Genomic DNA, 57671 nt, shown 5'->3' on the forward strand with positions numbered 1-57671 from the left:
CCGGGCAGGACCTGCTGCAGCCCGGCGCCTCGGCGCGCGCACGGCCGATCATGCTCGAACTCGTGCGCATCGCGCTCGATCATTTCCGCGCGGCCATCGACTATACGTTTGCGCTGCCGCGCCTTTCGGTGCGTCTGCGGCTTGCCTGCCTGTGGCCCATTCTCATCGGCCTCGAAACGCTCGAACGCCTTGTCGACAACGACGACTGGCTCGATCCCGCGAAGACCTCGAAGGTCACGCGCAACGATGTCTATCGCATTCTTGCCTGCTCCACCGCGCTCGCGCCTTCCAATGCGCTGCTCGGCGTGTGGTTCAGGCGGCTCTTCGCGCGCGTCGAGGCTCGCATCAGGGCCTAGGGCCTGTTCACGCTAATAACAGGCCCTAGCAAATATGGTCGAAAAAAAGCGCGCTTCACCGCGCGCCTTTCGCGACTCGAAACTACGCGCCTCAGCCTTTCCCGGCGCGATACAGCTTGATGATCGCCGAGAAGTCGAGCTTGCCGTCGCCGTGGCTGCTCATCGCCTGATAGAGCTGCTGCGCGAGCGCCCCCATGTACGCGGGCTGATGCACGCCTTTGGCCGCGTCGGTGGCGAGCCCCAGATCCTTGAGCATGAGGTCCGTGCCGAAGCCGCCCGTGTAGCCGCGTGAAGAAGGCGCCGTCTCGATCACGCCCGGATACGGGTTGTACGTATCCGAACTCCAGCAACGGCCCGTGGACGTGTTCATGATGCCGCCCAGCACTTTCGGGTCGATGCCGAGCGCCTCTCCCAGCGCCATCGCTTCGGCCACGCCGGCCATCGTGATGCCCAGCACGAGGTTGTTGCAGATCTTCGCCACCTGCCCCGTGCCGGTCTCGCCGCAATGGACGATGTTCTTGCCCATGCCCGAGAGCACCGGCTTTACGCTCTCGTAGTGCGCCGCGCTGCCGCCCACCATGAAGGTGAGCGTGCCCGCTGCCGCGCCGCCCGTGCCGCCCGACACCGGCGCATCGACGAACGCGTTCCCCTGCGCCTCGGCCAGCTTCGCGAACTCCTTGACGCTCGCAGGGTCGATCGTGCTCGAATCGATGATCGTCACGCCCTTCGCGATGCCCGCCAGCACGCCGTCTTGCGCGGTGAGCACACTGCGCACGTGCGCCGCCGCCGGCAGCATGGTGATGACGCACTCCGCACCGCTTGCCGCCGCCTTCGCCGATGCGGCCTTCTGCGCGCCGGCCTCGGCGAGCGTTTGCATCGCGCTCGCGCTCAAGTCGAACACCGCCACCGTGTGTCCCGCCTTGAGCAGGTTGAGCGCCATCGGTGCGCCCATGTGGCCCAGCCCGACGAATCCGATTTTCATGAGCCTTTCTCCCTTATTGTTCGGTACTCCATGTTTATACCGGGCGGCGCATCAGCGCAGGCTGATCGTCGTGTTCACGCCGTCGCTCACGGTCGCATCGTCGAACCAGCGCGCGGTAACCGTCTTGGTTTGCGTGTAGAACTGCACGACCTGCTTGCCGTACGGGCCGAGGTCGCCGAGCTTCGAACCGCGCGAACCCGTGAAGCTGAAATACGGCACCGGCACCGGAATCGGAATGTTGATGCCGACCTGGCCAATGTCGATCTCGCTCTGGAACTTGCGCGCCGCCGCGCCGCTCTGCGTGAAGAGGCCCACGCCGTTGCCGAACGGATTCGCGTTGACGATGGCGATCGCTTCATCAAGCGTCCTGGCAGTGAGCACAACGAGCACCGGCCCGAAGATCTCGTGCGTATAGATGTCCATGTCGGTCTTCACGTTGGTGAACACCGTGGGACCGATGAAGTTGCCGTTCTCGTAGCCCGGCACCTTCACGTCGCGGCCATCCAGCGCAAGCGTGGCGCCCTGTTTCACGCCCGAGTCGATCAGGCTGAGAATGCGCGTTTTAGCGGCGCGCGAAACGACCGGGCCAACATCGGTCTTCGCCTCATGGCCCGCATTGACCTTGAGCGTCTTCGCCTTTTCCACCAGCTCATCCACCCATTGCTGCGCGGTGCCCACGAACACGGCTACGGAAGTCGCCATGCAGCGCTGGCCCGCTGCGCCGAACGCCGCGCCGACGAGCGCATTGAGCGCCTGCTCGCGATTCGCATCGGGCAGCACGACAGCGTGATTCTTCGCGCCCATCATCGACTGCACGCGCTTGCCGTGCTCGCTGCCCAGACGATAAACGTGCGTGCCCACGGCCGTCGAGCCGACGAACGAAATCGCCTTCACGAGTTCGTGCGTGCAGATCGCATCGACGACTTCCTTGCCGCCGTGCACGACGTTGAGGACGCCTTTCGGAATGCCCGCCTCGATGGCGAGTTCCACGAGCTGCATGGTCGACAGCGGGTCCTGCTCCGAAGGCTTGAGCACGAACGTATTGCCGCAAACGATCGCCATCGGGAACATCCACAGCGGAATCATCGCGGGGAAATTGAACGGCGTGATGCCGGCGCACACGCCTAGCGGCTGCTGCAGCGTATAGGTGTCCACGCCGCCCGCCACGTTCTCGGCGAAACCGCCTTGCTGCAGCGTGCCGATCGAGCAGGCGTGCTCGACCACTTCGAGGCCGCGGAAGATGTCGCCCTCGGCGTCCGGCAGCGTCTTGCCCTGCTCGGCGGTAAGCGTCTGCGCGATGCGCGGCATATGCTCGCGAATCAACGCCTGCAGTTTGAGCATGATGCGCATGCGCGTGCCGAGCGGAGTGTTCTTCCACGTGGCGAACGCGGCGTGCGCGGCCTTCACGGCCTGATCCACTTCCTCGACGGTCGCGAACGGCACGCGCGCGAGCAGTTCCTGCGTGGCCGGATTGACGATGTCGCGCCATTCCTTCGTTTTCGATTCGACGAACTCGCCGTCGATGAGCAGCTTGACGGTCGAAACTTGCGCGTTGGATGCCTGGGTCACTGCGTTCATCGTGAACTCTCCCTGATGGATTCGAACGGGCCGGCCATGGCCGGATATGGCGAAAAGTGCGGAGTCGGCGAAATCTTCAGCCGCAGCACGCGCGCGAGCACTGTGTGCAAACGTGTGCAGTCATGTCGAGCGTGCTGAGAGTGGAGCTGGGCGAGGTAAAGGAGAGTCCTGCTGAATACGGGCGCGCCAGGCCCGCAGGGGGAACGACTGCATTTGCATCGTCTGTCTCCATCCTTATTGTCGTGCGACCGTGTCTGTTTCCGCCGCATTCGTCAACGAGTATAGTTATTCGAATATCCACGGCATAGAGATGAAAAAGCCCATCCGATATGCAAAAAAACACAACGAGCAGCATGGAGACACTGAACTGGGACGATCTGCGCTACTTCCTCGAAGTCGCGCGCACACAGCGCGCGAGCGGCGCAGCGAAACGCCTGGGCGTTGACCACACCACGGTCGCGCGCCGGGTGCGCGAGCTGGAGGCAGCGCTAGGTACCGTCCTGTTCGACAAATCACGCTCGGGCGGCTTCGTGCTGACGGCCGAAGGCCAGCGCCTGCTGGCTTACGCGGATGCCGTGGAAACCACGGTGCAATCGGCGAGCGAGCAGTTCGCGATCGGCGCGCAGTCGCTCTCGGGCCATGTGCGCGTGGGTTCGACGGAGGGCTTCGGCTGCTTCTTTCTTGCACCGCAATTGGCGCGCTTCACGGGCCAGCATCCCGACATGTCGATCGACCTCTTGCCGGTGCCGCATTTCGTGAGCCTTTCGAAGCGCGAGGCCGACCTCGCGATCATGCTGGAGCGCCCCGAGCGCGGACAGTACGTCTACACGAAGCTATGCGACTACCGCTTGCGCCTGTACGGCACGCCGGCGTATCTCGAGCGCCACGCACGCATTCGCACGGCCGCCGACTTGCGCAATCACGCCTTCATCAGCTATGTCGCCGATCTGGCTTTCAGCCACGAGTTGCTCTACCTCGAACGCACGGCGCCGAACGTGACCGCGAACCTGTGCAGCACCAGCGTGATCGCGCAATACCATGCTGCGCTGCAGGGCAGCGCGCTCGCGATCCTGCCTTGCTTCATGGCCGAACCAGACCCGCGCCTCGTGCCGATCCTGCCCGACGAAGTCATGGTGACGCGGCGCTTCTGGCTGTGCAGCCGCGAGGACTTGCGCAAGCTGCGACGCATCACGTCGCTGTGGGATTATCTGCGCGCGGCCGCCGACGCCAATCGCCCGCTGCTGATGGGCGAATCGCCGGAAATGCATTACGTCGAGCCGTGAGCGCAACGCGCTTGACGGCATAGCGCGTCATGTTTCGCGAGGCAATAAAAAAGCCGCACATGCAGTCCACCAACGGGACTGCATGTGCGGCCTTCAGGAAGAAAGACATTTGCTGCTGCGGCGGCGCCCGCACCTCGACGGGCGATGGACGCGCGCCGGCCAGCCGACGCTCAGGTCCCAACCGGGCGGATGGTCAGCGCGTTGCGCACCGACGTCACGCCTTCGACGCCCTTGGCGACATCGCCAGCGCGCTGGATCTGCGACGAATCGGGCACGGTGCCTTGCAGCGTGACGGCGCCGTCTTTCGCGCGCACGGTGATGTTGGAGACGCTCACGTTCTTGTCACGCGCGAGGGCCGCACGGACCTTGCGGCCGAGCGCACGGTTCGCTGCGCGTGCCTGACGCAACGCTGCCTTCGATTGATTGACGTTGTGCTGGGCTGCGGCCGTCGGGCCGCTGGCAGGGGCTTCTGCGGCCGCCGGGGCCGAGGCGTCCTGCGCGTAGACCTGGAACGAGGCCGCCACGAGTGCCGTGGCTGCGGCAAGCTTGAACATCTGAATAGCCTTCATGCAGTTTCTCCTGTTGTCAGTCTTATTGCTGGCCCAGGAATGGGCCGTTAACTACACCATTGACTACAAAACATTCACGCACCAAACGGCGATGGGGAGTAACAATACCGCAACTATTTCATTCTTGACACGAAGCGTGCCCAATCTGTGATTCCACGCCACACTTTCCGCCGCTTTCCGCAGACGAATACAGACGATTGTGCAAATAGTGAAGCCATCGCGCAAGCCGGCAATTGAATAGCTTCACAAGCCCGTTTTACGGTCCATTCACCGGCGTTACATTGCCATGCTTAACTTAAACGTGCGGTGCAGCGCCCTCGGCCATGATCCGCTTTGGTGCATGCGATATGAATACAATGACTAATCGCGTAATCCAGAGCGGGATTGAGCCGCTTTATTCAAACAGCAACGCGCATCACACAAGCAGCGTTGACAATACGGTCAGCGGCTAACCCGAATACCCGTTGCGCAATACGCGAGGCCTGCATCAATTGGCCAATTGCGCCTTTATCCATCGATAGAACTGCTGGATCGCCGCCTCGCGCGGATGCCCCTCGCGCCACGTGAAGTAATAGTCGAGCGAAGCCGGAATGCGGACCTGTCCCAACTGCACCAGTTCGCCGCGCTCGATGAAACCGCGGGCGAGCTGCAGGCGTGCCGTCGCCACCCCCTGACCGGCCACCGTCGCCTGCAGCAGCAGGCCCGCGTCGTCGAACACCGGTCCGCGCTGCGGCTCGTCGCCGGCCACGCCCGCCGCTTCGAAGAAGTCGCGCCACGAACGGCGCGAAAAACGCAGGAGCGGCATGCTCGCGAGATCTTCCATGCGAAAGTCGGCATGACGTGCGAGCAGGGCCGGACTGCACACCGCGACGACCTGGTCGTCCAGCAGCTTGCGGATCTGGAAGCCGGGCTCGTCGACCCGCCGATGCCAGACGCCGATGTCGAAGGGATAGGGATCGGGCGGCGTCACGTCGGCGTGCATGCGCAGCGAGAGGTCGACCATCGGATAGCGGTCGTAGAAGTCGCCAAGGCGCGGAATCAGCCAGACAGACGCGAAATCGGACATCACGCTCAGTTCCAGCCGTGTGACGCCGCTCACGCCGGGGCGCGTGGCGTCGAGCGCGTCGCGCAGGTCGTCGAGACTGCGGCGCACGCGCTCGGCCAGCTGTGCACCCGCCGCCGTGGGGATCATACGGCTGCCCGCGCGGCGGAACAGCTCGACGCCGAGTTCCGTTTCGAGCGCGCGCAGGTGGTGGCTCACGGCGCTGTGCGTCAAATGTAATTCTTCCGCGGCGCGGCTGAAACTGCGCCGCCGTGCGGCGGCTTCAAGGGCGCGCAGCGCCTGCAAAGGGGGGAGCGGTCGGGCCATGACGTCAAATTCTACTCACAATGCCGTTTGAAATCCCTCTCTGGCCTCACACCCGGCAATCGCCAATAATCGACAGCCAGGCATTCAATCCGCTTTCGCCCCCAACATGACCTCACTCAGACTGCGCGTCTTCGCCGTATTCGCGCTCGGCTACTTCATTTCGTACCTGTTTCGCGGCGTCAATCTCGGCTTCGCGCCGTTTCTCTCGCGTGAAATGGGCTTCACGGCGACCGATCTCGGCACGCTCACGAGCCTCTATTTCCTCGGCTTCGCGGGCGCGCAAATTCCGGGCGGCGTGCTGCTCGACCATTACGGCCCGCGCCGCGTCACCGCGTGCGTCATGCTCGTGGCGGCGGCGGGCGCATTGATCTTCGGCGTCTCGCACAACATGGCCGCAATGATGGCGGGCCGGCTGCTGATCGGCGTGGGCGTATCGGTTTGCCTCGGCGGCGCGTTCAAGGCCACGGCGCAGCACTTTCCCGTGGCGCAGCTCACGCTCGTAAACGGCCTCGTGATGGCCGTGGGCGGCCTCGGCGGCGTAGCGGTGGGCGCCCCGCTCTCGTGGCTGCTCTCGATCGCGCCCTGGCGCGCCGTGAGTCTCGGGCTTGCAGCGCTCACAGTACTCGTGGCCGCCATCATCTGGACTGCCGGCCCGCACACGCGCGACACGCACCACCAGGCGAGCGTGCTCGAGCAGTTCAAGGGCACCGCGCACATCTTGAGCAGCCATGCATTCTGGAAATCCGCGACGTTCTCGGGCCTCACCCAGGCCGTGTTCTACGCCATGCAGTCGTTGTGGGTCGGCGCGTTCCTGCGCGACGTCGCGCCGGCCGGCACCGCCGATGCCGGTGCACGCGCGGCCTCGCTCGTTTCCGTGCTGGGCGGCGCATTCATCGTCGGCAACATCGGCTTTGGCGCGCTCGCACGCAGCTTCGAGCGGCGCGGCGTGAGCGTCCAGCTCTTTTCCGGCGTCACGATGCTCGTCTTCGTGCTCGTGCAAGCCTTGCTCGCCGCGCGCGTGCCGCTTCCCGCGTCCCTGCTTTGGGCGGCTTACGGCGCGTTCGGCGGCACCGGCATCCTCACGTATGCCGTGCTCGCCGATTATTTCCCGCCGCGCCTGATCGGCCGTGTGAACACCACGTTCACGCTCGTCATCTTCATCGGCATCTTCCTTCTGCAGATCGCGATCGGCGCCGCGCTAGCGCATTGGCCCGCACTCGACGGCCACTATCCGGCGGTCGCGCATCAGACCGTGTGGGCTGTCCTCGTCGTGCTGCAAGTGCTCTGCGCGGGGTGGTACTTCATGCCGTCGCGGCGCGCCGCTGCGCCTGAAGCTGATTCGCCAGCCCGTGGACGATCGCGCTGTGGTCAGCCTTGAGCGCCTCGCGTCTCGTGAAAGCGGCCTGCACGCGAGTCCCGGCGATATGATTCGGACCGCTTAAGAACAGATCGAGAGCGGCGCGTGGTTCCTCGTGCTGTTCGGCATCGTCGTCGTGGGCGCGATTGGCTGGGCGCTCAATGCCCTCACAGGAGACGATCTGCTTCCCGGGCACCACGACACCGCTGCCCATTCTTCAGGCCAATGGCGCATGGCATGGTGAGTGCACCGACCGACTGGTCGGTTGCGCCTCTTCCCTCCCCACGATCCCGACATCACCGGCGACACCCCGGGGTGTGCCAATTGCGCCCAGCGTGAGAAAATCGCTTTTCGAACGTAAGCGCGACGCGTCAGCGCCTTCGCAGCAGCCCGTTTTCCCGCACTTAGCCGTCTTTTCGGCCGGTTTATCGACATATCCCGCCGGTTCGACGATCGACAACCGGGAAAGCGCTTGTCCGGCGCAACGTGACGCGAAGTTTTCCGATCCGCAAGGGGTCGGCTCAGCGTAAACTCCCGCTGTTGCCATTCGATAGTGTCGATTCATGATCAAGAGAGAAACATCCATGCCAGACAACACCCACCCGCACGACGGTCACTCCGATTCGTGCGGCTGCGATCTGTTACACCTGCTCAACGGCGTGGACGAATTCACTCATCACGTTTTTCCGGGCAACAAGGAGCTGTTCCACAGCCTCGCCCACAGCCAGGCGCCGCATACGCTCTTCATCACGTGCGCCGACTCGCGCGTTTCGCCGGAAATGATCACGCAGGCCAAACCCGGCGACCTGTTCGTTTGCCGCAACATCGGCAATATCGTGCCGGCATATGGGGAAATGCTCGGCGGCGTTTCTGCCGTCGTGGAATTCGCGGTGCTCGAGCTCAACGTGAAGCAGATCGTGCTGTGCGGCCATACCGATTGCGGCGCAATGAAGGGACTCGCCTCGGGCGCGGAAGCCACGGCCGACATGCCCACCGTGCAGGCCTGGCTGCGCAACGCGGAAGCCGCGCGCAGCGTGGTCAAGATCCGCGGTCTGGAAGACGACCAGATCGTTCAGGCGCTCGTGGAGGAAAACGTCCGCCTGCAACTCACGCACCTGCGCACGCACCCCGCCGTGGCGGCCCGCGTCGCCCAGGGCCAGCTCGAACTGCAGGGCTGGGTCTATGACATCGGCCACGGCGAGGTCACCGTGCTGGACGAAGCACGCGGCAAGTTCCTGTCGCTCGACGAAGCGCGCGCGCGCCTGCGCAAGCGCGTCGAGGAATAACGGCCGGGCGCTGGCGCGCCCGCGCCTTCACACTGGCCTTCAGGCCAGCGCCGGGGCGGCAGTTCACGCCGCCCCATCACACTTTCCTTATGCATTGCGCATGAATTGAAGTGCATTCACAGCGCATTTCGGGTCTTGCCAGGCGATTTTTCTCAATATACGTAATAATTCTTTTCGAATTAGGGGTTTACCCCAGGATAAAACCCGACTACACTCTGGCCCGTACCACATGCGGCACCTTGCCGCACAAGAAGAAGAATCCCGGAGGTTGGTCGCTATGCAGCACGTTGCCCCGCCGTCGCATCACCTGTCTCATCCCGGCTTCAACCGCACTACCGGCGCATTGCGCCGTCCCACGCTTCGCTAATTCAGCGCGCGTGTCCTGCCGTCGCGCACGCGTCGCTGCAGGCGAACTCGAAAGGCCCACTCCGCGTCATCGCCGTTTTCATGCTGCCGCCACGTCGCGGCAAACGGCGCGCGCTCTTGCGCGTATGGACGCCCGGTAATGGGCTTCGCACCCGTCACGGGCCGAGCGCCCGGTTACCGAAGGAGAAGCATCCATGGAGTCCGCGCAGAACCGTCAGTCGAAAGTCGAAGTGAAGTTGTTTCTGCACCCGGAAGACCATTGCCGCGCGATGGCCGCCGCGAAGACCCTCAATCTTGCGGAGCGCGAGTTCTTCGCGCTGGCGCTGCATCTGGGCGCGACCCAGATCCTGCGCCAGACTGGCGCGGCTTGATCAAATCTCACCGGGCGAAGCTATCCGTCACACCGGTGACGGGTTGCGCTCAGCGAAACCCTCCTGGTGCCAGTAGGGGTAGACGGGCCGCACCGCACTCGCGGCGTCGAGCTTCGCCACTTGCTCGGGCGTGAGGTTCCAGCCCACGGCGCCGAGGTTCTGGCGCAACTGCGCCTCGTCGCGCGCGCCGATCAGCACCGTCGCGACCGTCGGCCGCTGCAGCAGCCAGTTCAACGCGATCTGCGGCACGGTCTTGCCGGTTTCCCGCGCGATCTCGTCGACGGCGTCGAGCACGCGAAAGAGATACTCGTCCGGCACCGGCGGACCCTGCTCGGCCGTCTTGTGCAAACGGCTCTTCTCCGGCAGCGGCTGGCCGCGCCGGATCTTGCCGGTCAAACGCCCCCAGCCCAGCGGGCTCCACACCACCGCGCCCACGCCCTGGTCGAGCCCGAGCGGCATCAGCTCCCACTCGTAGTCGCGGCCGATCAGCGAGTAGTACGTCTGGTTCGCGACGTAACGCGGATAGCCGTAGCGATCGGCCACGGCCAAAGACTTCATCAGGTGCCAGCCGGAGAAGTTCGACACGCCTGTGTAGAGAATCTTGCCTGCGCGCACGAGTTCGTCGAGCGTGGACAGCACCTCTTCGGCCGGTGTGCGCGCATCGAATCCATGCAACTGGAACAGGTCGATATGGTCGGTCTGCAGACGCTTGAGCGCCGCGTCGACCGCGCGCTTCAAGTGAAAGCGCGATGAGCCCACGTTGTTGGGTTCGTCGTCGAAGCGGAAGGTCGCCTTGGTCGAGATGATCGCCTTGTCGCGCCGCCCCTTGAGCGCTTCGCCGAGCACCGACTCCGACGCGCCGCTCGAATAGATGTCGGCCGTGTCGAACATCGTCACACCGGCGTCGAGGCAGATGTCGATGAGCTTGCGCGCTTCGGCGACATCGGTTGCGCCCCAGGCCTCGAAGAACTCGCCTTTGCCGCCGAATGTGCCTGTGCCGAAGCTCAGCACCGGCACCTTCATTCCGGACGCGCCCAGAAAACGGTATTCCATTTCCGATCCTCCATTGATCAAGCGGTTGACGATGAGATGCCGATAGCGGACGAGTCTACGCGCTTCGATTCGGGCTTGCCGTAAAGGTCTCCCGGCGAAGGACTCGCAGCGCCGCCGCCCCCCCGCTATTCGGAAAGACTCGCCCGCACGGTGTATTCCGGTTCCTCGTCCGCTTCGAGTTCGTCGGCATGGGCGTGCGCCGCGTGGAACTCCGCGTGGAATTCGTTGGACAGCGGTTCGACCGGATAACCGTGGCGCTCCCAGGCGTCGAGGCCGCCCTTGAGCGCGCGCGCATGGTAGATGTGCTTGGTGCGCAACTGATCGACAATGCGCTTGGCCGTCGCTTCGTTCGGGCACACGCAATACACGACGATCGGACGCCCAATCAGCTCGGGCGACAGTTCTTCGTTCGATTCGAGATTGAGCGGCCGCGCACCGGGAATCCGGTAGGCCTCCTTCTCGCGCACGGCTTGCGGGCGCGCGTCGAGGACGATGGGCGGCGCGCTCGACTTCATCATCTCGTCGAGCTGATCGGGCGAAATGCGGTGCGTCGCCAGCCAGTGGCGGAACTGCATGCGCCGCAGCCAGCGCCAGGCGAGGAACAACACGCCCGCCACGGCGAGCACGTCGAAAATCGTCATGCCGTTCGCGCGCACGAACGCCGCGAATTGCACGATTTCCGCATGCAGCGCCGCGCCGCCGAGCAGCCAGGTGCCCGCCCACAACGCCGCGCCGACCGTGTCCCACAGCAGGAAGACGTGCACCGCCACCGTCGTCGTGCCGAGCAGCGGCGCGGAAATCAGGCCGAGCCCCGGCACGAACTTCGCCACGGCGAGAATGGGCGCGCCGTAGCGCTCGAAGACGTTGCGCGCGATGCGGATCGTCGTGTCCAGCGACAGCGAAAAACGCACGAGCCCGTTGAGCAGACGCCGCCCTCGCTTGCGGCCCGCGGCGAACCACAGCGAATCGGCGAGCAGCGTGGCGATCACGGCCGCCGCCAGCAGGCTCCCGTACGATGTCTCGCCGCTCGCCGCCATCGTGCCCGCGAGAATCAACACCGGCGCGGCCGGCACGGGCACGCCCAGTTGCGTCACGAGTACGCTGAGAAAGACCGCTCCGGCGCCGAAATCGGGTGGAATCGCGGTGGGGAGCGTCAACATTTCGAGATAACCTGCGCGCAGGGATGTTCAGGTAAGTCAACATGGCGCGAATACCGCGCCGGCCGAGGGTGGAGATTACCCCAACGTGCCATTCCTTGCTTACATTGACGCAAGGCTCACGGCGGCATCGCCCATGGCGATCGGGCCCCGCCACGGGCGCTTTCGCGCTGAGGCGACATGCTCGGCCCGGCGACATCGGTCACGCAGTGCACTGTGTTCGCTTACGAATTCGGTAACCGGCCGCGCACGGTTTCCGTGGCCGATCATCGCGGCGGACGCTTCTGCGCGACGTCGCTCTTTCTCGCGCGCTTCGCGCTGCTCGCGATCGAGCGGATCGGCAACGCGCAAACCTGCCTCGGCTTGGTCGATGCGGCGGGCGAGAACGTTTCGGCAGCCGCGCCGGAATAAGGGGAAGCGCAGCGCGCCTCAGCGCCGCGCCGACTGCACGAGCCGCGCGAGACGCGAACGGTTCGTGACACCGAGTTTCTGAAACGAACGATCGAGATGGGTGCGCACGGTCGTATAAGAGATGCCCAGCCGCTCGGCAATCTCCTTGTCGAGCAGCCCTTCCACGACGAGCGCGACCACGTCGCGCTCGCGCCGCGTCAGGCGGCTGATCGCCTCGTTATCCGCACTGGATGTGTCTGTTGGCGACGGCTGAACCTGCCCCGTCTGCGCGCGCGAGCGCGCCAGCGCGGCAACGAAAGCCGGGCGCACCAGATCGAACAGCACCCGCTCCCGGTCGGAAAAAGGTTCGCGCCGCTTGCCGCGCCGAATGCGCAGATGATCGAGATTGTCTTCGCCCGACCAGACGAACAGGTCTGCCCCCGCTTGCAGGCCGTCGGCGCGCAGCAATTCGAGCAGACGCCGCCCCACCTCGAGGCGCAAGGCGCCCTCCGGCAAGATATGGTCGGCCAGCAGCTTGAAGACGTCGGCGATCAACGCGAGTTCGCGGCTCGTCAGGTCCATGCCCGGTTGCGATGAGTCGTGGAGCGGGCGCGCGCCTCGCTCGCGTGGCGGCGCAAACGTCGGAGCCAGGGAACCTCGCCCGACGAAGTCACTATGCGGTCCGACCGTGAAGCTGTGAAGCGGAAATGCCGAAAAGAAAATGGGGCGGCAAAAGCCGCCCCAAGAAAAACACACGCCGGCAAAGGGCTGTCTTCCGCCGGAGGTTGCATAGTACGCGATGAATACGGGAGCGGCATCCCCAAATTTAGGGATAAACGCTCATTTCATGCAAACTTTTGCCACCCCATGCCAACTTGCCGATGCGAACTGGTTTGCCGTCATGCGCGGCGCATGGTTTCGCATCGGCGTCGCGGTTTTACTGGATCAGACGCGACACGCCGCGGCCGCGCGGGTCGGAAACCGCGTCGGGCGTATCGCCGTTGATCCGGATCGCCTGAATGTCGCCGTTAAAGGCCTGCGCCTTCAGCACGTAACCCTTCGCCTCGACCTGCTTTGCCAGTTCGCCGTCGATCGGCTGGTACGGCTCCCAGAAGATCGTGTTGGGCGGCAGCAACTGATGGTGGAAGCGCATCGCCGCCACCGAGTCCTTCAACGGCATGTCGAAGTCGTAGTTGTTGGTGATGACCTGGAACACCGACGTGAAGATGCGCGAACCGCCCGGCGTGCCGATTACGAGCGCCACCTTGCCGTCCTTCGTGAGGATAGTCGGCGTCATCGACGAAAGCGGACGCTTCTTCGGCGCAATCGCGTTCGCGTCGCTGCCCACCACGCCGAACATGTTCGGCACGCCGGGCTTGGCCGCGAAGTCGTCCATCTCGTCGTTGAGCACGATGCCGGCGCCCGGCACGACCACGCCCGAACCGAAGTAGCCATTGATCGTATACGTGTTCGAAACGGCGTTGCCCCACTTGTCGACCACCGAGAAGTGCGTCGTTTCCGCCTTCTCGGGCATCGAGGTGCCGAGGCCCGGCTGCACGCTCTTCGTGTCGGAAGGCTTGTCGGGGTCGACTTCGGCGGCGCGTTTCGCGAGGTACGCGTCGTCGGTGAGCTGGGCGACCGGCACCTTGTAGAAGTCGGGATCGCCGAGATATTGCGCGCGATCCGCGAACACGCGTTTCTCGATCTCCGCGATCAGGTGGATGTACTGCGCCGAATTGAGCGGCACGTCCTTGAATTGCGGCGCCAGCATCGCCTTCATCTTGAGCAGCTGCACGAGGCCCACGCCACCCGAACTCGGGGGCGGCGCGGTGATGATCTCGTAGCCGTTCCACTTCGCCTCCACGGGCTGGCGCCACACCGCCTTGTACTCCTGCAGGTCGCGCTTCGTGATGAGGCCGTGGCCCTTCATCGAGGCGGCGATCAGGTCCGCGGTCTTGCCGTCGTAGAAGTCCTTCGCGCCCTGGTTCGCAATGCGCGTGAGCACGTTGGCAAGATCGGGCTGCCTGAACGTCACGCCCTCCTTCAGGTTGCCGAAGTAGTCGTCGAAATTGGTCTTGCCGGCGAAGTCCTTTTCCGCGGCCTCACGGCGCTTCGCGAGTTGCTCGTCCACGACGAAGCCGTCGCGCGCGTACTGGATCGCCGGCGCGAGCACCTGCTTCCATTGCAGCTTGCCGAAGCGCTTCTGCGCTTCCCACATGCCCTCGACCGTCCCCGGCACGCCCACGGCGTCGTAGCCGTAGAGGCTCTTGCCGGGGATCACGTTGCCCTTGTCGTCGAGGTACAACGTGCGCGTGGCGGCAAGCGGCGCGCGCTCGCGATAGTCGAGGAAGTAAGGCTTGCCGTTCACGTAGAGCGTCATGAAACCGCCGCCGCCGATGTTGCCGGCTTCGGGGTACGTCACGGCGAGCGAGAAGGCGATGGCGACCGCCGCATCGACGGCGTTGCCGCCCTCCTTGAAGATCTGCTCGGCGGCGTCGGCCGCGTACTTGTCGGCAACGGCCACGGCCGATGCATTGAGGACCGCAGGACGTTGCTGCGTATCCTTCGCAAAGGCCGGCGTGGCTTCGAGGAAGCCCGTGGACAAGGCGGATAGCGAAAGCAGTGCGAGAGCGGCAGCGGAGATTTTCGTTTTTTCAACCAGCTTCATTGAGTTCACCCATGATTCGGTTCGTTGGCCTACCGGAAACCTGCCTTGGCCTTATAGCACGCCAGGAAAACGATTGCGATCCGGCGATCCGCTGATTTCCGCTGCCGACCAAGGCGGCGCCCTCCTGGACCGGATCAGGCCTTGCCGCGCCGGCCGCGCGCAATTTCTTCTCCCGCATTGGCGGGCAAGCGCATCGTCACCGGAATCGACGCCACCGAAAAGAGTCCGACCACGAGAAACGCGGGCCAGAAATCGGACCAGACGATGGCCGAATGCCCTTGCACCCGATGCGAAATCTGCAGCACGAGGCCCGCGACCGTCACGCCGAGGCCGAGCGACACCTGCTGGATCACGCTTGCCACGCTCGTGGCGCGGCCGATGTCGCGCGTCGGTATATCGGCATACGCGAGCGAATTGAGGCCGGTGAATTGCAGCGAAGGAAAAATGCCGCCCGCGAGCACGATGACCCAGATGAGCCACACCGGCGTGCCAGGCGAAAACGCGCCGCATATCGCGATGGCCGTGCCCGCGAGCACCGCGTTGACCATCAGCGTGCGGCGAAAACCAAAGCGCCCGAGCACGCGCGAGACGATCGCCTTCATGAAGATCGAGCCGAACGCCGAAGCACAGGTGATGGCGCCTGAAGCGAACGCCGTCATGCCGAGCCCTTCCTGCAGCGTGAGCGGCAACAAAAACGGCACGGCGCCAAGCCCGATGCGAAACAGCGATCCGCCCGCCACGCTCGCATTGAACGTGGGGATGCGCAGAAATTTCAGATCGAGCACGGGCCGCTCGACTCGTTGCGCGTACAACCAGTAGGCGCCCAGCAGCAATGCGCCGATCACGCACATCGTCACCGCAGTGCCGGTGGCGACGAGCTCCCCGCCCACGAGCGACAGGCCGAGCATGAACAGCGACGCCCCACCCGCGGAAAGCACGAAGCCGGCCCAGTCGAGCCGCCCGGGATGTTCCTCGTGCATGTTCGCGATATGCCGGTTCGCGAGCCAGATGCCGAGCACGCCGATCGGAATGTTGATGAAGAAAATCAGCCGCCAGTGCAGATAGGTGGTGATGAAGCCGCCGAGCGGCGGCCCCACGACCGGCCCGAGCAGCGCGGGCACCGTGAGATAGTTGACTGCGCGGATGAAGTCCGATTTGGGCAGCGAGCGGAAGATGATGATGCGTCCAACCGGCACCATCATCGCGCCGCCGATGCCCTGCACGAAGCGGGCGGCCACGAACATCTCGAGCGAACGCGAAGCCGCGCACAACAACGACCCCGCCATGAAGATGCCGATGGCCGTGCGAAACACATTGCGCGAGCCGAAGCGATCGGCCACCCAGCCGCAGATCGGAATGAACACGCCGAGGCCGATCACGTAGCTCGTGACGGCCAGCTTGAGTGTGATGGGGTCCTGGCCGAGATCGCGGGCCAGTGCGGGGAGCGAGGTGACGATGACCGTCCCGTCCACGTTCTCCATGAACATCGAGCACGCGACAATGAGCGGAACGATGAATGTGCCGAGGGCTAATGGCATGGGCGGGAACGACGATCAGCGCGGCTGATGGCGTAAAGCTGCCATTATGGCCCTTGTTGCGGAAAACGGGAACCCGGCAACAGATGAAGCGGCGCGCCTTGTGTGTGCGGCACGAAGCGAAAAGCGCGCGGATGCGCTTCAGAGAGCCGTCTGCTTCACACGGCTCACCACGGGACGCAATTGCGGCAGCACCTGCTCCGCGGCGCGCGTCACGTCATTGGGGAAGTCGATCTCGATCCACGGCGCGCCGGTCACGTCCGCGGTTTCGAACTCGCTGCCGCGTTCGAGCAGCAGGTCGCGCAGCGCTTCTTCGTGCGGCAGGTTCGCGCGGCCCGTATCGACGTAGCCTTCGACGATCTGCGCAAAGCGGCGCGTCGTCGCTTCGTTCAGGCGGAAGAAGCCCACCGACTCGCCGATCGTATCGTATTGCAGACCGACCGCCAGCTGCTTGCGCAGTTCGACGGGCACGCCGTTGCGCAGACACAGCTTCACGGGCTCGTCGCCGGCTTCGAAGTCGCGGTCGATCAGCAGGCGGTTGGCCGGCGCCTCGCCCGCCACGAGCGGCGCGAACACGCGCTCGTCGTAGAGCACGTCGGCGTCCATGAGCAGCACGTCGCCGCCGCGCGTGAGCGCTTCTGCCGTGCGATGCACCGTGAGCACGCTGCCCAGGTCGAAGCGCGGATTCATCACGACCTCGACCTTGTGCGGCCAGCCGATGCGCTTGAGTTCGGCCTCGACCAGCTCAGGCTGGAAACCGAGCGCGAGCACGACTTCCGTGACACCCGCCTCTTCCAGGTATTGCAAATGGCGTTCGAGCAGCGTCACGCCCTCGAACTGCAGCAGACATTTCGGAAACTGTTCTCCAGCGGGTTGCTGAAGGCGCAGGCCAAGGCCTGCCGCGAGAATGATGGCGCGCATGCGCAAACGTTCCTTGGAAGAAAAAAGTCAATCGGCGACTTCGACAGCGGGCACGCGCAAGGCGCGCCGGCGTTGCCAGCTACGTTCGCTGAAATGCAGATACAGAAGTCCCGGCAAGCCGAGCAGGATTTCTCTCGCGCGCTTGGCAAGCGAGAGCGCGAGCGCCGCCTCGGGCGGCAGGCCGACGAGCGGCGCAAGCAGCAGAAACCCGCCCTCTTGCACGCCCAGCGAGCCGGGAATGGCGAAGGCCGCGCCGCGAATCGCCTGGCCGATGCTCTCGAGCAGCAGCGCATCGATCCAGCCGACGGGATGGCCGAGAAAGCGCAGCGCGAGCCACACTTCCACCGTGCCCACGAGCCAGCCCGCGAGGCTCAGCGCGAAGCTGGCCGCCACGCGGCCACGCCGGGCGTATAGCGACTTCACGGCTTCGTCGATGGCGTCGGCGCGCGTGGCAAGCGCGGACCAGTCGCGCTTGCCGAACACTTTCGATGCGAGACGCAGCAGGCGGCCGAACAGACCGCGGCGCTGCGCGACATAGAACAGCGCGATCAGGCCGCCAGGCACGGCGGTCGCGATCAGCGCGGCGACGCCGAGATCGCGCGGCGCGCCATTCGCGGCGTAGGCCGAAAAAAGCACGACGCCGAATATGGCGAAGACGATCTGCGCGACGGCCTGCAGCGTCGTGCTCACGGTGATGGCCGCAGCCGCGTTGCGCATCGGCATGCCGCGTTGCCCGAGCTGGCGCACCATCGCCACGGGGCCGCCGATCTGGCCAGCGGGCAACAGGCTGTTGACCGATTCGCCGCTCCACCGCGCGAGCAGTGCATCACGCTGGCCGACGCGCCCGTCTTTGCCAAACAGCACGGCGATGGCGCCCGCGTCTAGCGCGAGCGGCACGACGTGGAACGCCGCGACGAGGACGAGGCCCCAGCCGGCGGCCGCGAGCGCGCCCGTGACCGACCCGAGCCCCTGCCAGGCGAGCAGCGCAATGAAGAGCGCCGTGCCGACCGACAGCAGCAGGATGGCAGCACGGCTCACGCCTTGCCTCCCAACACCTTGCGGAACACCTGGCGGAAACCGAAGTACGCAATGGCGTCCTTCATGTTCGAGATGAAACGGCGCCACGGGCGCATGTTCGGGTTCGTCACGTATTCGAGCGTGAGCGACACGCGCACTTCTCCTTCGAGGCTCGGCGTGACGCGATGGCGAAGCTTGTCGCCATCGAACACGATGAGCGCGCCCGGCGGATACTGCACCGAGCCCGGTTCGTCCGCCTTGTTCGGGTCTTTCGTGTGCAGCTCGTAGTCGAGCTTGCAGGACGACTCGTCGATCACGCCGAGCAGCACGGTATAGCGGCGGCCGTCGTAATACGACGTGTCGTAATGCCAGCCGATATGATCGCCGGCGCGTGTGTAGTAATAGAGCGCGTAAGCGTGCGGGTCGTCTTCGGGCGATAGCTGCAGGCGCTCGCCCGTGATCTTTTCGAGCCACGCAATGAGTTGCGGCGAGCGGTAGAGCTCGGCGATGTACGGCGCGAGGCGGTCGATGGTGTGACGGCTCACGCTGCCGCCCGCCTTGTGGCCCGGAAGATAGTTGCGGTTGACTTCGGGAAGCAGCGCGTTGGCTGCGTCGATCAACTGCCGCGTGGCGTCGGCAGGCAGAAAATCGGCGAGATACAGGAACGAGCCCTGGCGCTGATAGTCGTCGCGCAGGCGCGCGGTATTCAGCGGTTGCAGCGCGCGGCCGATCGCGCCGTCCGGCTCTCCGGCCGGCTCGCGTGCGGCGCGATCTGGCGCGGGAGCGTGCGGCACTACGACTTGTTCTTGTTCTGCTTGCAAGCTCATCTGCTGCTCCACACCTGTCGGGTTTCCTTGGCGGGGCGCTGGCGGCGCGTCACGCGCACATAGTCGAGCACCACCCAGACGGCGAACAACGGCGCCCCGATCGAAGCCGCGATAATGAATGGCGACACGACGCCCGTCAGCGTGACAAGGGGTAGCAGATACAGCACGTCCTCAGTCTCGAAGCCGCCGGCGAACGCCTGCTGGGTGCCCGCCTTGCCGGCCATTTCCTCGATGCGCATGCGCAGGAAAAAAATCACCGCGACCGCAACGCCCGCGATGCCGCCGAGCACGGCCGGCGGCACACGCCATTCGGCGCCGGAGTGGGCGGCCACGACGCCGAGGCCGTAGCCCATGCCGAGGAACAGCAGGACGGTGACGAGCGCGTCCGCCGCGAGATCGTAGAAATGCCCGATTCGACTGGTTTTGCCGCTGATACGCGCCAGTTCACCGTCGGTATGATCAACAAAATTCGACAGGACGATCAGAAATGCGCCAATATTGACGTACAGAAAGTCTCCGCACGCCAGATAAAAGCCGCCGGCAAGGCCGATCAGAAGCCGCAGCGTGGTCAGATGATTCGGGGTGACCCACGTGGATACGAGCGGAGTGACGAGCCAGCGCGCCGCGCGAGCGTCCCAGGTGCGCGGTAGCGGAGCCGTTTTTTCGGATTTATCTTTTTCGGTCATAACCGCGTAATGTATACGCCTTCCAGAAAACTTGCAGAAAGTCCGACGTTCGCCCCACTTTTCACTTGGGATTTGTAAGCCAGAACGCCCGATCGGCTCCCGCAGCGCCGCAAGCGAAGTTGCCCGAACACGCGTAAAGTGCACCCCTTCGCGCCAGCCCGGCCGTTGTGCGCCCCAATCCGGCCCCGGCGCACGCACTTTCGCCATTCACGTAATGAAACGTTTTACCTTTGCCGCCCTTTTTCTCGCTTTCCTGACGCTTCTCGCGGGCAACGCCCGCGCCGCCGCCATCGACGACTCGCTGACCTGCAGCGAGTCCGCGCACGACTTCATCTCGGGGCTCATCACGCAAAACCTGATCGATCCGAAGCCCATGAAGGTCGAAAGCAATTCGATCAACGCGTTCTGGCCCGCGCACGACCGGCACATGACCGCGTATGGCTTCAGCGTGTTCGCCATCGTGGGTTTCCAAAAGGACGACCCGCTCTTCAAGACCGGCGACGGCGCGCCCATTGCCCCTTCCGCCTACGGGGCTGTCGTGGTCGGCACCCAGGCCAGGGTGCAGGCGGCTCTCACGGCGGCGGGCAATAACGCCATCGCTCACCATGCCGGGCCGCTATTGACTGCGATCTTCTGCAAGCAGGAGTAAGCGGGCAAGCTTTGAGCGCTACTCGATACGCCCGAAACCGCCTTCGGCCCAGGCCTCGGCGCGCGCCTTCGTCAGCTTGAAGTTCGGCGCGACCCGCGCCTGAGCGAGTTGCTCGCCAAACGCGTCGATCGCGCTGATGAGCGCGTAGGGCTCGTACTCGTCGGGAACGATGTCGAGTGTCACGTCCACATCGCCTTCGGCGGTCTGCACGCTCACGCGCTTGTGCAGCAGCGCGCGCAATTGCTGCTCGTGCCGGCGCAGCACCTCCGAGGCGGTCTTCACGAGCGTGTTGAACGCCGGCGTATCGAGCGGCTTGGGATTCTTCTTGTCGCGGCCCATGGTCCACGGGCCGACGAGTGCAGGTTCCGGCTCGCCGTCCTTGATCATTTCGACAGCCCAGCCGTCGTCGTCCTCGTTCTTGATCACGCGCGCGGTCCAGCCGTCCTTGCGCCACAGGCGCGCTTCCTGGATCACCTCGGCTTCGGCTGCGAGGTCGTCGGCGGGGAAATCGGGATCGGTTGCGGGCGAGGAATCGGTCATGGCGGGATTTTCATCGGGTTCTGCGCGGGACTTGCCCGTCGCGGGGCAAGGGCAGGATTCTACCCGGATCGCGTCGCGCGCCGGGCGCCGCGTCTTTCTATCCAGCCGGTTCGGATTATCCCGTCATCGAAGCGGAATATCGGCCGGCAACTTCAATCATTGCGTTTTCCGCAACGCACCATTCCATCGCGCGCATCAATTTAAAATGATTTTCCGCGGGCAAAAAAAAACGCGGCCCGAGAGCCGCGTAAAAACAGATGAAAAAAGACCACCCTTGGTCGAGGGCTGAAGAAATTGTACCGCCGCGCCTTGCGTGTGTTCAGTCCATGATCTGGAACAGTACCTTTCACCAAACAACAAGAATCACACTTGAAAAAGCGATGAATTCGCGCTAGGCCAGACCCTGCGCGGGTTTGCCGCACCGTCGCGGCCGCACAACGGATTATCCATACGGACCATTTTGTCGCACCCAATAATCAAACAGAAAATCTCTTTATACGCAATCACTTACAGCGATTAATGCCAATCTCGAAATGAAATGAGTGCATTGTTGCTTCGATTTTCGTAAATACGCCGAATCTCGGACTACACTTCGTGGCGAATCATCCGGGCACGAAATCGATTTCCAGAATATTCGGCCTGAAATTCCCCAAGTTCTGACCGGAGAAAAACATGAAAAAAGCACTCATTGCTGCAGGCGTTCTCAGTGCGTTTGCCGTAAGCGCCCATGCGCAAAGCAGCGTCACGCTTTACGGCTCGCTCGACGCCGGCATCGTCTACGCGAACAACGTCGGCGGCCACAGCCTGTGGGCTCAGGGCAGCGGCGCGCTCTCGAACAACTACTTCGGCTTTCGCGGCGCCGAAGACCTGGGCGGCGGCCTGAAGGCGATCTTCGCCCTCGAGAGCGGCTTCAATCTCAACAACGGCGGCTACAAGAACGGCGACAACGGCTTCAACCGCCAGGCCTGGGTCGGCCTGAAGAGCGATCAGTTCGGCACGCTCACGCTCGGCCGGCAGTATGACTCGATGGTCGATTACCTCTCGCCGCTCTCCGAAGCCGGCGCGGGCTTCGGCAACAATCTCGCGGGCCACCCGTTCGACAACGACAACCTCGCGCAAAGCTATTCGATCAAGAACTCGGTCAAGTACGCCAGCGCGAACTACGAGGGCTTCCAGTTCGGCGGTCTGTACGGCTTCAGCAACGACGTGAACGGCTTCGCGAATGGCCGCGCGTGGAGCGTGGGCGCATCGTACGGCAACGGCCCGCTGAACGTCGCAGCCGCCTACTCGCAACAGAACAACACCGGGGGCCTTGGCGCCGCGAATAGCGCCGCTTCGGCCGACCAGAACATCTCGGCACGGCTGCAGCGCTCGTTCGGCGCGGGCGTCAACTACACGTACGGCCCGGCACAGGTTGGCTTCGTATGGACGCACTCGCAGATCGACGGCATGCAGAGTCTCTCGAGTGGCGGCGCGGCGCTGCCGGGCCTCGCGGGCCTGAACCTGCACGTCGACAACTATGAGCTCAACGGCGCTTACCATCTGACGCCAGCCCTCGCGTTCATCGGCTCCTACACGTTCACTGACGGCACAGTCACGGGCACTGGCAACAACAACAGCCCGAAGTGGCACACCGCGTTGCTCGGCACCGACTACTCGTTGAGCAAGCGCACGGACGTCTATCTCGCTGGCGTCTACCAGCACGCTTCGGGTTCGCTCGGCTATAACACCGACGGCTCGGGCATCGCAAACGCCGCTGCGATCAATACGCTCTCGCCTTCTTCGACGAACAACCAGGTGGCCGCGACGGTCGGTCTGCGTCACCGCTTCTGATCGCTCGGGGTTGGGCAAACCCGGCGCGACCCGCCACGCTGCCTTGCCTGTGCGAAACGCACGTGCGCCACAAGCGCATGTGCGTTTTTTCTTGTGAGTTGTTGCATCTTTTTACGTCTGTGTGGACCTTGATCCAGATCAGGGTGCGTATACTCATTGGCATAATCCGCTGCTTCGATATTGTCACGCCGCCCATGAAAACGCTCACGCAACGACTCCTCGCCGCAACTCCGCTCGCGCTCATCGCCGCTTGCGGATCGACACCGCCGTCCGGCACCGCTTCGAACGGCGAACCGATGATCTATGCTTCGTCGGCGCGTTCGGCGTCGTCGGTCGCGAGCTGCCTCGAAGGCCGCCTGCCGCGCGTGCACACTTCGCGTGACGGCAACACGACCGAGCTGAGCGTCGGCTCGCGCACGGACGCGTCGTACTTCGTCACGCTCACGCCGAACGGCCACGGCTCGGTCATTCGCGTCACGCACGGCGCTTCTGCATCGAACGATCCGCCTGAAGAAGAACTGCGCTTCGACGTGGCGCGCTGCACGACCTGACGCGCGAACGCCTGGGGCCAGCACTGCACGCGCCACGTGACGTACCGCATGTCGCCCGCATGCCCCCCTGTCATAACGGCGACACATCTGCGAAGATTGCGCCCCCTTCGACTTCGCAACACACCGCTTCATGGCATCAGGCACCGCACATCACGCCACGGGTTGGGCCGCCGGCGTCATCGCCGCCGCAATCGTCACGCATCAGGGCGCCGATAGCGCATGGCATCTCTACGCTGCGCTCGCGTTCGCGGCGGGGGTAGCGGGCGGATCGGCGCCCGACTGGCTGGAGGTCGCATGGTGGAGCAAGAAGCGGCGCCTCTGGATCACGCATCGCACGTTCACGCACTGGGGCATCGGCTGGCTCGCGTTGCTCGTGTGGTCGTATCACACACTCGGACACCTGCCGCTCGCGGCACCCGCGTTCGGCTTCGCTTGCGGAGGCATGATCCATCTGTTCGCCGACTGGCCCAATCCGCTCGGTGTGCCGTGGATCTTTCAGCGGCACTCGCTGAACTGGTGGCGCAGCGGACGCTGCGACCTGATCGTCGTGGCCGCGTCATGGGCTGCCGCGTGGTTTTTCGCCGTGCACGGCGTGCCGCACGACTGGTCGCTCGCACCGCTGCGTCGGCTCGTTTGATTCATCAGGTTTCCCTGGTAACAGGCACCGGCACGCCGGGTGTCATGCAGCCGATGAAGCGTCGATTAGCGATCGCCGGGACTGATCAGGCGCGACATCGCCGATTAATCAGGCAACGTTTATTATCGTTTTAATAAAAGCCAAAATAAAAACGGCACCCCTTTAAAGGACGCCGCCACTGCATCGCGTCACGCGGAATTCAGGTGTTCTGCTCGCACTCCGCGCGGCCCATGCGGTAGCCGACGATCAACCCGGCGTCGTACGCCGACTCCAGCGCGCGGCCGATATCCTCTGCGCTCACGAGGTGCACGTCGGCGGTCGGCTTCCCGGTCAGTTCGAAGCTCTCGATCCCGAGCGTTCTTCGCGAGATTGCCAGCAAGAATTCGAGTCGTTCGTCATGCATTTTGCGCTCTCCACTTGATCTAAATCATCTGATTACAATGATAAATATCAAAATCGGTGTGAGCCGCGGCGCATGGACGCATTTTGAGGTGCTGCTCTAATATCAAACCCAGGAAATCTTTAAATATTGTTAAATCATCGATGGAGCGATTTTTAAAAATCGTTAAACCGGATTGTTTTAATTCACAATTAAACGGGGCGTCGGCGCATGAAGGCTGCCCATGACGCCGAGCCGACGTCGCGGCCCGGCCCGGCGTGGCTTGGGTTTCGTGCGGGCAACCGTTTGATATGATCGGCAAGACATCGCGCGGCCCAACCAGGGCTTTTCGTCAGTCTTCGAACGTAGCCCATGGATTCCACGCTCACCCCATCCGCCAGCACGGCGACCACCGACCTCGGCCGCCGGGTGCGCGCCGCGCGCGTCGCCCAGGACCTGACGCTCGATACGGCCAGCCGCCTGTGCGGCGTCTCGCGCTCGACCCTGTCCAAAGTCGAAAACGGACTCATGTCGCCCACCTTCGACGTGCTGCAAAAGATCGTCGGCGGGCTCCGAATCGACCTGGCCGAGCTGTTCGGCACCCCGCTCAGGCTCAATGCCGGCGGCCGCCGCGCGCTCACGCGCAGCGGCGCGGGTCAGCGTCACGCCTATCGCGGCTATCAAATGGAGTTGCTCGCCACCGATCTCGCGCACAAGGCAATGCTGCCGTTTCGCATCCGCATCACGGCGCATTCGCTCGACGCGTTCGACGACTGGGGCCGCCACGAAGGCGAAGAGTTTCTCTACGTGATCAGCGGCAGCGTGTGCCTGTATTCCGAGCTTTACGCACCCACCTGTCTGGACGCGGGCGACAGCCTCTACTTCGACAGCCGCACGGGCCACGCGGCCATTTCGACGAGCGAGGAAGACGCCGAAGTGCTGTGGATGGCCACGAGCGCGCGCCTGCCCGGCATCGCGCCGGAAACGCCGGCAACGTCGAAGTCACGCCCCAGGACGAAGCTCGCAGCTAGCTGAATCCGGCGCGCGGCTTTGGGTCCTCGGGAGCCGTGAAGCTTCAATCCTTGGCGCCGGGCGAGCGCTTGCCGGCGGAAGGGTCGACGGCACGCGCACGCCGCGTCCGGGGCGCAGCCGAGCCATCCAGCCGCACTTCGCGCTCGCGCGCCGCGCGCCGCACGGCTTCGATCAGCGCCCGACCGGCAGGCGTGGGCTGGGTATCGGTACGCTGAATCACCCCCACCGGCTCTTCGCCCCCCGCGGAAGGCAGCGGCAGCCGCACCAGCGTCCCGCGCCGAAGGTCGTACTCGACGGCACCGTCGGGCACGAACCACACCGCGTCATTCTGGAGCGCGAGCGCGCGCCCCACCGAAACCGAAAGCAGTTCGACGAACGCCGACAGCGGCGGCGCGCCCCACGCGGCGAGCAGACTGTCCGCCGCCTGGCGGATCAACGTACCGAACGGCGGCAGCACCAGCGGAAACGATACGAGTTGGGCCGGCAGCCCCGCCCCCTGCGCGAGCGGATGCCCCGCACGCACCACCACGGCAAGCGGCTCGTTGTACAACTGCTCGAAGCTCAGGCCCACCATGCGCTCCGGGTCGGCGAGACGGCCCACCGCAAAGCTGATCGCCCCAGTCTTCAGCCGCTCGAGCAGCTCGGTGTTGGACCCCGTCACCAGACGCACGCTCACGCGCGGCCACTCCTCGCCGAAGTGGCGCAACGCGCTGGGCAGCAACGCCGTCGCCACCGTAGGCAGCACGCCGATATCGAGCGTTGTGGCCACCGCGCCTTCATCGCGCGCGAGCAACGCCACGCCCTGGCGCAACGCGCTCACGCAGGCGCTTGCGTGCGGCATGAAAAGCTGCCCCTCGCGCGTAGGCACCGCACCGTGCCGCCCGCGTTCGAACAGCTTCACGCCCAGCACCCGCTCCAGCTCGGCGATCGTCTTCGACACGGCGGGCTGTGTGACCGACAGACTTTCGGCGGCCTGCTGCACGCTGCCCATCTGCGCCACGGCAAGGAAACACTGTAGATGGCGGAATTTGACGCGTCCGTCCGCGAGCCGGTTTTGCATAACGATTCGTTATACGAGATGCGAAAAAACATCATTTTGCATAACTTTTCGCTTTGGATAAAGTGACTCCATCGGCTCGCAGCGGCAAATCGCTGCAGCCAACGAGCCCTTCCTCCAATAATCCACCCCAGGAGACACCCCATGGACGAGTCCATCCTGTCGCCGCGCGACTTCGACTCGCACCCCGCGTACGTTTATCCGCCGTACCGTTCGTCGGTCAAACGCGGTCCCACGCTCCCGCTCATCCCCCTGAAGGAAAAGCTGCGCAACCAGCACGCGCCTGTGTACGGCACCGACGACCTCGGCGCGCTCGATCACGACCTCACGCGCAATGCGGCCAGGAATGGCGCGCCGCTCGGCGAGCGCATCATCGTGACGGGCCGCGTGCTCGACGATGGAGGCAAGCCGGTGAGCAACACGCTCGTCGAAATCTGGCAGGCCAACGCCGCCGGCCGCTATGTGCACAAGCAGGACCAGCACGACGCGCCGCTCGATCCCAACTTCCTCGGCGCCGGCCGCGCGATCACCGATAACGACGGCCGCTATCGTTTCCTCACGATCAAGCCGGGCGCGTATCCCTGGGGCAATCACCCGAACGCGTGGCGTCCGAATCACATCCACTTCTCGTTGTTCGGCGATTACTTCGGCTCGCGTCTCGTCACGCAGATGTATTTCCCCGGCGACCCGCTGCTCGCGTTCGACCCGATCTACCAGGGCACGCCCGAAGACGCACGCGAGCGCCTGATTTCGCGCTTCTCGCTCGACACCACCGAAGAAGGCTACGCACTCGGCTACGAATTCGACATCGTGCTGCGCGGCCCGAACCAAACCCCTACGGAGCGTTGAACCATGACACTCAAGGAAACGCCTTCGCAAACGGTGGGCCCGTACTTCGCCTACGGCCTGTGTCCGCAGCAATATGATTTCGACCTCAAGAGCCTCTTCACGGCCAACGTGGCCGGGCCCGAAACGCCGGGCGAGCACATCACGCTGATCGGCCGCGTGATCGACGGCGACGGCAACGCCGTGTTCGACGCGATGCTCGAGTTTTCGCAGGTCGACGCAAACGGCCGTTATCCGGCTTCGCGTGAGGCAATCGCCAAGGACGGCTTCCGCGGTTTTGCACGCGTGGGCACGGGCACGGATGCGCAGCACCGCTTCATCGTGCACACCGTGAAGCCGGGCGTCGAGAATGCCGGCGAAGCACCCCATCTGAACGTGATCGTGATGATGCGCGGGATGCTCACGCACACCTTCACGCGCATCTACTTCGAAGACGAAGCCGCCGCCAATGCCGCGGACCCGGTGCTCTCAGCCGTGCCCGCCGCGCGCCGCGACACGCTCATCGCGCGCCGCAGCGAGCAGGCCGGCAGCATCGTCTACACGTTCGACATCCGCATGCAGGGCGAACAGGAAACGGTGTTCTTCGATCTTTAACGCATTGACGGACACGCGAGCCGGATCGCACGGACTTTCACGTGGCTTTCATGAATTGGCCCTATGATCGTGCCGCTGCGATCTGATCGCGGAACTCCGAGCTGTACCTTGTGAAGCCTGCCATGCGCAGGCTTCTTTTTTTGCAGCGCGCCTGCGGCCTGCTGCACGCTCAGCCGAGCGGCCGCACGCCGATCAGCACGCCATGCAGCCAGAAGGCGAACACGGCCCAGACCACGAGCCCGACCACGACGACGATCGCATCGCGCGAAACCTGTCCTGCCGGATAGACCACCCCGGCTTCGCGATCGCGCCGGTTCTCGCCCCGCAGTTCGAACAACGCCCAGACGAGGAAAACCCCGAAGAGTACGATGTCGTTCAGCGTACCGTTCGCGAGCAGATGCGCGAACGCCCAAAGCGCGACGCCGCTCACGAACGGCTGGCCGAGCGCACGCTTGAAGCGATTGCCCGGCACATAGGCCGCGACGATCATGATGAAGGCAATGGCGGTGAGAAGCGCCGTGACATGCGCCATCCAGAACGGCGGCAGCCAGATCGGCACGGGATAGCGGCGTGAAAGTCCGTAGCCATAGACGATCAGGACGAAGCCCAGAATGGAGAGCAAGGCGAACGCGCCTCGCCAGGCACGCGGACCCACGCGCTCGATCTGCGCGGCGCGCCACGGCCCTGCCACGATGCGGATCGAATGGACACCAATGAAAATCACGAGGCCCAGCACAAGTATCGCCATGACAACCTCCCTGCCGCAGCAAGAACGCAATGGGCGAGATTGTCGCGCAGCTTGACCGCGTGGCCAACCGATGTTTTCAAAAAAGCTGACTAATTACGCACGCGCAAATGCCAACAAGGACAATGCATAAATCAATGCACACCTAAACCGGCACGGCATTTCAGGAGGCGCAATTAAACCCGGCTCGCGCCGAAGGGCATTTTAAAACCATGCTGAATAATACTGGGCGCCGCACCAATGCGCGGGCTTGGCGGCTTGCGCCGCGAACGGTCTGGCAATCGTACGGCAGCACCGGCGCGCATTCACGCACCGTCATGGCTAGCAGCGAAAATGCTCGATATCCTGTCCCGCGTGCTTATAGCGCAACAGCCAGGACGGCATATCGCCCTCGCCATTCCACGTATTCCCGTATGCGTCGCGGTACTTGGGTAGTTTTTCGCTTTCGGCAATAGACGCTTCAAGCTCTTCGAACGTAATGCCGTACTCTTCCATGCGGCGCCGAATCCACACGATGAGCCGTTCGCGCGCCTCTCCATCGAGGTCGAACATCGATTAATTCCTCTCGCTTCGTCAAGGGCAAGGCACCGATACAACGATCGGCAGAGAATCGTCTTCCCTGAAAAGACAAAGGCCTCGCGAACGAACTGCGAAGCCTTGCTGCACTGATGAGGGGGTCTGGGTGTGGAGCCCGCGACCGGTTCGGAGGGGATCTGCAGTCCGCTGCTCCGCTCTCAGGTGACGCCGCTACAGGTGAGCGAACGTTTGCTGCAAGCGGAACCCATGATACCTTGCGCGCGCAGCACAGATCAAGCGGTTTCAAGGCGGAGCGGGCCTTTGCGGCCCGCTCCGCCGCTTTAGCGCGAAGCCGCCGCGCCGGTTGCGCGCCGCTCGGGTGCAGGTTTGCTTTCGGCAACGTTCACGCCGCCCAGGCCGCGCGCCAGCACGGGCGCGAGCGCCGCACCGGTATGGCTCGCCCGCACCTTCGCGAGCGCTTCGGGATCGGCTGCGGCGACGATCGTACCGCCGCCCACGCCGCCTTCGGGCCCGAGATCGATGATCCAGTCGGCCTCGGCGATCACGTCGAGATCGTGCTCGATCACGACGACGCTATGCCCCGCATCCGCAAGCCGGTGCAGCACGCTGATGAGGCGCGCCACGTCGGCCATGTGCAGGCCCACCGTAGGCTCGTCGAGCACGTAGAGCGTGTGCGGCGCCTTCTGGCCGCGGCGCGTGATGTCGTCGCGCACTTTAGAGAGCTCGGTCACGAGCTTGATGCGCTGCGCCTCGCCGCCCGAGAGCGTGGGCGAAGGCTGGCCGAGCGTGAGGTAGCCGAGACCCACGTCCTTCATGAGCTGCAGCGGGTGCGAAATACTCGTGATCGAACCGAAGAACGCCACCGCCTCGTCGATTTCCATCGTCAGCACTTCGCCGATGTTCCGGCCGCGCCACGTGACAGCCAGCGTCTCGGGGTTGAAGCGCTGGCCGTGGCACACGTCGCACGGCACCTTCACGTCGGGCAGGAAACTCATTCCGATGGTGCGCACGCCCTGGCCTTCGCACGCGGGACAGCGTCCGTCGCCGGTATTGAAGGAGAAACGCGACGCGCTATAGCCGCGGGCACGCGCCTCGAGCGTATCGGCGAAAAGGCGGCGGATCGCATCCCACACGCCGATATAGGTCGCGGGACACGAGCGCGGGGTTTTGCCGATCGGCGTCTGGTCGACTTCGAGCACGCGGTCGATGCTTTCCCATCCGCTAATCGAATCGCAGCCCTGCCACGTATGCGACACCTCGAGCTTCGGCTTCGCGCTCGTGCGCGCGAGCACGCTCGAACGGCGTTCGGCCGCGCCCGGCGCCTTCTCCTTCACGGCCTTGCGCGCGCGGCGCTCGGCAGGCGAGGACAGCACCGAACGCCCCACGGCGTCGAGCAGATTGGAAAGCAGCACGTCGCGCGCGAGCGTGGACTTGCCCGAGCCGCTCACGCCCGTAATCGCCACGAGGCGTCCGAGCGGAATCTGCGCGGTCACGTTGCGCAGGTTATGCAGCTTGCCGCCGTGCACGGTGAGCCATTGACCCGGCACCGCTTCACGCCCGGCGCGCGCAGGACGCACTTCGCGGCGCGGCTGCAGCGGGTGCTGGATCGGCTGCGCGAGATAGCGGCCCGTGAGCGAATCGGCCTGCGCCGCGAGATCGGCCACGCTGCCCTGCGCGACCACGCGTCCGCCGCGCTTGCCCGCGCTCGGACCGATGTCGATGATGTGATCGGCGCGCCGGATCGTGTCTTCGTCGTGCTCGACCACGACGAGCGTGTTGCCCTTCTCGCCGAGGCTGCGCAGCGCGTCCAGCAGGATCTGGTTGTCGCGCGGATGCAGGCCGATGGTCGGTTCGTCGAGCACGTAGCACACGCCCTGCAGGTTGCTGCCCAGTTGCGCGGCGAGACGAATGCGCTGTGCCTCGCCACCCGAGAGGCTCGGCGCGGCGCGGTCGAGGCTCAGATAGCCGAGCCCCACCTCTTCCAGGAACTGGAGCCGGCTGCGGATCTCGCTCACCACGTCGCGTGCGATCTGGGCGTCGCGGCCGTTGAGCTTCAGCGTATCGATCCAGCGGCGCGTGTCCGCCACGGTCCACTGCGCGACGTCGACGATGGCATGCGCGTCGAACGTCACGGCGCGCGCCACCGGATTCAGGCGCGTACCGCCGCAATCGCGGCACGGCTCGTCGACCACGCCGTCGGGCTCCTGCTCTTCCGAAGGCAAGGTTTGCTCGCGGCCACGGCCGTCTTCGGCGACGATCGTGTCGTCGTAGGCGGCGCGCTGCTCGCGCGTGAGCGCGAGGCCCGTGCCCACGCAGGTCGTGCACCAGCCGTGCTTGCTGTTGTACGAGAACATGCGCGGATCGAGTTCCGGATAGCTCGTGCCGCACACCGGGCAGGCGCGCCGCGTCGACAGCACCTTCACCTCGCCGATGCCCGCGGTCGAACCGCCATTGCCAAGCACGTGATCGAGGCCGTCGAGCGGCGCGAGCAAGTGCACGATGCCCTTGCCCGCTTCGAGCGTCGCGCCGAGCATCGTGCGCAATTGCGCCTCGTTTTCGGGCTCGATCACGAGGTCGCCCACGGGCAACTCGATCGTATGCTCGCGGAAGCGGTCGAGCTTGGGCCACGGCGCGACGGGCACGAATTCGCCATCCACGCGCAAATGCGTATTGCCGCGCGCCTTCGCCCACTTCGCGAGATCGGTGTAGACGCCCTTGCGATTGACGACGAGCGGCGCAAGCAAACCGACATGCTGGCCGCGATGTTCGCGCAGCAGTTGCGCGACAATCGCATCGACGCTCTGCGATGTAACGGGCGTGCCGTCGTGCACGCAGTGCTGCACGCCGAGCTTCACGTAAAGCAGACGCAGGAAGTGCCACACCTCGGAGGTCGTGGCGACCGTACTCTTGCGGCCGCCGCGCGAAAGGCGCTGCTCGATCGCGACGGTCGGCGGAATGCCGTACACGGCATCGACTTCGGGACGGCCCGCGGGCTGCACGATCGAACGCGCATACGCGTTGAGCGATTCGAGGTAGCGCCGCTGGCCTTCGTGAAAGAGGATGTCGAACGCAAGCGTGGACTTGCCCGAGCCCGACACGCCCGTGATGACGTTGAAGCGGCCGTGCGGGATATCGACGTCGAGCGCCTTGAGGTTGTGCTCGCGCGCGTTCACGATGCGCACCACATCCTCGCCCTGTACGTCGCGGCGCGCCTGCGCGGCACGCAACGCGGTTTGCAGCGCCACGCCCTCTTCTTCGGCGAGCAGTTCGACGCCGCTGCCAAGCGCGGCTTCGTAGCGCTCGAGCGCCGCGCCCGTATGCGAGCGCGGGCACGCGATCACGTCCTCGGGCGTGCCGACGCACACCACTTCGCCGCCCGCGTCGCCGCCTTCGGGGCCGAGATCGATCAGCCAGTCGGCGGCGCGGATCACGTCGAGGTTGTGCTCGATCACGAGCAGTGAGTGACCGCCCGCGAGCAGCTTGCCGAAGGCGCGCATCAGCTTGGCGATGTCGTCGAAATGCAGACCCGTGGTCGGTTCGTCGAACATGAAGAGGCGGCCGCCCGCCTCCTTGCCGCGCGACTGCGCGGTTTCCGCGAGATAGCCCGCGAGCTTCAGGCGCTGCGCTTCGCCGCCCGACAGCGTCGGCACCGGCTGGCCGAGCTTCACGTATTCGAGCCCCACGTCCACGATAGGCTGCAGCACGCGCAATACTTCGGCATCCTCAACGAAGCATTGCACCGCTTCGCTCACCGTGAGGTCGAGCACGTCCGCGACCGAAAGCGTACGGCCGGCACGCTCGATCTTCACTTCGAGCACCTCCTGGCGATAGCGGCTGCCGTCGCAATCGGGGCAACGCAGGTACACATCGCTCAGGAACTGCATTTCGATGTGCTCGAAGCCCGAGCCGCCGCATGTGGGACAGCGGCCTTCGCCCGAGTTGAAGCTGAACATGCCCGCCGTATAGCCGCGCTGCTTCGCGAGCGTTGCCTTGGCGAACAGCTTGCGGATCTCGTCGAACGCGCCGACGTAGCTGGCCGGATTCGAGCGCGCGGTCTTGCCGATCGGCGACTGGTCGACGAACACGGCGTCGCTGATCTGCTCCGCGCCGCTCAGCTTGCGGAACGTACCCGGCGCTTCCGTCGCTTTGCCCAGATGCCGCGCGAGCGCGGGATAGAGCACGTCCTGCACGAGCGTGGATTTGCCCGAGCCCGAGACGCCCGTCACGCAAACGAGCCGCTGCAGCGGAATCTGCACGGTCACGTCGCGCAGGTTGTGCTCGCTCGCGCCTTCGAGCAGAAGATTCGGCGTGGACGCGTCGACCGGGCGCCGCTCCCAGTGCGAAGCGTCGGCCACGGCGCGGTGGCCGCCCAGGTACTCGCCCGTCAGGGTGCCCGAGGAGCGGATATCGTTCGGCGTGCCATCGTAGACGATGGTGCCGCCGCGCTCGCCGGGACCGGGGCCCATGTCGATGAGGCGGTCGGCCGCGAGCATCACGGAAGGGTCGTGCTCGACCACGACGAGCGTATTGCCCGCGTCGCGCAAGCGCTGCATCGCTTCGACGATGCGGTTGAGGTCGCGCGGATGCAGGCCGATGCTTGGCTCGTCGAGCACGAACAGCGTTTTCGTGAGCGACGTGCCGAGCGCGGTGGTCAGGTTGATGCGCTGCACTTCGCCGCCCGACAGCGTGCGGCTCTGACGGTCGAGCGTGAGATAGCCGAGGCCGACGTCGCAGAGATACTTCAGGCGCGTGCGCACTTCCTCGAGCAGCAGCTTCAGCGCGTCGTCGAGCAATGCCGAGGATAGCGAAAGATTGTCGAAGAAGCGGCGAATGCGCTCGATCGGCAGCAGCATCACGTCGTGCACGGTGAGGCCCGGCAACGCTTCGAGTTGCGCGCGCGTCCAGTCCACGCCGTGCGGCAGGAAGCGCCCCGACGGCGCGAGCACGTCGTCCGCGTTCTGCTGCGTGCCGAGGCGCCATTGCAAGGCCTCGGTCTTCAGGCGTGCGCCGCCGCAGGTTTCGCACGGCGTGTAGCTGCGGTACTTCGACAGCAGCACGCGAATGTGCATCTTGTAGGCCTTCGACTCAAGATACTGGAAGAAGCGCTTTACGCCGTACCACTGCGTTTGCCAGCTGCCCTTCCAGTCCGGTGCGCCGTTGATGACCCAGTCGCGCTGCGCCTGCGTCAGTTCCGACCATGCCGTATCGCGCGCAATGCCGGCTTTCGCGGCATAGCGCATCAGGTCGTCCTGGCATTCCTTCCACGCCGGCGTTTGCAGCGGCTTGATCGCGCCGCCGCGCAGCGTCTTGCGCTCGTCGGGAATCACGAGCCCCCAATCCACGCCGATCACGCGGCCAAAACCGCGGCACGCTTCGCAGGCGCCGTAGGCCGAGTTGAACGAGAACAGCGCGGGCTGCGGATCGGCGTAGCGCAGATCGCTGTCCGGGCAATGCAGCCCCGTCGAGAAGCGCCAGATCTGCGGCTCGGCCGCGGCTTCGGCGTCGCCGCTCCCGAGCACGTAAATGTTCACGCGCCCGCTGCCGCGCTTGAGCGAGGCCTCGATCGCCTCGATCGCGCGGCTCTTCTCCACGTTCTGCATGCGGAAACGGTCGGCGACCACGTCGAGCAGCTTGCGCGTGCCTTCGGCGGTCTTCACCTCGCGCTGCGCCTGCACGCGCGTATAGCCGCTCGCGGAGAGCCACTGCGCGACTTCTTCCTCGGTGGCCGTATCGGGCAACTCGACCGGAAACGTCACCACGAGACGCGGATCGCCCGCAGCCGTGCGCGCCATCAGTTCGGCGTAAATCGTCTCAGGCGTGTCGTGCCGCACGGGCTGCGCCGTGACGCGGTCGAACAGATTCGCGGCGCGCGCGTAGAGCAGCTTCAGGTGGTCGTTCAGCTCCGTCATCGTGCCGACCGTGGAGCGCGAACTGCGCACGGGGTTGGTCTGGTCGATGGCGATGGCGGGCGGCACGCCGTCCACGCGATCGACCTGCGGCCGGTCCATGCGGTCGAGGAACTGGCGCGCGTAGGCGCTGAACGTTTCGACGTAGCGGCGCTGGCCTTCGGCGTAAAGCGTGTCGAAGACGAGGCTCGACTTGCCCGAGCCCGACGGCCCGGTGACGACCGTCATTTCGCCGGTGTGCAGGTCGAGGTCGAGGTTCTTGAGGTTGTGCTGGCGGGCACCACGGATTCGGATGGATCGGTTTTCGCTCACTTGCGCTGGCATTCCGGCTGGATCACACGCGTGGGGCCGGGCGGCGCGCGAAATGGGGCAAATACGCGGCGCGGCCCGGCAACTTGCAGCGCGGCGCGCGCGGGAAAGTCGGCGCGCGGCCCTGGCTGTCAGGCTAGGATTCTACTGTATATTTATACAGCACGCTGGATGGCCATTCGGTCAAGTCCCGGCCGCCGGTTGCCCCGTATTTGCGCGCCGGATCGCCCTATTGCGCCGCGCAACGCCACATACCCTCGTACGCCGCCTCGACGCCGCGCGCAAAACGCTCGCCGTCCATGAGCGGCGAGCCCGCCATGCGCCCGCGCAGCGTTGCGCGCAGATTCGCGAGGCGCGGCAGGTCGTTCGCGAGACTCACCGCCGTCTCTACGAACGCGTCGTCGGAATCGGCGGCCAGTTCGGCGAGGCCGAGGTTCGCCAGCTGGCTCAAGCCCGCGCGCCCCGCCACCGTCGGCCCGATCCGCGTGACGACGGGCACGCCCATCCACAACGCGTCGAGCGACGTGGTATGGCCGTTATAGGGCAAGGTATCGAGCCCAAGGTCGATCTCGTGATAGCTGCGCAAATAATCGGCGCGCGGCCGGAACGGCAGGAAGCGCACGCGCGCCGGGGCGATGCCGGCCTGCGCGAGCCGCTGCGCCAGGCCGCGTCTCGCTTCGCCCTCGGCGGCCATGAGCACGAGGCGCGCGGCAGGCAAGCGGGCGAATACGCGGGCCCACAGGTTCAGCGTCGTATCGGTGAGCTTGCACGGGTTGTTCAGGCTGCCGAACGTGACGTACCCCGTGCTCGATGCCGGCAGCGCATTCACTTCGGGTTCCAAAGCAAGCGGGTCATAACACCAGAACGTGTGCGGCAAACGCCACGACTTTTCGCTGTAGTAGCGGTCGTGCACCGGCGGATCGAGCCATGGATCGGTAAGGCGCCAGTCCACCGCGCCGATTCCGGTCGTGCCGGGATAGGCGAGCCAGGCGACCTGCACCGGCGCCGGCTTGCGTGCGAACAGGAGAGGCCGGCCATCGGACATGTGCATCGTGAGATCGACGAGGATATCGATGCCGTCCGCGCGGATCTGCTCCGCCAGCGCCGCATCGCTCAACGTGCGCACGTCGTGCCACTTGTCGACGTACGCGGCGAGACGTGCGGTCGTCGCATCGGGTCTGACCACGCTCGCATATGCGTGAATCTCGAAGCGCGTGCGGTCGTGATGCGCCAGGAGCGGCGTCATGAACAATGCCTGGCAATGCTCACGAAAATCGCCCGATACGTAGCCGATGCGCAAGTGCCGTCCGGCCGCGGTATCGACGGGCACCTGCATACGTTGCGCGCCGAGCGGCGCTTCGTGCTGCGCGGACCAGCGTCTCGCCTCGTCGAGAATCACCTGCGGATCTTCGGCCTGGAACGACAGCGCGTACAGTAAATTGCTGTGCGCGATGAGGTTGCCGGGCTCGCTCGCCACGGCCCGGCGAAAGCATTTGATGCCTTCGTCCAGGTCCCCGCAGTCCTTGAACACGTTGCCGAGATTGTTGAGCGTGGCCGAGCGCGATGGATCGAGGTCGAGGGCCTGGCGCAACAGCGCTTGCGCCTCGTCCAGGTTGCCGAGCGTGCGCATCAGGTTGGCGGCGTTGTTGAACGCATCGACGAAATCGGGCCGGACGCAGATGGCCGCCTCGTACGCTTCGCGTGCAGCCGGGTAATCGCCCAGATCGCGGCAGACATTCCCCAGGTTGTTGGCCGCTTGCGCATGCGCTGGGTCGAGCGCGAGCGCGCGGCGATATTGCGCTTCGGCGTCGCGCAGACGGCCGCGCGCCTGCAGCGCAACGCCATAGTTGTAGGCCGCATGCGCGATAGGTGGAACGATTGCCGCCGCGCGTTCGAGCAAAGGCAATGCCTCGTCGAGATGCTCGAGGCGCGTCAGCAGCACGCCGAGGTTGATCATCGCGACTGCCGTGTCCGGCGCGGCCGCCAATGCGGCGCGCAGGCTTTCGAGCGCCTCCTCGTCCCGCCCCGCCTCCTGCAGCAGCGTGCCAAGGTTCGTCAATGCGCTGGCATCGCCCGGTTGCAACGCGAGCGCGCGGCGGTACGCGGCCTGAGCCTCGCCGGAATCGCCGAGCAAACGCAGGCAATTGCCGAGGTTGTTGCAGGCGTCGGCCCGGTTCGCTTCGCGCTCCAGTGCCGCCCGCCACGCCTGCACCGCTTCCGCCAGCGCACCCTGCGCCTGCAGCGCCGAGCCGAACCCGCACCAGAGATCGGCGGAGGACGCGTCCTCGGCCAGCAGTCCGCGATAGACCTCCGCCGCTTCGGCATGGCGTGCGGCCATGGCGTAGGCCTGCCCCAACCCCTCGCGGCAGCGCCGCTGACCGGGCTCGACGGCGAGCGCGCGCTGCAGCCAGCCGATCGCATCGCCCGGCACGCCTTCCTGCAAACCGATCACGCCGAGCCGAAACATCGCACCCGCGTGGGTTGCATCGGCTTCGAGCATTTGCATGTACAACTGACGCGCGCGCGGCAGGTCACCGGCGAAATGGCTCTCGCTGGCGCGCTCGTAAAGGGAGTCGTTCTGCATCGGGCTCACTGAATTCGTGCAACGGAGTCGTTACCAAACCTTATTCAATATTAACGGCAGTTTCTTTCGAAAACTTCTCACCCGCTTTGTTACCAACTATTGAGCAAGTTCATCGCACGCGAAAATCCTTTCCTTCAAACTCGAAAGGCAGGCGGACGTGCGGCGACACCGCGATGCGCAACGCATCCGGCCGCACACCGCCATTCAGCCTCGACAGGAGCCCGACGATGAGCAAGACGATGCAAGCCGCGGTAGTCCGCGCATTTGGCAAACCCCTCATACTGGAGGAAGTGGCCGTCCCCACCCCGGGACCCGGCGAACTACTCGTGAAAATCGAAGCGTGCGGCGTGTGCCACACGGACCTGCACGCCGCGCACGGTGACTGGCCCGTGAAGCCGCAGCCGCCGTTCATTCCCGGTCACGAGGGCGTGGGTTACGTCGTGGGTGTGGGCGCGGGCGTCACGCACGTGAAGGAAGGCGATCGCGTAGGCATTCCGTGGCTCTACTCGGCATGCGGCCATTGCGAACATTGCCTCGGCGGTTGGGAAACGCTTTGCGAGCAGCAGCAGAACACCGGCTATTCGGTCAATGGCGGCTTCGCTCAATATGCAAAGGCCGACGCGAATTACGTGGGCCTGCTGCCGAAAAATATCGATTTCATCGACATTGCGCCCGTGCTGTGCGCCGGTGTGACGGTCTACAAGGGCCTGAAAGTCACCGACACGCGCCCCGGCAACTGGGTCGTGATTTCCGGCGTGGGCGGCCTCGGCCACATGGCCGTGCAATACGCGCGCGCGATGGGGCTCAACGTCGCTGCCGTCGATGTCGACGATACGAAACTCGAACTGGCGAAACGCCTCGGCGCGACCGTGACGGTCAACGCGAAAAACACCGATCCCGCTGCGTATCTGAAGAAGGAAATTGGCGGCGCGCACGGCGTGCTCGTTACCGCGGTCTCGCCCATTGCGTTTTCGCAGGCGCTCGGCATGGTGCGCCGGGGCGGCACGGTGTCGTTGAACGGGCTGCCGCCCGGCGACTTCCCGCTGCCGATCTTCGACATGGTGCTAGGCGGGGTGACGGTGCGCGGCTCGATCGTCGGCACGCGGCTCGACCTCGAAGAGTCGCTGATGTTCGCGCAGGAAGGCAAGGTCAGGGCAACCGTCTCCACCGACAAGCTGGAGAACATCAACGACGTGTTCGCGCGCATGGAGCGAGGCGCGATCGAAGGCCGCGTCGTGCTCGATATGGCGGGCTAGGCGGCGCGCAAGCGCTCGATGAAAACGCGCCGGACACCGCAGCAAAGCGATGTCCGGCGCTCGCCAGTCACGCAAACGAACGCGGCGTCAATCCGCTACGTCCACGCCCGTCAATGTCTGCACCTCGGGCGGCTGTGCCACCCACGCACCGATCTTCGCGCGGTACGCAGCATAGTGGGCGCTGTCGCGATGCGCCTGCACCGCGGCTTCATCGACATAGGCCTCGTAGAGGTAAAAACCCGGCGCGCCATCGGCGCGGCGCAGCAGGTCGTAGCGCAGATTGCCCGGCTCCTTGCGCGTCTGCGCGACCATGTCGCGCGTCAACGCTTCCACTTCGGCGACATGCTCGGGCTTGGGTGTAATGCTCGCGATTAGATAGACAGTCATCGGAATTCCCTCATCGTCAACGGTTTTGCGGATCGGCAAACTTCGGCAATTTTCAGCCGGCCTTGTAGCGCTCGAGCCAGTGCGCGTAAGGCGCGGGCAAGGTCCAGGCGGCGCGTTCGACGCCCAGCTGCTGGGCCGCGAAATACGGCCAGTGCGGATTCGCGAGATGCGCGCGCCCGACCATCACGAGGTCGAGCTGCTCCTTCGCCACCGTGCCCTCGGCCAGTTCCGGCGTGCCGATCCCCCACGCCGACGACACCGGCAACCCGGTTGCGCGCCGCACCTTTTGTGCGATCGGCGCGAGGAACGCGGGCGCCCACGGAATCTGCGCGGCGGGCGTGGAGAACCCGACGCTCACGCTCAGCATATCGAGGCCTTCGCGCTTGAAGCCCTTGGCCAGTTCAATCGATTCGGCGAGCGTTTGCTCGTCGCGGCCATCGTACTCGATCACGCCAAAGCGCGCCGTCAGCGGCAGATGCTCCGGCCAGACCTTGCGCACCGCAGCCAGCGTTTCCAGCAGGAAACGGCTGCGGTTTTCGAGGCTGCCGCCGTAGGCGTCGTCGCGCTGGTTCGAATGCGTCGAGAAGAAGCTCTGGCCGAGATAGCCGTGAGCAAAGTGCAGTTCGAGCCATTCGAAGCCGGCTTCGAGCGCGCGTTTCGCCGCGGCCACGAAGTCCTCGCGCACGCGCGCGATGTCGTCGAGCGTCATCGCCTTCGGCACCTTCGGCAGATGCGCGCCGAACGCCGTTGCCGAGGGCGCGATGGTCTGCCAGCCGCGCGCATCGCCTTCGGCGATGTGGTCGTCGCCTTCCCACGGGCGGTTCGCGCTCGCCTTGCGGCCCGCGTGCGCAATCTGGATGCCGGGCACGGCGCCCGCCGCCTTGATCGCGGCGACGGTCGGCTTGAACGCCTCCCTCTGCACGTCGTTCCACAGGCCCGTGCAACCCGGCGTGATGCGGCCTTCGGGCGAAACCGCCGTCGCCTCGACGATCACGAGGCCCGCGCCGCCGCGCGCGATCTGCGCGTAGTGGACGTGGTGCCAGTCGTTGATCACGCCATCGACGGCCATGTACTGGCACATCGGCGGCACGGCGATGCGGTTGCGCAGGGACACGCCCTTGAGCTTGAACGGCTCGAACAATGCGGACATCTACAGCTCCTTTCTTGGCACAGGTCGCGCGGCGCGCGGCATCTGCGCCGGTTGGCAAAAACGGGATTTCCTTGCGGCAACGCGCAGCCGTACACGCGCGGCGAGAACGGCTCGCAGCGCGGCCGAAGGGAAATAGAGGGAAGCGAACGCACTCGCGGAAAACGGGCGCGTTCGCGCAGCATCAAGCGCGGCGCAGCGCCGCGAGCAAGGCTTCGGCAACCGGCTCCGACGAAGCCGGGTTCTGGCCCGTGATGAGCAGGCCGTCGGTTGCGACGTGCGCTTGCCAGTCGGCGGCCTTGGAGTACTGGCCGCCGGCCGCCTTCAGCATGTCTTCGACGAGGAACGGCACGACGTCCGTCAACTGCACGGCCGCTTCTTCGTCGTTCGAAAAACCGGTGACCGATTTGCCGGCCACGAGCGGCTTGCCGTCCGCCCCCTTCACGTGACGCAGCACACCCGGCGCGTGGCAGACGGCAGCCACCGGCTTGCCCGCGGCGATCGTCTTTTCGATCAGGGCGATCGAAACCGGATCTTCGGCCAGGTCCCAGAGCGGGCCGTGGCCGCCTGGGTAGAACACGGCGTCGAACGCGCTCGCGTCGATATCGGCAAGACGTTGCGTATTGGCAAGCGCCGTTTGCGCCGCCGTGTCGGATGCGAAACGCCGCGTCGCATCGGTCTGCGCGGCGGGATCGCTGCTCTTCGGATCGAGCGGCGGCTGGCCGCCCTTGGGCGAAGCGAGCGTGAGATCGGCGCCAGCGTCGCGCAGCGCGTAGTACGGCGCGGCGAATTCCTCGAGCCAGAAGCCCGTCTTCTTGCCCGTGTTGCCGAGGTCCTCGTGCGAGGTCAAAACAATCAGTACCTTCATCGGCGTTCCTTTTTGGGTTGGGTTCGGGCGCTCGCACGCCCTTCGGAAACCGGTCTCTTCATGCACTATTAGACCGGTCGTCTAGTTCTTCCGCACAATGCGCAGCAATCGCGCGCAGTTCACGCGCCGCCGCTACTTCGCGTTCGATTGATTGCCCGCAGGCAGGTTCAGCAGAATTCGCGTGGTCGCCATGGCCGCGTCGAGCGGCTTGCGGTCGCGGTGGATCTTTTCGAGCAGCGTCGCCCCGAGCCACAGTTCGTAGAGCGTCACCGCCATGGTCGCGGCGTCGTTCACGCCCGCGAGCGAGCCATCCGCGCGCCCTGCCTCGAGACACGCGGCAATGCGCGAGATCGTCGCGTCGGTACCGAGACGCAGCGCCTCGCGCATGGGCTCGGAAAGGTCGCTCACCTCCGCGCCCAGCTTCACTGCGAGACACTTGCCTACGGGATCGTCGGCGCACTGGATCAGGCGCCAGTCGTCCCAGTAGCGCATCAGCTTCTCGGCAGCGGTGCCCGGCGCACGCAGCAGCATGTCGTCGAGACGCTCCGCATAGTCGGCGAAATACGACGTGAGCAAGGCTTCGCCGAACGCTTCCTTCGAGCCGAAATAGTGATAGAACGACCCTTTGGGCACACCCGCGGCCGCGAGGATCTCATTGAGACCGACCGCGGAAAAGCCCTTGCCCAGCAGAATGGGCATGGCGGTATCGAGGATGTGTTGCCGCACTTCAACGGCTGCCGCTGCATTCATGAGGTGGGATGTTACCGAGCGATTAGACCAGTCGTCTAGTAATCTCCCATGACGAGTAATGGCATTGCAGCGCAACCGGTCACATCGACCGCCGCTCTATGAGCGCGTGGCCGTGAAATGCATAGGGCCGCAAAAAAGAAAACGCCGCCGGCCCGAAGGCCTGGCGGCGTTTCCCTTTGCGCTTCACCCGAAGCGGGCGAAGCGCAGGTCCAGCAACGATGCGCGCTTAGCGCGACATCATGTTCATGCTGACGTTGTGCATGACCCACAGCGTGCCGACGACCACGATCAGGACCGTCAACACCGTGAAGCCGAATGCCGTCACGTTCCAGCGCTGACCCGACGACGTGTTCATGTGCAGGAAGAACACGAGGTGAACCACGATCTGCACCGCAGCCAGCACGGCGAGGCCGAGCAGCGCGGTTTCGCGCGGGAAGCCGCCGTGCAGCACGAGCCAGAACGAAGCGGCCGTGAGCACCACCGCCAGGACGAAACCTGCCAGGTAGCTGCCTACGCTGCCATGGCTTTCTTCTTCATGGATGGAATGAGCACTCATTTAGATCACGCTCGCAAGATAAACAAAGGAGAACACGCAGATCCAGACGATGTCCAGAAAGTGCCAGAAGAGGCTCAGGCACGTCAGGCGGCGCAGTTCGCGCTCGCCCAGCGTCGGGGCCTTCACGGCCTGAACCATCAGGACGATCATCCAGATCATGCCCATCGTCACGTGGATACCGTGGGTGGCAACCAGCGTGAAGAACGACGAGAGGAACGCGCTGCGCTGCGGGCCGTTGCCCTCGGCGATCATGTGCGCGAATTCATGCAGTTCGAAGTACAGGAACGTTGCGCCCAGCAGGAAGGTGATCGCCAGCCAGCCCAGCACTTGACCCTTGCGCTGCTTGTGCGCGCCGATCATCGCGAAACCGTACGTGATGGACGACAGCAGCAGCACGGCCGTTTCCATGGCCACGCCCGGAATGTCGAACAGGTCCTTGCCCGTCGGGCCGCCTGCGAACTGGTTCTGCATCACGGCGAACACTGCGAACAGCGAGCCGAACAGAATACAGTCCGTCATCAGGTACAGCCAGAAGCCGAACACCGAGTGTGACGGCGGGTGATCGTGGTGATCGTGCTCCGCGAGTGCGGCCGCACTTGTTTTCGTCAACATCAGTTGGCCTCCATTGCTGCTTCAACCTTGCCACGGCGTTGCTTGTCTTCGAACGCCTTGACCAGTGCGCGGCTACGCGCTTCTTCGTCTGCCCGGACCTTGGCGGCCGGGATGTAATAGCCTTCGTTCTTCTGGAAGCTGTAGGCGATGGCCGTGCCGAGAATGCCGACGAAGCCAACGATCATGAGCCACCAGATGTGCCAGATGCCAGCAAAGCCGAGCACCAGGCTGAAGAAACCGATGAACACACCCGCGCTCGTGTTCGAGGGCATGTGGATGTCGGTGTACTTCGTGTTCGCGACGTCCACGGTTTCGCGGCCGGTTTCCTTCAGGTGCGCAAACTCGTCGAGCTCGCTCACGTGCGGAATGATCGCGAAGTTGTACGACGGCGGCGGCGACGAGATCGACCACTCCAGCGTACGGCCACCCCACGGATCGCCCGTCAGGTCGCGGTTTTCCGGCAGGTTGCGGTCGCGGATCGACACGTACAGCTGCAGCAGCTGGTGTGCGATGCCGATTGCCACGAGCACGGCGCCAACCCACGCGATGATCATCCACGGATGCCATGCCGGATTGTCGTAGTGGTTCAGACGGCGCGTTGCGCCCATGAAGCCCAGCACGTACAGCGGCGTGAACGCCACGTAGAAGCCCGAGAGCCAGAACCAGAACGCGCGCTTGCCGAGCTTTTCGTTGAGCTTGAAGCCGAACGCCTTCGGGAACCAGTAGTTGAAGCCGGCGAGGTAGCCGAACAGCACGCCGCCGATGATCACGTTGTGGAAGTGAGCGATCAGGAACAGCGAGTTGTGCAGCACGAAGTCCGCGCCCGGAATCGCCATCATCACGCCGGTCATGCCGCCGATGGTGAAGGTGACCATGAAGCCGATCGTCCAGAGCACCGACGAGTTGAACTCGAGGCGGCCGCGGTAGATCGTGAACAGCCAGTTGAAGATCTTCACGCCCGTCGGGATCGAGATGATCATCGTCATGATGCCGAAGAACGCGTTGACGTTCGCGCCCGAACCCATCGTGAAGAAGTGGTGCAGCCACACGAGGAACGAGAGCACCATGATCGCGCAGGTCGCGTAGACCATGGCCTTGTAGCCGAACAGCGGCTTCTTCGCGTAGGTCGCGACGACTTCCGAGAAAATACCGAACGCCGGCAGGATCAGGATGTACACCTCGGGGTGACCCCAGGCCCAGATCAGGTTCAGGTACAGCATGGCGTTGCCGCCGCCGTCATTCGTGAAGAAGTGCGTGCCGACGTAGCGGTCGAGGCCGAGCAGCGCGAGCGTCACGGTCAGGATCGGGAACGCGGCCATGATCAGCACGTTCGTGCACAGCGCCGTCCACGTGAACACCGGCATCTTCATCATCGTCATGCCGGGAGCGCGCATCTTGATGATGGTGACGAAGAAGTTCACGCCGGTCAGCAGCGTGCCGACACCGGAGATCTGCAGCGCCCACAGGTAGTAATCGACCCCTACCCCTGGACTGTACGCAAGCTCCGAAAGCGGCGGATACGCGAGCCAGCCGGTCTGCGCGAACTCACCCACGACGAGCGAGATCATCAGCAGGATGGCGCCGACTGCGGTCATCCAGAACGACAGCGAGTTCAGGAACGGGAACGCGACATCGCGTGCGCCGATCTGCAGCGGCACGATGATGTTCATCAGGCCGACCATGAAGGCCATGGCCATGAAGAAGATCATGATCACGCCGTGCGCCGTGAAGATCTGGTCGTAGTGGTGCGGCGGCAGGTAGCCCGGCGCGTTGTACGCGAGCGCGAGCTGGGTACGCATCATGATGGCGTCGGCGAAGCCGCGCAGCAGCATGATGAGGGCGAGCACGATGTACATCACGCCCAGACGCTTGTGGTCGACGCTCGTCAGCCACTCCGTCCACAGATATTTCCACTTACCGAAGTAAGTGATGGCACCGAGCACGAGTGCCCCGATGACTGCCATGCCGATCATCGTGCCGACGATAATCGGCTCGTGATACGGAATGGCATCCAGTGTAAGTTTTCCGAACATGCCTGGTTTACCCCTTGGTCACGCACGACGGGTCACTGAAATTCGTGACGTGGCCGTTGTTGTACTTCGCGATGATGTTGTTGAAGAGCTTCGGGTCGACCGTCGAGAAGTACTCGACAGGAGCCTTTTCGCTGGGCTGCGCGACCGTTGCGTATTGATCCATGGAAAGCTGCGTCTGCGACGCCTTCACCTTCTGGACCCATGCGTCGAAGTCTTGCTGGCTGGTGGCGAGCGTGCGGAACTTCATGTCCGAGAAGCCCTTGCCGCTGAAGTTCGCCGAGAGGCCGGCGTAGTCGCCAGCGTGATCGGCGATCAGGTGCAGACGGGTCTGCATGCCAGCCATCGCATAAACCTGGGTGCCAAGCTGCGGGATGAAGAACGAGTTCATCACCGAATCCGACGTGATGCTGAAGTTCACCGGCGTGCCAACAGGCACGGCCAGCTGGTTCACCGTCGCGATACCGAGATCCGGGTAGATGAACAGCCACTTCCAGTCGAGCGCCACAACTTCGACGTTGATCGGCTTGACGTTCGATTCGAGCGGCTTGTAGGGGTCGAGCTCGTGCGTGGTTTTCCACGTGAGCACGCCGAGGAAGAGAATGATCAGCGTCGGAATGGTCCAGACGACGATTTCGATCGCCGTCGAGTGCGTCCACTTCGGCGCGTAGGTGGCGCTACGGTTCGACGCGCGGTAGCGGTACGCAAACCACAGCGTCAGGACGATCACGGGGATCACCACGATCAGCATGGCCCATGTGGAGGTAGCGATCAGCTGCTTCTCCGCCATGCCCACACTTCCCTTGGGGTCAAGGAGCTCCATGTTGCATCCGGAAAGACACATGGCCAATCCGGCGCTGATGGGCAGCAGTAACCTTTGAAAGGTCGTTCTTTTCATCACGTTTGCCTGAAATTCATTCATTGAATAGTTCCGGACACATCCCCTGACATCCGACAAGGAAGCGCGCCCGCATCATACAGCCGCTTTGATATTTCGCAATCAATGAATGTGGAAAATGACCTTTGTCAAAAGAAGGTTGAGACACTTTGTCGCATGTGTTCGCGAGGTTTGTCGCGCCTCGGAAACACACGCACGTCGCGCCCTGCTCTGCCCTTGACAGCGGCCCGCCGCGGCTACTTTTCGAATCTCAAAATTCGAAAACTCCTGGACGCACAAACGCGCCGCACTGCCCGCAGGCGGTGCGGCGCGTTGGTTGCGCCGTCAATCTTCAGCGATCACGTCGGCGAGTGCGAAGCACGAACGTCCGTGCCCGCGCGCACTGCGTCAGCAGGCGCTGCCTCGTCGACAGGTTGCTTGCTGCGACCGGCCTGGGTGACGAGGTTCGCCGCCGAGAGCTCGATCGCGTCGGTCATCGGCTTCGGGTAGAGGCCGATCGCGAGCACGAACGCGGCGAGCGAGGCGAAGATCAGCGTTTCGCGGCGGCCGATGTCGGCCAGCTTCGCAACGCCCTTGTTCGCCACAGCGCCGAAGATCACGCGCTTGTACATCCACAGGGTGTACGTAGCGCTCAGAATGACGGTCGTCGCGGCGATCGCGCCGACCCAGAAGTTCACGCGGATCGCGCCCATGATGACCATGAACTCGCCCACGAAGCCCGACGTGCCCGGCAGGCCGAGGTTGGCCATGCAGAACAGCATCATGAAGGTGGCGTAGCGCGGCATGACATTGACGACGCCGCCGTAAGCCGAGATCGTGCGCGTCCGGGTGCGGTCGAACAGCACGCCGATCGAGAGCAGCATCGCGCCCGAGACGAAACCGTAGGAGATCATCTGCACGATCGCGCCTTCGGTGCCGATCTGGTTGAAGAGGAACAGGCCCAGCGTGACGAGGCCCATGTGCGCGACCGTCGAATACGCGAGCAGTTTGGTCATGTCGGTCTGCGCGAGCGCGAGCAGGCTCGAGTAGACCACGGCCACGAGCGAGAGCGTGATGATCGCCGGCGCGAAGAAGTGCGCGGCGTCAGGCGTGATCGGCAGCGTGAAGCGCAGGAAGCCGTAGCCGCCGAGCTTGAGCATGGCCAGCATCACGGTCGCGCCGGTCGGCGCTTCGAGGTGGACGTCGGGCAGCCAGGTGTGGAACGGCCACATCGGGACCTTCACCGCGAAGGCCGCGAAGAAGCCGATGAACACCAGGATCTGCGGGATGAAGCCGAGCGTGAGGCCGTGCCACACCGACATGTCGAAGGTGTGCGACTGGCTGTAGAGGTACAGCATCGACACCAGCATCAGCAGCGAGCCTGCGAGCGAGAAGAAGAAGAACTTGACCGCGGCATAGGTGCGGCGGGCATTGCCCCACGTGCCGATCAGCAGGTACAGCGGGATCAGCGTGGCTTCGAAGAACACGAAGAACAACATGCCGTCGGTCGCGGCGAAGGTGCCGACCATCAGGCCCGAGAGAATCAGGAACGCGCCGAAGTACTGGGCGACGCGCACCGTGATCGATTCCCACGAGGCGATCACGATCACGAGCGTCGTGAACGCCGTGAGCACCACGAGCCACATCGAAATACCGTCGATCCCGAGTCGCCACGCCACGCCGAACTCAGGCAGCCATTCGCGGAATTCGACGAACTGCATGCCGGCCGCGTGGTTGTCGAAGCCGGAAATGAGCGGGAGGGTCAGCAGCAGACCGACGACGGCGCCAACGAGCGACAGCCAACGGGCACGCTGCGGATGACGATCCGACCCGAGGCGCAGCACGGCCACGCCGAACAGGATGGGAATCCAGATCGCCAGACTCAGGAATGGAACGGATTGCATTTCAACAGGACCTTAAAAATGCGGAGCAAATAGCTTCCACGGCGCACATTCAGGCGCGCAAGCAACTTGAAAGATTGACGCGAGGTGAAAATCGAACCAGGCTGGCTGTAATGTATTTGTCAGCGACGAGGCGAAATGCAACACACGTTCAAGGGTTAACGAGGGTAAACGGAATACGGAAGTTTTGCAGCGCAACAACACGGGACGGATCGATGATTGACGCAAGTCATTGTTTTTATTAAAAAACGTACTAAGAGAAAAAACAACAAACGGGCTGTTATCGCCCATTTTTGATCGCGAAATCAACGCGTTCGACCGCCGGGGCGCCGTGACGCGCGGCAGGTTGTCACGCTGCGCGGCCCGAATAATACCTTACTTGTTTCTTTCTGTTCAATGACTTATGCATTGGCGTATGGCCCCCGGCAGCCGTCAGGATGCGTGCCAGGGCCGCCCTGCGCGCCCTGGCGCGGTGCAAAAAAAAGCCCCGGCCTTCATGGGACCGGGGCCAACTCTCATGTTGCGCCAGAACACTGGAACACGCATGGACGGCACTTTAGCGACTTGTGCCCTCTTAATTAAGGGCGTGGGCTGGAACAGTCCCTTCCCGGTTGCGCGAAGTCATCGTCCTCCCAGCAGGTTTCTGGCCTTCATATACAAATGAGAATCATTTGCATTTATAAAAAATTTGTCCCAGAATAGAGCCCATGCCGGACGACCCGGCGCCACCCGAATGTTTTGTGCGGGACCGGAGGCTCCATGAACTACACCGCCCCTTTCGCGAGAAATGACACGCTGATCGACGACACCTTCGTCCATCACCCCGACACTGCCGAGCAGACCGTCCTGCGCGCGGTGCGCACCTGGTTGCGCCCGCATTGCGACGCCTACGCCAAGGCCGAAAGCTGGCGCGGCGTGCTCGCCGACGCGGGGCTCGGCGCGGAAGGCTTCGGCTATTTCGATCTGCTGATGGGCACCCTGTGCCGCGCCGCGCGCCGCCCGCTCGACATGCGCTGCCGCTGCGCTTCCGAACTCGCGAAGGACGAAGGCTCGCTGCTGCAGGTGATCGCGCTTTTGCAGTCCACGCGCAGCGAGGCCGCCGTGCAACTCCTCAACGACTGGCTGCCGACGCCGAGCGTAAGCGGCATGCTCAAGACCACGCGCTGGTTCGCCATCGCGCTGCTCGATGCGGGATTGCGGTTGAGCGACCGCTCGCGCCGCGTCACCTACATGCACTGACTGGCCCGCACGGCCGACGCTGCCCTCGATTCGCTGGGAGCCTTCGGGCCATGAAGCCGATGCGGAAGACTTCGACGCCGCAACGACCACTCAGGCGCTCGCAGGGCGGTACGTTTGCAGCACCGCCCCTTTTGTCTGGCTGAGCAGAAATTGCCGGACCCTAGTCCCGCTTGCTCAATCGTTCGCGCAGATAACGCCGCACGGCGCGCGCCATCTTCGGATACTGCTCGCCGGGCACGGCGAACAACACGAGCGCGCACAGCGCGAGCAGGCTGCAAAAGAGAAACGTGCCGCGATAACCGAACGCCTGCACGAGCAGGCCGGAAAGCACGCCCGAAAGAATCGAGCCGAGCCGCGACGCGTTAAAAAAAAGCGCCGTCGCCCGCCCCGGCGACGAGGGCATCAGATCCTGCACGAAGGTCATGCCAAGGCACGACGTGACGGCAACGACGAAGGCGTTGAGGATCTGCATCGGGATCAGCGCGTGCACGCCGGGCGCCAGCGCCATCGCGACGAAGTAAACGGCATGCACCACGGCGCACGCGGCCAGCCACCATGGCTTGTTCAGCACCGAGGCGCGCGCGCCGAGCGCGAGCATCATCGGTATCTCCATGAGCGCGCCGAGGCCGAGCATGATCGACACGTCGATGCTCGTGCCCTGCAGGCCATGCACGATGTAGAGCGGCAGCACGATCATCGTCGCATTGGCCGCGAGGCCGATGAGTGTGAGCGCAACGATCGCGCGCATGATGTCTTTCTGCGAGCCCTCCGCGGCAGGCGCAGGGGGGCGCACGGCCCTGGCCTGTGCCTTTGCCGATCCCGCCGCGGCCGCAAGCGTTGCAGGGCCGCGTGGCGCACCCGGCTGCACTTCGGCCTGCGTAAGCGGCTGGCCCTCGTACGCCGCAGCGCTTTCGGCGCTCATCTCCTGCGCCACTTCGTCCGAAGTGGGACGCGCCATCAAATGCTGCGTGGCGTGTTCGTCGCGGCGCGGCTCGCGCATGCGCCAGACGATCGTGCCGCACGCCGCGAAGCTCGCCGCCGCAAACAGGAAGAGCCCATAAAAGTTCGTGGCCGCAAGCACGAGCGCGCCAACCGCGGGCCCGAACACCCACGCGGCGGAGAGAATCGTGCGCAGCGTCGCGCTCGCGAAGGTCCGCTCGGCGTCGTCGCTCGCGGGCAACGCCGCGCGGCTGAACGAGAACACGAGCGAGAGCGCGCAACCGCCCGCGCCGATGAACGCAATGCCCACGAGCAGCAGAAGCCGGTAATCGCGCACGACGCACAGGCAGAGATAGCCGAGCGTGGCCGCACACAGCGAGACGAGCAGCAGGGTTCGGTGCTTGCCGGTGGCGTCGCTCCAGCGGCCTGCTGCCGTGCTCGCGATCACGCCGCTCGTGGCGATGGCGGTCATGAACACGCCGAGCCGGAACGGCGTCATGCCGGCGCGCTCGACGCCGAATAGCGAGAGGTAAGGCGCGGTGAAGGACATCGCCACGCCCAGCATCAGGGTCGCGCCGGCGAGTGGCAGGAAACCAGGAATACGCAGAAGACCGGCAAAACGCGAGTTTTTGAGCACGGTGCGGCGGGGGTGGCGAGGAGAAAGTTGCCCGTGCACGCGCGGTCACGCGACGGCCATATCGACGCCGATTATCGGGCCGAACTCCCACACCGTGCAAGGTTGATTCGGCAACGATCAACATCTGGGTGCGCTATCCACAACTTTCGTGGACAGCCTTGTGCGTAACCCTGGGACGACTATGCCAAGTGCTTGAAGCGATTCGGATTGTGCGCAGCGTTGCCGATTGTGGCAGCAGCGGCGTCTCACGGAAAAACGCGCCGGGGCTTTTCCACAGTTTTCGTTGACAGCCCTGTGGGTAACTTCTGGACATCCGCACCAAGTCGCTGATTGGAAACGGGAAGCGCGCTAACGACATGGAAAATGCATGTTTTTTGCGCAGCAAAGTTGTCCACAGTTTTTGGTGACAAACCTGTTGATAACCGCCTGGAGAGCGCGCCAACTCATTGATCGGATGGAAAGTTCGTCGCTTGTGTCGCGCTTGCATCAATTTGCGTTTCCGATGGGCAACCGGGGGAGGCGCGCAAACGTTTCGTGACGGCCGCCACCCTCTTCCCATCGATACGCGCAGCACTCAGGCCAGATCGAGCGCCGCCGTGAGATCGCCCGGCGGCGTCTGCTCTCGCGAGCGGAACGTCTGGTCGCGCGCGGCCACGCCGTCGAGCGGCGCGAGCCCGTGCACGCGGCTGATGCAGCGCAGGATCGACACCGTGTCGTAGAACGTGTGATCGACATGGCCCTTCTTCGCGAACGGCGCGATCACGAGCGCCGGGACGCGCGAGCCCGGTCCCCAGCGGTCGCCCACGGGCGGCGCGACCGGATCCCACCAGCCGCCGTTCTCGTCGTGCGTCACCACGATCAGCGTGTTCGCCCATTGCGGGCCGCGCTGGATGTGCTCGATCACGGTCGCGATGTGACGGTCGCCCGATTCGACGTCCGCATAGCCGGCGTGCATGTTCAGGTTGCCCTGCGGCTTGTAGAACGTCACGGCAGGCAAGCGCCCCGCGTCGATGTCCGCGAGCAGGCGGTTGGTCGACGGATCGTCGCCCATGCCCGCATCGCGCAGGTGCCGTGATCGCGCGGCCGTCCCCGGCGCGAAGTTGGCAAAGTAGTTGAACGGCTGGTGGTGATACTGGAAGTCGGGCACCGCGCCCGTGTCCTGATGGTCCAGCGCATATTGCCAGGCCCCGCTGTACCAGGCCCAGTCGACGCCCTTCGCCGAGAGCCGGTCGCCGATCGTCGCGTAGGTCTGCGGGCGCAGCACGCGCGGATTGGACGGATCGGCGAGCGCGGGGTTGCCGTCTTCCGACGCTCGCACGTTGCTCGGCTGATACGGCGGCGCCATCGTATTGACGGCGTAGCCATCGGGCGTGAAGAGACCGTCGTTCACGAACTTCGGCGGCCCGTCGAGCGCCGAGGCCGGCGAATTCGGCGCGACCTTCAGGCGCGTGCCGGTGGGGTCAATGCCCTCCACGACCGAGGCGAGATGCCTGGCTGCGCTCGTCTGGATATCGGCGTATTGCGGCACCTGCGCCGAGATCAGGAAGATGTGGTTGAGCCACGAGCCGCCAAACGCGGCCATGAAGAAGTTATCGCAGAGCGTGTACTGCTGCGCGATATTCCAGAGCTTTAACGTCTGCGCGGAATTTTCGTAGTAGCCCATGACGAGGCCGCCCGAATCGCCCCACGCCGCGAACTGGTCGTTGCGCCCCGCGTTGATCTGCATCTGGTTCTGATAGAAACGATGGATCAGATCGCGCGTGATGATGCCGTTCGGCAACGGATTGCCATGCGCATCCGCGATCAGAAACGGGCGGTTCGAGAGACCCGTGATCTGATGCTCCGCAATCATGTAGCGCTTGCCATCCACTTCCTGCGCCTGGGGCACGAGGCCGCCCCAGATCTTCGGCAACTGCGGCAACGGCGTCTTGCCGTCGCGATCGAGCTGCGCGTAGCGCTCGGCGCTCACGCTCGCAAGCGGCGTTTGCACGCCGGGAAAGTTGCCGTACAGATTGACGAAGCTGCGGTTCTCCGCATAGATCACCACGATCTGGCGAACCTGGTCGCGCAGTGCGGCATCGACACGCGCGTCGGCGGCGCTGCGCGGCGCGCTCGCCGCGCTCTGCGCCGGCGTCTCGCAGCCGCCGAGCGCGAGGCCCACGCCGACCGCCGCCAGACCGCCGAGCACACGGCGGCGCGCGGGGTCGTCCGGGCCCGCGGGAATGGAAGGTTCTTCGGGGCGCCCGTTCTTCGGGTCGTCGTTCTGCTTCATCAGCCTGCCTCCGGTGCCATGGCCCGTCAGGGCGAGTCGAGGGGACGCGCATTACGCGCGGCGTACCGCGAATATCAGGCAGCAGGATACCGGTTCCGCAGTTGGCGAGGCAAAGAGGACGCGCGCAAGCGCTGAACTGAAGCGGCCCTTTTAACCGTCGCGCGGCATGCGCGGAACGGTCGATGCGATATGCGGCTGGGCTTGCGCGAGCGTTTGTGCGGGCCGCGGTTCGCCGGCGTGGCCCTCATGCCCGGCGCGCGGTGCGCTGGGCAACGTCGTGCGCTCGCGGCGCGGCACGTCGCCTTCGTCGGTCCAGAGCGGATCGGGAATCTCGCCGAACACCTGGCGCAGCCGCTCGCCCCACGTCGAATGAATCATCTCGAAATACGCATTCGACTGGTCGAGCGACGCGTATCGCGTGACTCGCAGCGCGTCGCGCTCGTACACGAGCAGGTCGAGCGGCAGGCCGACCGAGAGGTTCGAGCGCAGCGTCGAGTCCATGGAGATGAGCGCGCACTTCGCGGCCTCGTCGAGCGGCGTATGCGGCGTCAGCACGCGGTCGATGATCGGCTTGCCGTACTTCGACTCGCCGATCTGGAAATACGGATTGACGCTCGACGTCTCGATGAAATTGCCTGCCGCGTAAATCTGGAAGAGCCGCATGGGATGGCCGCCGATCTGGCCGCCGAGGATGAAACTGCAGTTGAACTCGACGTTGAAGGTCTTGAGCGCGTGCGCGTCGCGCCGGTGCACTTCGCGCACGGCTTCGCCCACCACGCGCGCGGCCTCGACCATGGTCGGCGCGTTCCAGAGCGTGGCGCGCCCCGCCTCCTGCGGCTCGGTCAAGACCTGTAGCGTAGCCTGCGTGATAGCCAGGTTGCCCGCGACGAGCAGCACGAGCACGCGCTCGCCGGGCTCCTCGAACACGGCCATCTTGCGCGACGTGCTGATGTGATCGACGCCCGCATTCGTGCGCGTGTCCGCAAGAAACACGAGCCCCTCATCCACTGCCATTGCCACACAGTACGTCATGCGCCTCCTTGCCCGTCCCTGTCTTTCCCGCTGGACTTGTTATAGCGGGAAAACTATTGTTGCGACTGCTGCGCGCTCACGTGCACGCTGACATCGAGCGTTTCTCCGGCCCCGCCCACGCGACGGCCGCGAACCGGCGCCGCTGCGTCGTAGTCGCGTCCCACCGCGATCCGGCAATATTTTTCGCTTGCGAAACACGCGTGCGTGACGTCCACGGTCACCCAGCCGTTGTCGAGCCACACGTCGACCCATGCGTGGCTCGCCATCTCGGGCACGTCGCCGGGGTCGATGTAGCCGCTCACATAACGCGCCGGCACGCCGCGCGCGCGGCACACCGCCAGCATCACATGCGCATGATCCTGACACACGCCACGGCCTAGCGCCAGCGCGTCCGCCGCGGTGTGTGTCACGTCCGTGACACCGGCTTCGTAGCGCACGCGCTCGGTGATGCGCGAAGCCGCGTGAAGGATGGCCGCTGTGTCGTCCAGCGGGGGCAGGCCGAACGCGAATTCCGTGAGTGCCTCGTCGGCTTCGGTGAGGCGCGTGGGCGAAGTGAAATGGTACATCGGCACCGTGCCCTCGCCTTCGGACAAGCGGCCATCCGGCAGCGCCACGGTCTCGACTTCTCCGCGCACGCGCAGGCGGATTTCACGGTGGGGGCGCGTGAGCACCAGCGTCATCAGCGCGTTGCCATAGGCGTCGCGGCCCGCGTCGACCTTACCCGGCGCCTCGACCTGCCACTGCTTGACGATCTGCGTGGGCGTGGTGAGCGGCGAGAGCCGCAATTGCTGGATCGAATAATGCACGGGCACTTCGTAGCGGTACACGGTGTCGTGCCGGATCGCGAGTTGCATGAGGTGAATCCTCCATCGGGACATTCTGGGTATCGATGAGCGCGCAGTCGCGCTAACCGACCGGCAGCATCAGATAGGTGCGCGCAACCTGGTTGCCCAGCTCGTACACGCGCGCGAGAAACTGCGTAAGAAACGTATGCACGCCCATCGAAAAGATCTGCCGCAGGTCCGCATAAAGCAGCTCGGCGCGCAGCTTGCCCGCCGTGCGCTCGACTTCGCGCGAGCTATCGGTGCGCAGCATCGCGAGATTCGTGCAGACGCCGTCGAGCGACGCCAGCAGCGAGCGCGGCATTTGCTGGTTGAGGATCAGCAGCTCGACCACGCGCGCGGGCGTCACCACGTCGCGGTAAACCTTGCGATAGATTTCGAGCGCGGAAACCGAGCCGAGAATCGAGGTCCAGTAATAGAAGTCCTCGAGCTGCCGTGCGGCCGAGCGCGAGTCGGCGTTTTCCACGTCGACGAAACGCACGTCGAGAATGCGCGCCGTATTGTCCGCGCGTTCGAGGAAGGTGCCGAGCTGCGTGAAGAAAAGCGCGTCGTCCTGCAACGCCGTGCCGAGGCGCACGCCGCGCGACAGATGCGAGCGGAACTTCACCCACTCGAACAGCGCATCGGGACGCGCCTCCAGATCGCTCCCGCGCAACAGCTCGACGAATTGCAGCCATGTGTCGTTAATGGTTTCCCACCATTCCGTGGTAAGCGTGCCGCGCACCGCGCGCGCATTCTCGCGGGTCGCCTGCAGACACGAGTAGATGCTCGACGGGTTGGTTGGGTCCGCAACGAGAAACTTGAGCACGTTGCTGCTGGTCGTTTCCTCGTGGCGTGCGTCGAAGGCTGGCTCCAGTTCGGAGATGCGCAGCATCGCGCGATGCGTGCGCGCCTCCGCGTCCGCGCTGCCCGGCAGCAGGAGCGCCTTCAGATTGATGTCCAGCATGCGCGCGGTATTCTCCGCACGCTCCATGTAGCGGGCCATCCAGAACAGATGATCGGCAGTGCGGCTCAGCATGGTCGAACCTCTTCGTGTGCGTGTGGTGTGGCCAGTGAAATCATTCGAGCACCCATGTGTCCTTGGTGCCGCCGCCCTGCGACGAGTTGACGACGAGGGAGCCTTCCTTCAGCGCCACGCGCGTGAGGCCGCCAGCCGCCATCTGGATCGTCTTGCCGGAGAGCACGAAGGGCCGCAAATCGATATGGCGCGGCGCGATGCCCGCTTCGACGAAGGTTGGGCAAGCCGAGAGCGACAGCGTGGGCTGCGCGATGTAGTGGCCCGGCCGCGCGAGCAGACGGGCGCGAAACGCCTCGATTTCCTCGCGCGTGGAAGCGGGGCCGACCAGCATGCCGTAGCCACCTGCTCCGTGCACCTCTTTCACAACGAGGTCAGGCAGATGTTCGAGTGTCCAGGCGAGATCGTCGGGCCGGCGGCATTGCCACGTCGGCACGTTCTTCAAGATCGGCTTTTCGCCGAGATAGAACTCGATCATGTCGGGTACATACGGATAGATCGACTTGTCGTCGGCCACGCCCGTGCCCATTGCATTCGCGAGTACGACGCGGCCGGCACGGTACGCCGTGAGCAGCCCCGGCACGCCAAGTGCGGAGTCGGGGCGGAACGCCAGGGGATCGAGGAAGTCGTCGTCCACGCGCCGGTAGATCACGTCCACGCGACGCGGCCCTTGCGTCGTGCGCATGAATACGTAGTTATCCTCGACGAAGAGATCCTTGCCCTCCACCAGCTCGACGCCCATTTGCTGCGCGAGGAACGTGTGCTCGAAATACGCAGAGTTGTACATCCCTGGCGTGAGCAGCACCACAGTCGGATCGTCCACGCCTTCGGGCGCCACCGAGCGCAGCGTATCGAGCAGCAGATCGGGATAATGCGCGACCGGCGCCACCTTGTGCTGAACGAACAACTCGGGAAAGAGCCGCATCATCATCTTGCGGTTCTCGAGCATGTACGAAACGCCGGAGGGCACGCGCAAATTGTCTTCGAGCACGTAGAACGCGCCGTCGCGCCCGTCGCGCACGATGTCGATGCCCGCGATATGCGCATACACGCCCAGCGGCAGGTCGATGCCTTGCATCTCCGGCCGGTACTGCGCATTGGTGTAGACCTGCTCGGCCGGAATCACGCCGGCGCGCACGATGTTGCGCTCGTGATAAACGTCGTGCAGGAACAGATTTAGCGCCTGCACGCGCTGACGCAGTCCGCGCTCGAGCAGCGCCCATTCGTCTGCGGGAATGATGCGTGGAATCAGGTCGAAGGGAATGAGCCGCTCGGTGCCGGAGAGATCGCCGTTCACCGCGAACGTGATGCCGACCCGCCTGAACAACAGGTCCGCCTCGG

At 64.5% G+C, this 57671-nt stretch carries 50 protein-coding genes and 1 pseudogene (2 of these 51 cut by a window edge); 16 read left to right on the forward strand and 35 right to left on the reverse strand.

Annotation, left to right across the window (positions count from 1 at the left end; genetic code table 11):
- On the forward strand, window positions 1–356 hold the 3' end of the coding sequence (locus C7411_RS13485; protein ID WP_110384778.1) for a phytoene/squalene synthase family protein. Its footprint begins 700 nt before the window's first position; the window shows 356 of its 1056 coding nt (coding positions 701–1056); the start codon falls outside the window, past its left edge; the stop codon is at window positions 354–356.
- A gap of 91 nt (window positions 357–447) precedes the next feature.
- Here the strand turns inward: C7411_RS13485 and mmsB are convergent, their stop codons facing one another.
- Together mmsB and C7411_RS13495 are read right to left on the reverse strand one after the other, a co-directional pair.
- Entirely contained in the window at window positions 448–1338 is an 891-nt protein-coding gene (gene mmsB, locus C7411_RS13490; protein ID WP_110384779.1) for a 3-hydroxyisobutyrate dehydrogenase, read from the reverse strand.
- Window positions 1339–1389: 51 nt separating this feature from the next.
- The gene (locus tag C7411_RS13495) at window positions 1390–2916 is read right to left on the reverse strand and encodes a CoA-acylating methylmalonate-semialdehyde dehydrogenase (protein WP_110384780.1); all 1527 of its coding nucleotides are present in this window, start codon (window positions 2914–2916) and stop codon (window positions 1390–1392) included.
- A 329-nt stretch (window positions 2917–3245) separates the two neighbouring features.
- Here C7411_RS13495 and C7411_RS13500 point away from each other — a divergent pair, with 329 nt between their 5' ends.
- Entirely contained in the window at window positions 3246–4199 is a 954-nt protein-coding gene (locus C7411_RS13500; RefSeq protein ID WP_110384781.1) for a LysR family transcriptional regulator, read from the forward strand.
- A gap of 170 nt (window positions 4200–4369) precedes the next feature.
- Here C7411_RS13500 and C7411_RS13505 read toward each other — a convergent pair whose 3' ends face one another.
- Both C7411_RS13505 and C7411_RS13510 read right to left on the reverse strand, forming a co-directional pair.
- Entirely contained in the window at window positions 4370–4768 is a 399-nt protein-coding gene (locus C7411_RS13505) for a BON domain-containing protein (protein ID WP_110384782.1), read from the reverse strand.
- A gap of 487 nt (window positions 4769–5255) precedes the next feature.
- Window positions 5256–6137 (reverse strand): LysR substrate-binding domain-containing protein, encoded by an 882-nt coding sequence (locus tag C7411_RS13510; protein ID WP_110384783.1) that lies wholly within the window; start codon window positions 6135–6137, stop codon window positions 5256–5258.
- Window positions 6138–6243: 106 nt separating this feature from the next.
- Between C7411_RS13510 and C7411_RS13515 the strand changes: the two genes are divergently transcribed.
- From C7411_RS13515 to C7411_RS37480, 3 genes are all read left to right on the forward strand, one after another.
- Window positions 6244–7515, forward strand: a complete 1272-nt coding sequence (locus C7411_RS13515) for an MFS transporter (protein ID WP_110384784.1) — start codon at window positions 6244–6246, stop codon at window positions 7513–7515.
- 563 nt (window positions 7516–8078) lie between these two features.
- Window positions 8079–8780, forward strand: coding sequence for a carbonic anhydrase (locus tag C7411_RS13520; RefSeq protein ID WP_110384785.1), 702 nt, complete (start codon window positions 8079–8081; stop codon window positions 8778–8780).
- Between the two features lie 560 nt (window positions 8781–9340).
- Window positions 9341–9517 (forward strand): hypothetical protein, encoded by a 177-nt coding sequence (locus C7411_RS37480; RefSeq protein WP_165822801.1) that lies wholly within the window; start codon window positions 9341–9343, stop codon window positions 9515–9517.
- Between the two features lie 27 nt (window positions 9518–9544).
- Here the strand turns inward: C7411_RS37480 and C7411_RS13525 are convergent, their stop codons facing one another.
- Together C7411_RS13525 and C7411_RS13530 are read right to left on the reverse strand one after the other, a co-directional pair.
- The gene (locus tag C7411_RS13525; RefSeq protein WP_110384786.1) at window positions 9545–10570 is read right to left on the reverse strand and encodes an aldo/keto reductase; all 1026 of its coding nucleotides are present in this window, start codon (window positions 10568–10570) and stop codon (window positions 9545–9547) included.
- Between the two features lie 125 nt (window positions 10571–10695).
- The gene (locus C7411_RS13530) at window positions 10696–11730 is read right to left on the reverse strand and encodes a VTT domain-containing protein (RefSeq protein WP_110384787.1); all 1035 of its coding nucleotides are present in this window, start codon (window positions 11728–11730) and stop codon (window positions 10696–10698) included.
- 177 nt (window positions 11731–11907) lie between these two features.
- Here C7411_RS13530 and C7411_RS13535 point away from each other — a divergent pair.
- A pseudogene (locus C7411_RS13535) lies at window positions 11908–12012 on the forward strand (LuxR family transcriptional regulator); the annotation flags it as partial.
- Between the two features lie 144 nt (window positions 12013–12156).
- Here C7411_RS13535 and C7411_RS38620 read toward each other — a convergent pair.
- The 7 genes from C7411_RS38620 to C7411_RS13570 all read right to left on the reverse strand — a co-directional run bounded on the left by C7411_RS38620 (window position 12157) and on the right by C7411_RS13570 (window position 19771).
- Entirely contained in the window at window positions 12157–12699 is a 543-nt protein-coding gene (locus C7411_RS38620; RefSeq protein WP_110384788.1) for a helix-turn-helix transcriptional regulator, read from the reverse strand.
- Between the two features lie 355 nt (window positions 12700–13054).
- Window positions 13055–14785: a gamma-glutamyltransferase gene (gene ggt / locus C7411_RS13545; protein ID WP_110384789.1), complete on the reverse strand. Its 1731-nt coding sequence runs from the start codon at window positions 14783–14785 to the stop codon at window positions 13055–13057.
- A gap of 134 nt (window positions 14786–14919) precedes the next feature.
- Window positions 14920–16323 (reverse strand): MFS transporter, encoded by a 1404-nt coding sequence (locus C7411_RS13550; protein ID WP_110384790.1) that lies wholly within the window; start codon window positions 16321–16323, stop codon window positions 14920–14922.
- Window positions 16324–16461: 138 nt separating this feature from the next.
- Window positions 16462–17241, reverse strand: a complete 780-nt coding sequence (locus C7411_RS13555) for a phosphocholine cytidylyltransferase family protein (protein ID WP_110384791.1) — start codon at window positions 17239–17241, stop codon at window positions 16462–16464.
- Window positions 17242–17268: 27 nt separating this feature from the next.
- Window positions 17269–18279: a flippase-like domain-containing protein gene (locus tag C7411_RS13560; protein WP_110384792.1), complete on the reverse strand. Its 1011-nt coding sequence runs from the start codon at window positions 18277–18279 to the stop codon at window positions 17269–17271.
- Entirely contained in the window at window positions 18276–19085 is an 810-nt protein-coding gene (locus C7411_RS13565; RefSeq protein ID WP_110384864.1) for a 2OG-Fe(II) oxygenase, read from the reverse strand. Before C7411_RS13565 ends, C7411_RS13560 begins: the two co-directional genes overlap by 4 nt.
- Window positions 19082–19771: a CDP-alcohol phosphatidyltransferase family protein gene (locus C7411_RS13570; RefSeq protein WP_110384793.1), complete on the reverse strand. Its 690-nt coding sequence runs from the start codon at window positions 19769–19771 to the stop codon at window positions 19082–19084. Before C7411_RS13570 ends, C7411_RS13565 begins: the two co-directional genes overlap by 4 nt.
- 214 nt (window positions 19772–19985) lie before the next feature.
- On the opposite strand from C7411_RS13570, the gene C7411_RS13575 reads away from it, so the two are divergent.
- Window positions 19986–20420 carry a hypothetical protein gene (locus tag C7411_RS13575; RefSeq protein WP_110384794.1) on the forward strand — a complete coding sequence of 145 codons (435 nt, stop codon included), beginning with the start codon at window positions 19986–19988 and terminating at the stop codon, window positions 20418–20420.
- Window positions 20421–20438: 18 nt separating this feature from the next.
- Here the strand turns inward: C7411_RS13575 and C7411_RS13580 are convergent, their stop codons facing one another.
- Window positions 20439–20960 carry a hypothetical protein gene (locus C7411_RS13580; RefSeq protein WP_110384795.1) on the reverse strand — a complete coding sequence of 174 codons (522 nt, stop codon included), beginning with the start codon at window positions 20958–20960 and terminating at the stop codon, window positions 20439–20441.
- On the opposite strand from C7411_RS13580, the gene C7411_RS37030 reads away from it, so the two are divergent.
- From C7411_RS37030 to C7411_RS13595, 4 genes are all read left to right on the forward strand, one after another.
- Window positions 20959–21249 (forward strand): hypothetical protein, encoded by a 291-nt coding sequence (locus C7411_RS37030; protein WP_133253653.1) that lies wholly within the window; start codon window positions 20959–20961, stop codon window positions 21247–21249. The two genes, C7411_RS13580 and C7411_RS37030, sit on opposite strands and share 2 nt — an antisense overlap.
- 383 nt (window positions 21250–21632) lie before the next feature.
- Entirely contained in the window at window positions 21633–22793 is a 1161-nt protein-coding gene (locus C7411_RS13585) for a porin (protein WP_110384796.1), read from the forward strand.
- A 194-nt stretch (window positions 22794–22987) separates the two neighbouring features.
- The gene (locus C7411_RS13590) at window positions 22988–23344 is read left to right on the forward strand and encodes a sugar ABC transporter ATPase (protein WP_110384797.1); all 357 of its coding nucleotides are present in this window, start codon (window positions 22988–22990) and stop codon (window positions 23342–23344) included.
- A 130-nt stretch (window positions 23345–23474) separates the two neighbouring features.
- A complete protein-coding gene (locus C7411_RS13595) occupies window positions 23475–23981 on the forward strand; it encodes a metal-dependent hydrolase (protein ID WP_110384798.1) in 507 nt (168 codons plus the stop codon).
- 199 nt (window positions 23982–24180) lie between these two features.
- Here the strand turns inward: C7411_RS13595 and C7411_RS13600 are convergent, their stop codons facing one another.
- On the reverse strand, window positions 24181–24384 hold the full coding sequence (locus tag C7411_RS13600; RefSeq protein ID WP_110384799.1) for a DUF6900 domain-containing protein: 204 nt from the start codon (window positions 24382–24384) through the stop codon (window positions 24181–24183).
- Window positions 24385–24732: 348 nt separating this feature from the next.
- Between C7411_RS13600 and C7411_RS13605 the strand changes: the two genes are divergently transcribed.
- Window positions 24733–25395, forward strand: coding sequence for a helix-turn-helix domain-containing protein (locus C7411_RS13605; protein ID WP_110384800.1), 663 nt, complete (start codon window positions 24733–24735; stop codon window positions 25393–25395).
- Window positions 25396–25435: 40 nt separating this feature from the next.
- On the opposite strand, the gene pcaQ is transcribed toward C7411_RS13605, so the two are convergent.
- Complete coding sequence (gene pcaQ, locus C7411_RS13610; RefSeq protein ID WP_110384801.1) at window positions 25436–26452, reverse strand: pca operon transcription factor PcaQ; 1017 nt, start codon at window positions 26450–26452, stop codon at window positions 25436–25438.
- A gap of 141 nt (window positions 26453–26593) precedes the next feature.
- Between pcaQ and pcaH the strand changes: the two genes are divergently transcribed.
- Both pcaH and pcaG read left to right on the forward strand, forming a co-directional pair.
- A complete protein-coding gene (gene pcaH / locus C7411_RS13615; RefSeq protein ID WP_110384802.1) occupies window positions 26594–27298 on the forward strand; it encodes a protocatechuate 3,4-dioxygenase subunit beta in 705 nt (234 codons plus the stop codon).
- A 3-nt stretch (window positions 27299–27301) separates the two neighbouring features.
- Window positions 27302–27889 (forward strand): protocatechuate 3,4-dioxygenase subunit alpha, encoded by a 588-nt coding sequence (gene pcaG / locus C7411_RS13620; RefSeq protein WP_110384803.1) that lies wholly within the window; start codon window positions 27302–27304, stop codon window positions 27887–27889.
- Window positions 27890–28058: 169 nt separating this feature from the next.
- Here the strand turns inward: pcaG and C7411_RS13625 are convergent, their stop codons facing one another.
- The 4 genes from C7411_RS13625 to C7411_RS13640 form a co-directional block, all read right to left on the reverse strand.
- A complete protein-coding gene (locus C7411_RS13625) occupies window positions 28059–28637 on the reverse strand; it encodes an NnrU family protein (protein ID WP_110384804.1) in 579 nt (192 codons plus the stop codon).
- 318 nt (window positions 28638–28955) lie between these two features.
- On the reverse strand, window positions 28956–29186 hold the full coding sequence (locus tag C7411_RS13630; protein WP_042263577.1) for an H-NS histone family protein: 231 nt from the start codon (window positions 29184–29186) through the stop codon (window positions 28956–28958).
- A gap of 305 nt (window positions 29187–29491) precedes the next feature.
- Entirely contained in the window at window positions 29492–35401 is a 5910-nt protein-coding gene (gene uvrA, locus C7411_RS13635) for an excinuclease ABC subunit UvrA (RefSeq protein WP_221206409.1), read from the reverse strand.
- A 214-nt stretch (window positions 35402–35615) separates the two neighbouring features.
- Entirely contained in the window at window positions 35616–37970 is a 2355-nt protein-coding gene (locus C7411_RS13640) for a tetratricopeptide repeat protein (RefSeq protein ID WP_110384805.1), read from the reverse strand.
- Between the two features lie 227 nt (window positions 37971–38197).
- On the opposite strand from C7411_RS13640, the gene adhP reads away from it, so the two are divergent.
- On the forward strand, window positions 38198–39226 hold the full coding sequence (gene adhP, locus C7411_RS13645) for an alcohol dehydrogenase AdhP (RefSeq protein ID WP_110384806.1): 1029 nt from the start codon (window positions 38198–38200) through the stop codon (window positions 39224–39226).
- A gap of 87 nt (window positions 39227–39313) precedes the next feature.
- Here the strand turns inward: adhP and C7411_RS13650 are convergent, their stop codons facing one another.
- The 9 genes from C7411_RS13650 to C7411_RS13690 form a co-directional block, all read right to left on the reverse strand.
- Window positions 39314–39613: a putative quinol monooxygenase gene (locus C7411_RS13650; RefSeq protein ID WP_110384807.1), complete on the reverse strand. Its 300-nt coding sequence runs from the start codon at window positions 39611–39613 to the stop codon at window positions 39314–39316.
- Between the two features lie 52 nt (window positions 39614–39665).
- Window positions 39666–40763 carry an NADH:flavin oxidoreductase/NADH oxidase gene (locus tag C7411_RS13655; RefSeq protein WP_110384808.1) on the reverse strand — a complete coding sequence of 366 codons (1098 nt, stop codon included), beginning with the start codon at window positions 40761–40763 and terminating at the stop codon, window positions 39666–39668.
- Window positions 40764–40944: 181 nt separating this feature from the next.
- Window positions 40945–41628 (reverse strand): type 1 glutamine amidotransferase domain-containing protein, encoded by a 684-nt coding sequence (locus C7411_RS13660; RefSeq protein ID WP_110384809.1) that lies wholly within the window; start codon window positions 41626–41628, stop codon window positions 40945–40947.
- A gap of 132 nt (window positions 41629–41760) precedes the next feature.
- A complete protein-coding gene (locus tag C7411_RS13665) occupies window positions 41761–42378 on the reverse strand; it encodes a TetR/AcrR family transcriptional regulator (RefSeq protein ID WP_110384810.1) in 618 nt (205 codons plus the stop codon).
- A gap of 226 nt (window positions 42379–42604) precedes the next feature.
- Window positions 42605–42934 carry a cytochrome o ubiquinol oxidase subunit IV gene (gene cyoD / locus C7411_RS13670; protein WP_042263567.1) on the reverse strand — a complete coding sequence of 110 codons (330 nt, stop codon included), beginning with the start codon at window positions 42932–42934 and terminating at the stop codon, window positions 42605–42607.
- On the reverse strand, window positions 42935–43546 hold the full coding sequence (gene cyoC, locus C7411_RS13675) for a cytochrome o ubiquinol oxidase subunit III (protein WP_110384811.1): 612 nt from the start codon (window positions 43544–43546) through the stop codon (window positions 42935–42937). It abuts the gene before it with no gap.
- A complete protein-coding gene (gene cyoB / locus C7411_RS13680; protein ID WP_110384812.1) occupies window positions 43546–45579 on the reverse strand; it encodes a cytochrome o ubiquinol oxidase subunit I in 2034 nt (677 codons plus the stop codon). Before cyoB ends, cyoC begins: the two co-directional genes overlap by 1 nt.
- Window positions 45580–45586: 7 nt before the next feature.
- Window positions 45587–46474: a ubiquinol oxidase subunit II gene (cyoA, locus tag C7411_RS13685; protein ID WP_110384866.1), complete on the reverse strand. Its 888-nt coding sequence runs from the start codon at window positions 46472–46474 to the stop codon at window positions 45587–45589.
- 338 nt (window positions 46475–46812) lie between these two features.
- A complete protein-coding gene (locus C7411_RS13690) occupies window positions 46813–48357 on the reverse strand; it encodes an NADH-quinone oxidoreductase subunit M (protein ID WP_110384813.1) in 1545 nt (514 codons plus the stop codon).
- A gap of 756 nt (window positions 48358–49113) precedes the next feature.
- On the opposite strand from C7411_RS13690, the gene C7411_RS13695 reads away from it, so the two are divergent.
- Window positions 49114–49593 (forward strand): hypothetical protein, encoded by a 480-nt coding sequence (locus tag C7411_RS13695; RefSeq protein WP_110384814.1) that lies wholly within the window; start codon window positions 49114–49116, stop codon window positions 49591–49593.
- A gap of 160 nt (window positions 49594–49753) precedes the next feature.
- Here C7411_RS13695 and C7411_RS13700 read toward each other — a convergent pair whose 3' ends face one another.
- From C7411_RS13700 to C7411_RS13725, 6 genes are all read right to left on the reverse strand, one after another.
- Window positions 49754–51169 (reverse strand): sugar efflux transporter, encoded by a 1416-nt coding sequence (locus C7411_RS13700; protein WP_110384815.1) that lies wholly within the window; start codon window positions 51167–51169, stop codon window positions 49754–49756.
- Window positions 51170–51743: 574 nt separating this feature from the next.
- Window positions 51744–53441: an acid phosphatase gene (locus C7411_RS13705; protein WP_110384816.1), complete on the reverse strand. Its 1698-nt coding sequence runs from the start codon at window positions 53439–53441 to the stop codon at window positions 51744–51746.
- A 150-nt stretch (window positions 53442–53591) separates the two neighbouring features.
- Entirely contained in the window at window positions 53592–54473 is an 882-nt protein-coding gene (locus C7411_RS13710) for a proteasome-type protease (RefSeq protein ID WP_110384817.1), read from the reverse strand.
- Window positions 54474–54526: 53 nt separating this feature from the next.
- Window positions 54527–55327 carry a transglutaminase family protein gene (locus C7411_RS13715; RefSeq protein ID WP_110384818.1) on the reverse strand — a complete coding sequence of 267 codons (801 nt, stop codon included), beginning with the start codon at window positions 55325–55327 and terminating at the stop codon, window positions 54527–54529.
- 52 nt (window positions 55328–55379) lie between these two features.
- Window positions 55380–56333: an alpha-E domain-containing protein gene (locus tag C7411_RS13720; protein ID WP_042263550.1), complete on the reverse strand. Its 954-nt coding sequence runs from the start codon at window positions 56331–56333 to the stop codon at window positions 55380–55382.
- Window positions 56334–56373: 40 nt separating this feature from the next.
- Window positions 56374–57671, reverse strand: the 3' portion of a protein-coding gene (locus C7411_RS13725; RefSeq protein WP_110384819.1) for a circularly permuted type 2 ATP-grasp protein. It continues 109 nt past the right edge of the window; 1298 of the gene's 1407 nt are visible here — the last part of the coding sequence; its start codon lies off the right edge, out of view; its stop codon occupies window positions 56374–56376.

The organism is Paraburkholderia silvatlantica, from assembly GCF_003096715.1.
Taxonomy (GTDB): Bacteria; Pseudomonadota; Gammaproteobacteria; order Burkholderiales; family Burkholderiaceae; genus Paraburkholderia; species Paraburkholderia silvatlantica.

Bases quoted from the DNA above. Each gene is read 5' to 3' on its own strand.
- cyoC (WP_110384811.1), bottom strand. From the start codon at position 43,546: ATGTTGACGAAAACAAGTGCGGCCGCACTCGCGGAGCACGATCACCAC.
- C7411_RS13495 (WP_110384780.1), bottom strand. From the start codon at position 2,916: ATGAACGCAGTGACCCAGGCATCCAACGCGCAAGTTTCGACCGTCAAG.
- C7411_RS13630 (WP_042263577.1), bottom strand. From the start codon at position 29,186: ATGTTCGACCTCGATGGAGAGGCGCGCGAACGGCTCATCGTGTGGATT.
- ggt (WP_110384789.1), bottom strand. From the start codon at position 14,785: ATGAAGCTGGTTGAAAAAACGAAAATCTCCGCTGCCGCTCTCGCACTG.
- C7411_RS13580 (WP_110384795.1), bottom strand. From the start codon at position 20,960: ATGACCGATTCCTCGCCCGCAACCGATCCCGATTTCCCCGCCGACGAC.
- C7411_RS13710 (WP_110384817.1), bottom strand. From the start codon at position 54,473: ATGACGTACTGTGTGGCAATGGCAGTGGATGAGGGGCTCGTGTTTCTT.
- adhP (WP_110384806.1), top strand. From the start codon at position 38,198: ATGAGCAAGACGATGCAAGCCGCGGTAGTCCGCGCATTTGGCAAACCC.
- C7411_RS13500 (WP_110384781.1), top strand. From the start codon at position 3,246: ATGCAAAAAAACACAACGAGCAGCATGGAGACACTGAACTGGGACGAT.
- C7411_RS38620 (WP_110384788.1), bottom strand. From the start codon at position 12,699: ATGGACCTGACGAGCCGCGAACTCGCGTTGATCGCCGACGTCTTCAAG.
- C7411_RS13695 (WP_110384814.1), top strand. From the start codon at position 49,114: ATGAACTACACCGCCCCTTTCGCGAGAAATGACACGCTGATCGACGAC.
- C7411_RS13600 (WP_110384799.1), bottom strand. From the start codon at position 24,384: ATGCATGACGAACGACTCGAATTCTTGCTGGCAATCTCGCGAAGAACG.
- mmsB (WP_110384779.1), bottom strand. From the start codon at position 1,338: ATGAAAATCGGATTCGTCGGGCTGGGCCACATGGGCGCACCGATGGCG.
- C7411_RS13605 (WP_110384800.1), top strand. From the start codon at position 24,733: ATGGATTCCACGCTCACCCCATCCGCCAGCACGGCGACCACCGACCTC.
- C7411_RS13550 (WP_110384790.1), bottom strand. From the start codon at position 16,323: ATGCCATTAGCCCTCGGCACATTCATCGTTCCGCTCATTGTCGCGTGC.
- C7411_RS13530 (WP_110384787.1), bottom strand. From the start codon at position 11,730: ATGTTGACGCTCCCCACCGCGATTCCACCCGATTTCGGCGCCGGAGCG.
- C7411_RS13585 (WP_110384796.1), top strand. From the start codon at position 21,633: ATGAAAAAAGCACTCATTGCTGCAGGCGTTCTCAGTGCGTTTGCCGTA.
- C7411_RS13565 (WP_110384864.1), bottom strand. From the start codon at position 19,085: ATGAGCTTGCAAGCAGAACAAGAACAAGTCGTAGTGCCGCACGCTCCC.
- C7411_RS13650 (WP_110384807.1), bottom strand. From the start codon at position 39,613: ATGACTGTCTATCTAATCGCGAGCATTACACCCAAGCCCGAGCATGTC.
- C7411_RS13640 (WP_110384805.1), bottom strand. From the start codon at position 37,970: ATGCAGAACGACTCCCTTTACGAGCGCGCCAGCGAGAGCCATTTCGCC.
- C7411_RS13505 (WP_110384782.1), bottom strand. From the start codon at position 4,768: ATGAAGGCTATTCAGATGTTCAAGCTTGCCGCAGCCACGGCACTCGTG.
- C7411_RS13625 (WP_110384804.1), bottom strand. From the start codon at position 28,637: ATGGCGATACTTGTGCTGGGCCTCGTGATTTTCATTGGTGTCCATTCG.
- C7411_RS13660 (WP_110384809.1), bottom strand. From the start codon at position 41,628: ATGAAGGTACTGATTGTTTTGACCTCGCACGAGGACCTCGGCAACACG.
- C7411_RS13520 (WP_110384785.1), top strand. From the start codon at position 8,079: ATGCCAGACAACACCCACCCGCACGACGGTCACTCCGATTCGTGCGGC.
- C7411_RS13570 (WP_110384793.1), bottom strand. From the start codon at position 19,771: ATGACCGAAAAAGATAAATCCGAAAAAACGGCTCCGCTACCGCGCACC.
- cyoB (WP_110384812.1), bottom strand. From the start codon at position 45,579: ATGTTCGGAAAACTTACACTGGATGCCATTCCGTATCACGAGCCGATT.
- C7411_RS13515 (WP_110384784.1), top strand. From the start codon at position 6,244: ATGACCTCACTCAGACTGCGCGTCTTCGCCGTATTCGCGCTCGGCTAC.
- cyoA (WP_110384866.1), bottom strand. From the start codon at position 46,474: ATGAAAAGAACGACCTTTCAAAGGTTACTGCTGCCCATCAGCGCCGGA.
- cyoD (WP_042263567.1), bottom strand. From the start codon at position 42,934: ATGAGTGCTCATTCCATCCATGAAGAAGAAAGCCATGGCAGCGTAGGC.
- uvrA (WP_221206409.1), bottom strand. From the start codon at position 35,401: ATGCCAGCGCAAGTGAGCGAAAACCGATCCATCCGAATCCGTGGTGCC.
- C7411_RS13510 (WP_110384783.1), bottom strand. From the start codon at position 6,137: ATGGCCCGACCGCTCCCCCCTTTGCAGGCGCTGCGCGCCCTTGAAGCC.
- C7411_RS13720 (WP_042263550.1), bottom strand. From the start codon at position 56,333: ATGCTGAGCCGCACTGCCGATCATCTGTTCTGGATGGCCCGCTACATG.
- C7411_RS13575 (WP_110384794.1), top strand. From the start codon at position 19,986: ATGAAACGTTTTACCTTTGCCGCCCTTTTTCTCGCTTTCCTGACGCTT.
- C7411_RS13715 (WP_110384818.1), bottom strand. From the start codon at position 55,327: ATGCAACTCGCGATCCGGCACGACACCGTGTACCGCTACGAAGTGCCC.
- C7411_RS13665 (WP_110384810.1), bottom strand. From the start codon at position 42,378: ATGAATGCAGCGGCAGCCGTTGAAGTGCGGCAACACATCCTCGATACC.
- C7411_RS37480 (WP_165822801.1), top strand. From the start codon at position 9,341: ATGGAGTCCGCGCAGAACCGTCAGTCGAAAGTCGAAGTGAAGTTGTTT.
- pcaH (WP_110384802.1), top strand. From the start codon at position 26,594: ATGGACGAGTCCATCCTGTCGCCGCGCGACTTCGACTCGCACCCCGCG.
- C7411_RS13555 (WP_110384791.1), bottom strand. From the start codon at position 17,241: ATGCGCGCCATCATTCTCGCGGCAGGCCTTGGCCTGCGCCTTCAGCAA.
- C7411_RS13705 (WP_110384816.1), bottom strand. From the start codon at position 53,441: ATGAAGCAGAACGACGACCCGAAGAACGGGCGCCCCGAAGAACCTTCC.
- C7411_RS13690 (WP_110384813.1), bottom strand. From the start codon at position 48,357: ATGCAATCCGTTCCATTCCTGAGTCTGGCGATCTGGATTCCCATCCTG.
- C7411_RS13590 (WP_110384797.1), top strand. From the start codon at position 22,988: ATGAAAACGCTCACGCAACGACTCCTCGCCGCAACTCCGCTCGCGCTC.
- C7411_RS37030 (WP_133253653.1), top strand. From the start codon at position 20,959: ATGGCGGGATTTTCATCGGGTTCTGCGCGGGACTTGCCCGTCGCGGGG.
- pcaG (WP_110384803.1), top strand. From the start codon at position 27,302: ATGACACTCAAGGAAACGCCTTCGCAAACGGTGGGCCCGTACTTCGCC.
- C7411_RS13595 (WP_110384798.1), top strand. From the start codon at position 23,475: ATGGCATCAGGCACCGCACATCACGCCACGGGTTGGGCCGCCGGCGTC.
- C7411_RS13525 (WP_110384786.1), bottom strand. From the start codon at position 10,570: ATGGAATACCGTTTTCTGGGCGCGTCCGGAATGAAGGTGCCGGTGCTG.
- pcaQ (WP_110384801.1), bottom strand. From the start codon at position 26,452: ATGCAAAACCGGCTCGCGGACGGACGCGTCAAATTCCGCCATCTACAG.
- C7411_RS13655 (WP_110384808.1), bottom strand. From the start codon at position 40,763: ATGTCCGCATTGTTCGAGCCGTTCAAGCTCAAGGGCGTGTCCCTGCGC.